At 41.7% G+C, this 55,476-nt stretch carries 42 protein-coding genes and 1 pseudogene; 30 read left to right on the forward strand and 13 right to left on the reverse strand.

Going from position 1 to position 55,476, the window contains the following annotated elements:
• Positions 1-647 (reverse strand): CDP-diacylglycerol--serine O-phosphatidyltransferase (pssA, locus tag Q0192_RS08215; RefSeq protein ID WP_299288755.1); only part of this gene is annotated, 647 nt, incomplete at its 3' end.
• 86 nt (positions 648-733) lie between these two features.
• Positions 734-2,491, reverse strand: coding sequence for a transcription termination factor Rho (rho, locus tag Q0192_RS08220; protein ID WP_299288757.1), 1,758 nt, complete (start codon positions 2,489-2,491; stop codon positions 734-736).
• 265 nt (positions 2,492-2,756) lie between these two features.
• On the opposite strand from rho, the gene pyrF reads away from it, so the two are divergent.
• From pyrF to Q0192_RS08275, 11 genes are all read left to right on the forward strand, one after another.
• Positions 2,757-3,596, forward strand: a complete 840-nt coding sequence (gene pyrF, locus Q0192_RS08225) for an orotidine-5'-phosphate decarboxylase (protein ID WP_299288760.1) — start codon at positions 2,757-2,759, stop codon at positions 3,594-3,596.
• A gap of 329 nt (positions 3,597-3,925) precedes the next feature.
• Positions 3,926-4,651: an ROK family protein gene (locus tag Q0192_RS08230; protein WP_299288763.1), complete on the forward strand. Its 726-nt coding sequence runs from the start codon at positions 3,926-3,928 to the stop codon at positions 4,649-4,651.
• A gap of 53 nt (positions 4,652-4,704) precedes the next feature.
• Positions 4,705-6,711 carry a transketolase gene (tkt, locus tag Q0192_RS08235; RefSeq protein WP_299288766.1) on the forward strand — a complete coding sequence of 669 codons (2,007 nt, stop codon included), beginning with the start codon at positions 4,705-4,707 and terminating at the stop codon, positions 6,709-6,711.
• A 94-nt stretch (positions 6,712-6,805) separates the two neighbouring features.
• Positions 6,806-7,249: an RpiB/LacA/LacB family sugar-phosphate isomerase gene (locus tag Q0192_RS08240; protein WP_299288769.1), complete on the forward strand. Its 444-nt coding sequence runs from the start codon at positions 6,806-6,808 to the stop codon at positions 7,247-7,249.
• A 17-nt stretch (positions 7,250-7,266) separates the two neighbouring features.
• A complete protein-coding gene (gene tal / locus Q0192_RS08245; protein WP_299288771.1) occupies positions 7,267-8,370 on the forward strand; it encodes a transaldolase in 1,104 nt (367 codons plus the stop codon).
• Between the two features lie 11 nt (positions 8,371-8,381).
• Entirely contained in the window at positions 8,382-8,999 is a 618-nt protein-coding gene (locus Q0192_RS08250) for an HAD-IA family hydrolase (protein WP_299288774.1), read from the forward strand.
• A gap of 11 nt (positions 9,000-9,010) precedes the next feature.
• The gene (gene gndA / locus Q0192_RS08255) at positions 9,011-10,447 is read left to right on the forward strand and encodes an NADP-dependent phosphogluconate dehydrogenase (RefSeq protein ID WP_299288776.1); all 1,437 of its coding nucleotides are present in this window, start codon (positions 9,011-9,013) and stop codon (positions 10,445-10,447) included.
• A 49-nt stretch (positions 10,448-10,496) separates the two neighbouring features.
• Positions 10,497-12,002: a glucose-6-phosphate dehydrogenase gene (gene zwf / locus Q0192_RS08260; protein WP_299288779.1), complete on the forward strand. Its 1,506-nt coding sequence runs from the start codon at positions 10,497-10,499 to the stop codon at positions 12,000-12,002.
• 2 nt (positions 12,003-12,004) lie between these two features.
• Positions 12,005-12,742 (forward strand): 6-phosphogluconolactonase, encoded by a 738-nt coding sequence (pgl, locus tag Q0192_RS08265; RefSeq protein ID WP_299288781.1) that lies wholly within the window; start codon positions 12,005-12,007, stop codon positions 12,740-12,742.
• Between the two features lie 135 nt (positions 12,743-12,877).
• Positions 12,878-13,606 (forward strand): SDR family oxidoreductase, encoded by a 729-nt coding sequence (locus Q0192_RS08270; protein WP_299288783.1) that lies wholly within the window; start codon positions 12,878-12,880, stop codon positions 13,604-13,606.
• A 7-nt stretch (positions 13,607-13,613) separates the two neighbouring features.
• Positions 13,614-14,813: a family 1 glycosylhydrolase gene (locus Q0192_RS08275; RefSeq protein WP_299288786.1), complete on the forward strand. Its 1,200-nt coding sequence runs from the start codon at positions 13,614-13,616 to the stop codon at positions 14,811-14,813.
• A 30-nt stretch (positions 14,814-14,843) separates the two neighbouring features.
• Here the strand turns inward: Q0192_RS08275 and Q0192_RS08280 are convergent, their stop codons facing one another.
• On the reverse strand, positions 14,844-15,320 hold the full coding sequence (locus tag Q0192_RS08280) for a DUF6702 family protein (RefSeq protein ID WP_299288788.1): 477 nt from the start codon (positions 15,318-15,320) through the stop codon (positions 14,844-14,846).
• Between the two features lie 68 nt (positions 15,321-15,388).
• Between Q0192_RS08280 and Q0192_RS08285 the strand changes: the two genes are divergently transcribed.
• Entirely contained in the window at positions 15,389-15,979 is a 591-nt protein-coding gene (locus tag Q0192_RS08285) for a HupE/UreJ family protein (protein WP_299288791.1), read from the forward strand.
• Positions 15,976-18,324, forward strand: a complete 2,349-nt coding sequence (locus Q0192_RS08290) for a M1 family metallopeptidase (protein ID WP_299288793.1) — start codon at positions 15,976-15,978, stop codon at positions 18,322-18,324. Before Q0192_RS08285 ends, Q0192_RS08290 begins: the two co-directional genes overlap by 4 nt.
• A gap of 261 nt (positions 18,325-18,585) precedes the next feature.
• On the opposite strand, the gene Q0192_RS08295 is transcribed toward Q0192_RS08290, so the two are convergent.
• From Q0192_RS08295 to Q0192_RS08305, 3 genes and pseudogenes are all read right to left on the reverse strand, one after another.
• Positions 18,586-18,774: a hypothetical protein gene (locus Q0192_RS08295; RefSeq protein WP_299288795.1), complete on the reverse strand. Its 189-nt coding sequence runs from the start codon at positions 18,772-18,774 to the stop codon at positions 18,586-18,588.
• 101 nt (positions 18,775-18,875) lie between these two features.
• A complete protein-coding gene (locus tag Q0192_RS08300; RefSeq protein ID WP_299288798.1) occupies positions 18,876-22,442 on the reverse strand; it encodes a PKD domain-containing protein in 3,567 nt (1,188 codons plus the stop codon).
• 403 nt (positions 22,443-22,845) lie between these two features.
• Positions 22,846-23,043 (reverse strand): annotated as a pseudogene (locus tag Q0192_RS08305) (DinB family protein); the annotation flags it as partial.
• 204 nt (positions 23,044-23,247) lie between these two features.
• Here Q0192_RS08305 and Q0192_RS08310 point away from each other — a divergent pair.
• A complete protein-coding gene (locus Q0192_RS08310; protein ID WP_299288801.1) occupies positions 23,248-24,474 on the forward strand; it encodes a multidrug effflux MFS transporter in 1,227 nt (408 codons plus the stop codon).
• 79 nt (positions 24,475-24,553) lie between these two features.
• On the opposite strand, the gene Q0192_RS08315 is transcribed toward Q0192_RS08310, so the two are convergent.
• Positions 24,554-25,549, reverse strand: a complete 996-nt coding sequence (locus Q0192_RS08315; protein ID WP_299288804.1) for an amidohydrolase family protein — start codon at positions 25,547-25,549, stop codon at positions 24,554-24,556.
• A gap of 118 nt (positions 25,550-25,667) precedes the next feature.
• Here Q0192_RS08315 and Q0192_RS08320 point away from each other — a divergent pair, with 118 nt between their 5' ends.
• Together Q0192_RS08320 and Q0192_RS08325 are read left to right on the forward strand one after the other, a co-directional pair.
• Positions 25,668-26,957, forward strand: a complete 1,290-nt coding sequence (locus Q0192_RS08320; protein ID WP_299288805.1) for an AAA family ATPase — start codon at positions 25,668-25,670, stop codon at positions 26,955-26,957.
• Between the two features lie 6 nt (positions 26,958-26,963).
• Complete coding sequence (locus tag Q0192_RS08325) at positions 26,964-27,617, forward strand: hypothetical protein (RefSeq protein WP_299288808.1); 654 nt, start codon at positions 26,964-26,966, stop codon at positions 27,615-27,617.
• Positions 27,618-27,837: 220 nt separating this feature from the next.
• Here the strand turns inward: Q0192_RS08325 and Q0192_RS08330 are convergent, their stop codons facing one another.
• Positions 27,838-28,161, reverse strand: a complete 324-nt coding sequence (locus Q0192_RS08330; protein ID WP_299288810.1) for a hypothetical protein — start codon at positions 28,159-28,161, stop codon at positions 27,838-27,840.
• Between the two features lies 1 nt (position 28,162).
• On the reverse strand, positions 28,163-28,294 hold the full coding sequence (locus Q0192_RS08335) for a hypothetical protein (RefSeq protein WP_299288812.1): 132 nt from the start codon (positions 28,292-28,294) through the stop codon (positions 28,163-28,165).
• A 284-nt stretch (positions 28,295-28,578) separates the two neighbouring features.
• Here Q0192_RS08335 and Q0192_RS08340 point away from each other — a divergent pair, with 284 nt between their 5' ends.
• On the forward strand, positions 28,579-30,804 hold the full coding sequence (locus Q0192_RS08340) for an alpha-galactosidase (RefSeq protein WP_299288815.1): 2,226 nt from the start codon (positions 28,579-28,581) through the stop codon (positions 30,802-30,804).
• A gap of 193 nt (positions 30,805-30,997) precedes the next feature.
• Here Q0192_RS08340 and Q0192_RS08345 read toward each other — a convergent pair whose 3' ends face one another.
• On the reverse strand, positions 30,998-31,675 hold the full coding sequence (locus tag Q0192_RS08345) for a porin family protein (protein WP_299288818.1): 678 nt from the start codon (positions 31,673-31,675) through the stop codon (positions 30,998-31,000).
• 187 nt (positions 31,676-31,862) lie between these two features.
• On the opposite strand from Q0192_RS08345, the gene Q0192_RS08350 reads away from it, so the two are divergent.
• The 5 genes from Q0192_RS08350 to Q0192_RS08370 all read left to right on the forward strand — a co-directional run bounded on the left by Q0192_RS08350 (position 31,863) and on the right by Q0192_RS08370 (position 36,795).
• Complete coding sequence (locus Q0192_RS08350; RefSeq protein WP_299288821.1) at positions 31,863-32,120, forward strand: hypothetical protein; 258 nt, start codon at positions 31,863-31,865, stop codon at positions 32,118-32,120.
• Positions 32,121-32,271: 151 nt separating this feature from the next.
• Complete coding sequence (locus Q0192_RS08355; RefSeq protein ID WP_299288824.1) at positions 32,272-33,207, forward strand: AccI family restriction endonuclease; 936 nt, start codon at positions 32,272-32,274, stop codon at positions 33,205-33,207.
• On the forward strand, positions 33,207-34,730 hold the full coding sequence (locus tag Q0192_RS08360; protein WP_299288827.1) for an N-6 DNA methylase: 1,524 nt from the start codon (positions 33,207-33,209) through the stop codon (positions 34,728-34,730). The genes Q0192_RS08355 and Q0192_RS08360 overlap by 1 nt, the downstream gene beginning before the upstream one ends.
• Positions 34,731-35,059: 329 nt before the next feature.
• Complete coding sequence (locus Q0192_RS08365) at positions 35,060-35,965, forward strand: SDR family NAD(P)-dependent oxidoreductase (protein WP_299288829.1); 906 nt, start codon at positions 35,060-35,062, stop codon at positions 35,963-35,965.
• 26 nt (positions 35,966-35,991) lie between these two features.
• The gene (locus Q0192_RS08370; RefSeq protein WP_299288832.1) at positions 35,992-36,795 is read left to right on the forward strand and encodes a helix-turn-helix domain-containing protein; all 804 of its coding nucleotides are present in this window, start codon (positions 35,992-35,994) and stop codon (positions 36,793-36,795) included.
• Positions 36,796-37,269: 474 nt separating this feature from the next.
• On the opposite strand, the gene Q0192_RS08375 is transcribed toward Q0192_RS08370, so the two are convergent.
• Together Q0192_RS08375 and Q0192_RS08380 are read right to left on the reverse strand one after the other, a co-directional pair.
• Complete coding sequence (locus Q0192_RS08375) at positions 37,270-37,773, reverse strand: hypothetical protein (RefSeq protein WP_299288835.1); 504 nt, start codon at positions 37,771-37,773, stop codon at positions 37,270-37,272.
• A 12-nt stretch (positions 37,774-37,785) separates the two neighbouring features.
• Positions 37,786-38,940: a zinc-dependent alcohol dehydrogenase gene (locus Q0192_RS08380; protein WP_299288838.1), complete on the reverse strand. Its 1,155-nt coding sequence runs from the start codon at positions 38,938-38,940 to the stop codon at positions 37,786-37,788.
• Positions 38,941-39,662: 722 nt separating this feature from the next.
• Here Q0192_RS08380 and Q0192_RS08385 point away from each other — a divergent pair.
• The 3 genes from Q0192_RS08385 (at position 39,663) to Q0192_RS08395 (ending at position 48,790) form a co-directional block, all read left to right on the forward strand.
• On the forward strand, positions 39,663-47,150 hold the full coding sequence (locus tag Q0192_RS08385; protein WP_299288841.1) for a PKD-like domain-containing protein: 7,488 nt from the start codon (positions 39,663-39,665) through the stop codon (positions 47,148-47,150).
• Between the two features lie 31 nt (positions 47,151-47,181).
• On the forward strand, positions 47,182-47,340 hold the full coding sequence (locus tag Q0192_RS08390) for a hypothetical protein (RefSeq protein ID WP_299288844.1): 159 nt from the start codon (positions 47,182-47,184) through the stop codon (positions 47,338-47,340).
• Between the two features lie 190 nt (positions 47,341-47,530).
• On the forward strand, positions 47,531-48,790 hold the full coding sequence (locus tag Q0192_RS08395) for an aspartyl protease family protein (protein WP_299288847.1): 1,260 nt from the start codon (positions 47,531-47,533) through the stop codon (positions 48,788-48,790).
• A gap of 182 nt (positions 48,791-48,972) precedes the next feature.
• Here Q0192_RS08395 and Q0192_RS08400 read toward each other — a convergent pair whose 3' ends face one another.
• Entirely contained in the window at positions 48,973-50,508 is a 1,536-nt protein-coding gene (locus Q0192_RS08400; protein WP_299288849.1) for a redoxin domain-containing protein, read from the reverse strand.
• Positions 50,509-50,738: 230 nt separating this feature from the next.
• Here Q0192_RS08400 and Q0192_RS08405 point away from each other — a divergent pair, with 230 nt between their 5' ends.
• The 5 genes from Q0192_RS08405 to Q0192_RS08425 all read left to right on the forward strand — a co-directional run.
• The gene (locus tag Q0192_RS08405; protein ID WP_299288852.1) at positions 50,739-50,900 is read left to right on the forward strand and encodes a DUF559 domain-containing protein; all 162 of its coding nucleotides are present in this window, start codon (positions 50,739-50,741) and stop codon (positions 50,898-50,900) included.
• Between the two features lie 232 nt (positions 50,901-51,132).
• Positions 51,133-52,089: a thioredoxin-disulfide reductase gene (trxB, locus tag Q0192_RS08410; protein ID WP_299288854.1), complete on the forward strand. Its 957-nt coding sequence runs from the start codon at positions 51,133-51,135 to the stop codon at positions 52,087-52,089.
• 119 nt (positions 52,090-52,208) lie between these two features.
• On the forward strand, positions 52,209-52,808 hold the full coding sequence (locus tag Q0192_RS08415) for a DUF4230 domain-containing protein (protein ID WP_299288857.1): 600 nt from the start codon (positions 52,209-52,211) through the stop codon (positions 52,806-52,808).
• 63 nt (positions 52,809-52,871) lie between these two features.
• Positions 52,872-55,169 carry a family 20 glycosylhydrolase gene (locus Q0192_RS08420; protein WP_299288860.1) on the forward strand — a complete coding sequence of 766 codons (2,298 nt, stop codon included), beginning with the start codon at positions 52,872-52,874 and terminating at the stop codon, positions 55,167-55,169.
• 5 nt (positions 55,170-55,174) lie between these two features.
• On the forward strand, positions 55,175-55,476 hold a 302-nt coding region (locus Q0192_RS08425; RefSeq protein WP_299288863.1), incomplete at its 3' end, for a hypothetical protein.

Consider the following 55,476-nt stretch of genomic DNA (forward strand, 5'->3'; position numbering starts at 1 on the left):
ATAACCGGTATTGCCGCAAACTTAAAAATTACCAAACAAACAGCCGAAAAAAACAGCAGCATGTAGCGGTAAATATTTTCGGTAAAATTGAGGTTTTTAAATTTGAGAGAGAGCAGCGGCAATTCGGCAACCAGCAGCCAGCAGTTGATGACGATAAAACTGTACAAAAACCAATGGCTTAAAATTATGCCGGTAAAAGAAGCATTGCCCTGCAATAAAATCAGAGGAAAAGAAGCCGAAAATAGGGCACTTGCAGGCGTGGGCAAACCGATAAAACTGTTGCTTTGCCGCGTATCAATATTAAACTTGGCCAGGCGCAACGCTGAAAAAACAGCGATAAAAAAAGCACCGAAATAACTCCAGGTTAAATGATTTGGATCCTCGTTCGGCAGATAAAATAAATGGTAAATAATAACGGAAGGCAAAACCCCAAAGCTGATCATATCAGCTAGTGAATCCAACTGCTTGCCTAAATCCGAATGCACTTTGAGCAAACGCGCAGCCATTCCATCTAAAAAATCAAAAAAAGCAGCGGTAAAAACAGCATAAGCCGCATAATCTAACCTACCGTGAAAAGCAAAAACAATACCTGTGCAACCGCTAAAAAGGTGTGCACAGGTTATTGCGTTTGGAATGTTTTTCTTCATTATGGAGTTGTAGGTTTTAAGTTTTACGTTCTAAGTTCTGCAAGGCGCAGTAAACTTGCAACGTAAAACTTATCACTTAAAACCTCTTAGCTGTTCATGCTGATTAAAAATTCTTCGTTGGATTTTGTCCCGCGGATTTGGCCTTGTAAAAACTCCATCGCTTCCTGCGAGTTCATATCGGCTAAATGATTTCGTAAAATCCAAACGCGTTGTAAGGTTTCTTTATCTAACAATAAATCATCACGGCGTGTGCTGGAAGCCGTAAGGTCAATGGCAGGGAAAATCCTTTTGTTGGACAATTTACGGTCGAGCTGTAGCTCCATGTTGCCGGTTCCTTTAAATTCTTCAAAGATCACCTCGTCCATTTTAGAACCGGTATCAATTAAAGCCGTTGCAATAATGGTTAAACTTCCGCCGTCTTCAATATTTCGCGCAGCGCCAAAAAAGCGTTTTGGTTTGTGCAAAGCATTGGCATCAACACCGCCGGAAAGTATTTTGCCGGAAGCAGGCGCAACCGTATTGTAAGCACGTGCCAAACGGGTAATTGAATCTAACAGAATCACCACATCGTGTCCGCATTCGACCATGCGTTTTGCCTTTTCCATCACAATATTGGCGATTTTTACATGGCGTTCTGCGGGTTCGTCAAAAGTAGAAGAAACCACTTCGGCACGAACGCTACGGGCCATATCGGTAACTTCTTCCGGGCGTTCGTCAATCAATAAAATGATCAGATAAACTTCTGGATGGTTTTTGGCAATAGCATTCGCCACATCTTTTAACAAACTTGTTTTCCCGGTTTTTGGCTGGGCAACAATCAAACCGCGCTGGCCTTTACCAATCGGCGTAAACAAATCAATAATGCGGGTAGAATAATTGCTGGCTTCCGAAAACAAGTTCAACCGTTCCTGCGGGAACAAAGGCGTTAAAAAATCGAAAGGAACACGGTCGCGCACTTCAGAAGGAATGCGTCCGTTGATCGCTTCCACCCGAACCAATGGAAAATATTTTTCGCCTTCTTTTGGTGGACGGATGCTTCCGCGAACGGTATCACCAGTTTTTAAACCAAACAATTTAATTTGCGATTGTGACACATAAATATCATCCGGGGAAGACAGGTAGTTATAATCGGATGAACGCAGAAAACCGTAACCATCGGCCATAATTTCCAACACGCCTTCGTTTACAATTACGTTATCAAAATCCAGGTTTATCGCTGGTTCTGCATGTTTGTTCGGCAAATTGCTGGTGTTGGTTTGCGGCTGGTTGTTCTGGTTTCCGTTGTTCTGGTTTCCGTTGTTTTGATTGTTGTTGTTCTGGTTGCCGTTGTTGTTATAACGCTTCTCAAATTTAGGCTGCCGGTTATCTGTTTGTGGTTCAGGATAACGGCGAACCGGCTCGGCAGTAGGGCTTGGTGCAGATGAAGCCGGAACATATCGAGGCATTTGGCCGTCTTGCTGTTCAGTTCTCGCTTGAACAGGTTCTGCGTTAGGAAAAGCAATTTCTGCAACGGCACCTGCGCTGCTGTCTTTAGCAACTTTAAGTGTCCGGGTCCTTTTCCGTGGTTTATCGTCTGCCGTTTCAGATTCGGTAGTGGCGGCGGCAGGCGTTTCTGCTGTATTTGTAGCTGCCTGGGCAGGTATTTCTGCAACGGCCGGCGCAGCTTCTGCCGCTTTTGGCTTTCTGCCGGGTTTGGCTTTTTCGGGCACTGGCTGTTGTTTTTTGCTGATTTCGGTGATCAAGTCCTGTTTGCGTAAATCTTCTGCCTGGGCAATGCCCATCGTTTTGGCTATTTCACGCAACTCAGATACGAGCTTGTCGTTCAGTTCGGAGGTATTAAACATGCGAAGGAATAATAATGTATTATCTTTTTAACTTAAGATTAAATGGTAGCTGTAATTTTTTCTGTGCTGATGCCGTACATCTCAGTTTTTACACTGATAAAAACCATTGGAGAATGATCTGCTATTTTGAAATGCAGGAAAACCGTCAGGAAAACGATGCAATTCTAAATAATAATTCTAACTAATCAAACTATTTGTGCAAAAAATTTATGCTACTGTTTTTATCGGCATAAATTGTTTATTTTGAATCACCTAAAATAAAAAAATGTTCTCCAAACAGCAATTGATTGATTCCATCCGCCAAAAAAAATCTTTTTTATGCATTGGTTTAGATACCGACCCCGAAAAAATACCTGCCTTTTTGCACAGTTTCCCAAACCCGGTGCTGGAATTTAACCGCCGTATCATTGATGCCACGCACGATCTGTGCATCGCCTACAAACCCAACACTGCTTTTTACGAATGTTATGGTGCAAAAGGTTGGCAAAATTTAATTGATACCTGCAATTATATTCCTGCTGCCAATTTTAAAATTGCCGATGCCAAACGCGGCGACTTGGGCAACACGGCCGAAATGTATGCCAAAGCTTTTTTCAACAAAGCAATATCGGGGATGGAGTTTGATGCCGTTACGGTTGCGCCTTACATGGGCAGCGATTCGGTGATGCCTTTTTTACAGCATAAAAATAAGTGGGCCATTTTGCTGGCACTTACCTCCAACCAAAGCCATCAGGATTTCCAGTTGATGGAAAACGAAGATGGCACTTTGTTTGAACAGGTTTTGCAAAAATCACAAGCTTGGGGAAACCCGGAACAGATGATGTATGTAGTTGGTGCTACGCGGGGCGAAGCTTTTTTAAAGATTAGAAAAATCGTTCCGAACCATTTTTTACTGGTTCCAGGAGTTGGGGCGCAAGGCGGAAGTTTGGAAGAAGTTTGCAAATATGGAATGAATGCAGATTGCGGTCTGATCGTAAATTCTTCCCGCGCAATTATTTATGCATCTGATGGCCGTGATTTTGCAGAAGCTGCCCGGGCCGAAGCTTTACAAATTCAACAAACCATGAAAACGGAACTGGAAAAACACGGCTTTTTGGAACAATAAAATTTTTTGTTTGATGGTTTAAGGCTTGTTTGATTTTTTTAAAATAATTCTGATGCTTCTTTTACCGCATAAAAATCATTGCCTTTTTGTGGTTTCTAAAACAATTTATTTCAACACCAAATTTATAGGCATAAAAGAAGCATCAACATATTTTAGTGTATCAATTTAAACAGGCCGTAACATTGAGGCAAAATTTAAGGTGATAAAAACAGTATCAAAACATGAAAAAATTTCTGTTTTAATAATGACAAACAGAAAATCACCTGCATTGTATTATTGTTAAGCTTAATCAGCAGAATAATACTACTTTTCAGAAATCTTTAAAAACCATGCAAACCCCTTCTGATCCCAAAAAATTTCTTTCTATTGATATTGGCGGTTCCCACATCAAAGCTACCGTTTTAGATCAGGAAGGAAAACAAATTAAAGAATACGAAAAAATTCAGACACCAAGCCCTGCCTCTCCGGAGAACCTGATGCAAGCCATTAAAACACTGACAAAAGATTTCCCGGCATATGACCTGATTTCTGCCGGTTTCCCAGGCTATGTTAAAGACGGTACTGTTTTTACCGCACCAAATTTAGGGACAGACCTTTGGCGCAACACCAACCTAAAAAAATTACTGAAAGATAATTTAGGCAAAGATGCCATTGTGGTGAACGATGCCGACATGCAGGGCATGGGCGTAATTGGCGGCAAAGGTTTTGAAATGGTGATTACACTTGGCACCGGTTTTGGCACGGCTTTATTTTTTAACGGAAAACTGTTGCCGCATTTGGAACTGGCCCATCTACAAGTTACCAAATCCAAAACTTACGATGTGTATCTGGGCGATAAAGCTTTGCACGAAATTGGCGCCGGCCGGTGGAACAAACGCGCAAAAAAAGTGCTCGACAATTTTAATACTGTTTTTAACTATGATTTTTTGTACATCGGCGGCGGAAATGCGAGCAAAATAGATTTTAAGTTGGAAGGCAATGTCAAAATTGTATCTAACCGCGAAGGCATCAAAGGCGGCCCAAGATTGTGGCAGCAGGACGAAAAGCCGGTTTAAAAAACAATTACAGCAAATACATCTTACACCTTTTTATATTAAATTAAAAAATAATGAATGTAGAAACTCAAAACGTTGAACAGCTTGGTATTGATACGGTAAGGGTATTATCGGCCGATGTTGTTCAGAAAGCAAATTCAGGCCACCCGGGCGCGCCGATGGGCCTTGCAGCAGTAGGGCATGTTTTATGGTCTGAAGGCATGAATTACAGCCCAAGCAATCCCGAGTGGCCAAACCGCGACCGTTTTATCCTTTCCAACGGCCACGCTTGTGTGCTTCAGTATTGCTATTTGCATCTCACGGGTTATGATTTATCAATGGACGACCTGAAAAACTTCCGTCAGTTAAACAGCAAAACTGCCGGCCATCCTGAATATGGTTTGGCACCGGGTGTAGACGTAACCACCGGTCCATTAGGTCAAGGTTTTGCAAATGGCGTAGGTTTCGCCATCGGCCAAAAACATTTGGCCGGCCGTTACAACCAACCAGGCCATCATATTTTTGATTATAAAATTTTCGCCATTTGCAGTGATGGCGATTTAATGGAAGGCGTAACTTCCGAAGCTGCTTCTTTGGCTGCCCAGTTAGAGTTGGGCAACATGATTTACTTGTATGATGACAACCACATCTCTATTGAAGGTGATACCGATATTACTTTTACCGAAGATGTGTCTGCGCGTTTTGAAGCTTACGGTTGGCATGTGCAGGTTGTAGAAGATGGCAACGACATTGAAGCGCTAAAAAATGCCGTGCATAATGCTAAAATAGAAATTCGCAAGCCTTCGTTGATAAAAGTACGTACACATATCGCTTATGGCAGCCCAAACAAAGTAGATACTGCCGGCGCACATGGTTCTCCGCTGGGCGAAAAAGAAGTTAGGTTAGTTAAAGAAGGTATGGGTTTTGACCCCGACCAATCTTTTGTAGTGCCAAAAGAAGTATCCAATTATTATTTGGAATGCGGAAAAAAAGGCACGGCAAAAGAGCAAAAATGGAACGAAGCTTACGAAGCCTATAAAAAGGATTTTCCGGAACTGGCAGCAGAATATGAACTGTTGAGCAGCGGTGGTTTACCGGAAGGCTGGAAAGACAACCTGCCTGTTTTTAAAGCCGAAGAAGGCAAAATAGCAACACGCAAAGCATCCGGAAAAGTACTGAATGCAATTGCGGCATCGCTTCCGGGGCTGATTGGCGGTTCTGCAGACCTTTCCCCATCAACCGATACCAACTTAGATAAATACGAATCGTTTACCGCAGAAGACCGTACCGGAAGGAATTTTCATTTCGGTATCCGCGAACACGCAATGGGCTCGGCTTTAAACGGCATGGCTTTAACCAAAGGTATTATCCCTTACGGTGCAACTTTCCTGATTTTTTCAGAATATATGCGCCCGCCGATTCGTTTGGCGGCCATCATGAAAATCAAACCAGTTTTTATTTATACGCATGACAGTATTGGTTTGGGCGAAGATGGAACGACGCACCAACCGGTTGAGCAGTTAATTTCCCTGCGGTCTATTCCAAACATCACTTTAATCCGCCCAGGTGATGCCAACGAAACTGCACAGGCATGGCGCGTAGCCATTGAGCACAAAGGCGGGCCGATTGTTTTGGTATTGACCAGGCAAGGTTTGCAAACGATTGACCAGGATAAATATGCCAAGGCAGAAAATTTAGAAAAAGGCGCTTACATTTTGTCTGATGTTGAAAATCCGCAATTGTTATTAATTGCAACCGGTTCTGAAGTGGCTTTGATTATGGACGCACAAGCCAAGTTAAAAGAGCAAGGTATTGCAGCACGCGTAATCAGTATGCCGTCTTGGGAATTGTTTGAAAAACAAGATGCCACCTACAAAGAAAAAGTATTGCCAAAAGCATTAAAAAAACGTTTGGCAGTAGAAGCCGGTTCAACTTTAGGCTGGCATAAATATGTAACAGATGAAGGCGCAATTATCGGCATGACTACTTTTGGCGAATCGGCACCGGCAGAAGAACTGTACAAAGTTTTTGGTTTCACGGTAGACAACGTGGTGGAAAAAGCCAAAGCTTTGCTTGCATAAAATATACCGATAAAAGAAGCATCGGCCTGCTTCCTCTCATTTAGGAGAGGGTTGGGGTGAGGTTGCTTCTTTTACCACCTTAAAATCAACAACAATGAAAGTAGGAATTGGCGCAGACCACGGCGGTTTTGAATTGAAGGAAATGCTTCGGGACTATCTGAAAAATTTGGGGCACGAAGTGATTGATTTTGGTGCGGCATCATTAGCGCAAGGCGATGATTTCCCCGATTATGTAATCCCTTTAGCCAAAGCCGTAGCAAGCGGGGAGTTAGAACGCGGTATTGCCGTTTGCGGTAGTGGCGTTGGTGCCTGCATTGCGGCCAATAAGGTTTCCGGCGTTCGTGCTGCTTTGATCACCGATCATTTTTCTGCCCATCAAGGTGTAGAAGACGATAATATGAATGTTATGACCATCGGCGGTCGTGTAGTTGGTTTCAATGTGGCACAAGAACTGGTTACTTCATTTTTAAATGCCAAATTTATTGGTGCCGAAAGACATTTGCGCCGCCTGGAAAAAGTTCATCAAATAGAAAAATAACCCTTAAAAGAAGTATCATGGAACCTAACAGAGTTAAAAAAATACACGATTTCAAACAAAGTATCTGGCTTGATTTTATCGACCGTAAAATTATGAATACCGGCGAAATGCAGAAGTTGATTACCGAAGATGGTGTAAGAGGTGTAACTTCAAACCCGGCCATCTTTGAAAAAGCTTTCAGCAGCAGTTCGGATTATGATGAGGATATTGCCAAATTGGCGAAAGAAGGCAAAAGTAACGACGATATTTTTTATGGCGTTGCAGTAGAAGACATCAAACGTGCTGCAGACATGTTTATGCAGGTTTACGAAGATGAAGTAAAAGGTGCGGATGGTTATGTAAGTTTGGAAGTATCACCACGTTTTGCAACAGATACCGAAGCTACAACTAAACAAGCTTTGGAATTGTGGAAAGCCGTGCACAAAGACAACGTGATGATCAAAATCCCGGGCACAAAAGAAGGGTTACCTTCTATCCAAAAATGTATCGCCGAAGGCTTGAATATCAACGTAACATTGCTTTTTGGTTTGGATAGATACGAAGCCGTTACCGAAGCGTACATTGCCGGTTTGGAAGAACGTGCCAACGCAGGCAAAGATATTGAATACGTGTCTTCTGTAGCCAGTTTCTTTTTAAGCCGTATTGATGTTTTGATTGACCCAATGTTGCAGGAAAAAGGGTTGGCAGATTTAAAAGGCGAAGTTGCCATTGCCTCCGCAAAAAAAGCATACGAAATTTACAAACGTGTTTTTAGTAGCGAACGGTTTAAAAAGTTGGAAGAAAAAGGTGCCAAACCGCAACGTTTGCTTTGGGCAAGCACCGGCAGCAAAGACCCGGCGTATTCTGATGTAAAATATGTAGAAGCACTGATCGGCCCTGATACCGTTGATACCATTCCTTTGGAAACATTGGAAGCATTCCGTGACCATGGAAATGCGGCCAATACTTTAGAAACAGGTTTGGATAAAGCAACCGAAGTTTTGGCAGCGATAAAAAAAGCAGGTATTGATATTGATGCCATCACCAAGCAGTTGGAAGAAGAAGGCATTGAAAAATTTAACAAACCTTATGATAAATTGCTGGCCGCCATTGAAGAACAAAAACAAAAAGCCTCAGCCTGAAACCTCAAATAATGGAAGCTGGTTATCCTAAAGTTTTGTTTTTGGATGTTGGCGGTGTATTGCTGACCAATGGTTGGGGGCATGAATCGCGGCAACTTGCAGCAGAAAAATTTAACATCAGTTATGCAGACATGGAAAGCCTGCATAACTTGATTTTTCCCGTTTATGAGATAGGCAGCATAACATTGGATGAATACCTCGATACGGTTGTTTTTAACCATCCGAGAGACTTTACCCGCGAAGATTTTAAATCTTTTATTTTTTCTGAATCAAAAGAACTTCCGGATTTGTTGCAATGGCTGAAAGCATGGAAAAAAGATTGTGGTTTTCGCATCATTTCCATCAACAATGAAGGGAAAGAGTTAAACGAATACCGCATTAAAAAATTTGCCCTGCACCAATGTTTTGATGCTTTTGTTTCTTCCTGCGAAGTTGGCCTGCGCAAACCAGACCCTTCCATTTTTAAATTGGCCATGGGCATTGCACAAGCAGTGCCAAAACAATGTTATTATTTTGATGACCGGCCGATGCTGGTGGAAGCGGCAAGAAGAACAGGGATAAACGTATTTCAGCATATCAACTTTGAATCTACCAAACAGATTATAGAAAATATACAAACACAACCTTAATATTAAAAAAAATGCCGGACAACAAATATACTTTTGGAATGATTGGGTTAGGAACCATGGGCAGAAACCTGTTGCTCAATATGGCCGATCATGGTTTTAAGGGTGCAGGTTATGATAAAGATACTTCTAAATTGGATCTGCTGCACTCAGAAGGCGAGGGAAAACCCGTACAAGGATTTCCAACTTTACCCGAATTTGTAAGCAGTTTGCAAAAACCCCGTGCTTTGATGATGCTGGTGCCTGCCGGAAAAATTGTGGACAGCGTAATAGAAGACCTGATCCCATTGATGGAAGAAGGCGATATTATTATTGATGGCGGAAACTCTCATTTTACCGATACCGACCGCCGCGTTGCCTACTTGCAAACTAAAAAATTGCACTTTTTTGGCATGGGGATCTCCGGAGGGGAAGAAGGCGCGCGTAAAGGCCCAAGCATGATGCCGGGCGGTGATAAAGAAGCTTATTCTTATGTAGAAAATATATTCAACGCTATTGCAGCCCAGGTAGATGGCGAACCTTGTGTTACTTATATTGGCCCGGGCGCTTCCGGACATTTTGTAAAAATGGTACACAATGGCATTGAATATGGTTTGATGCAACTGATTGCCGAAACTTACGGTTTGCTGAAGAACGGTTTGCAATTGGACGACCAGGCCATACAACAAGTTTTTACAAAATGGAACGAAGGCAAGTTGAAATCTTATTTGCTGGATATTACCAAAGATATTTTCAACTTTAAAGAAGAGGGATCCAATGAACTTCTTTTAGATACTATTAAAGATGAAGCCCGCGCCAAAGGGACCGGCAAATGGACTTCACAAATTGCAATGGATTTGGAAACACCTGTCCCAACCATTGATACGGCCGTTTCCATGCGCGACCTTTCCAAGTACAAAGACTTGCGGGTAAAGTTGTCAGAAATTTATTCGGAACAACTTCCTTTATCAACACAAAATAAGGATGATTTTATCAACCACATGGAACAGGCTTTGTATTTCAACATGATCATGACTTATACCCAGGGCATGCATTTGTTGTTCAAAGCTTCTGTTGCTTACAACTACAACCTTAACCTTGCAGCAATTGCCAGCATTTGGCGCGGCGGTTGTATCATCCGTTCGGAGTTTTTAAATGTGATTACCAAAGCGTACAACGACAACAACAAATTAGAATTGTTGCTAACAGACGGAACGGTACAAGGCTTGGTTAAAGAAGCAGAAAGCAGTGTGCGTACTGTTCTTACCGCTGCCATACAAGCCGGAATTTCAGTTCCTGCTTATGCTTCATGTTTAAGTTATTACGATACTTTCCGCACAAAAAATATGCCTTCGAACCTCATTCAGGCTCAGCGCGATTATTTTGGCGCGCATACTTATGAATTGATTGGCAAAGAAGGGACTTTCCATACTGAGTGGCAAGCCATCCCTTCCCATAAAACAAATAATTAACATGCTTCTTTTACCGGTTATTTTTTAAACATCTATTGTGAACAAAACCATGAAATCAACCAAAGATCAGCCTACTGTTTTTGTAATTTTCGGTGGCACAGGCGATCTGAACTGGCGCAAGGTTACGCCTGCACTTTACAATCTATTTCTGGATAACTGGTTGCCTGATCAATTTTCGATCATTGGTTCCGGCAGGACAAAATTATCAGATGATGATTTTAAGAATAAAATGCTCGACGGTATCAACCAGTTTTCAAGAAGCGGAAAAGCTGACCCCGAGAAATGGGCCAAGTTTTCAGAACGTGTTTTTTATCAAGCGGCAGATTTGAATGATGCCGAGACTTACAAAGAGTTTGGCAACCTCATCAATAACTACGAAACCGAGTGGAAACAGGAAGCCAACGTAATTTATTACCTCGCTGTTGCACCCCAGTTTTTCTCGGTAATTGCAGAGAACATTTCTAAAAGCGGTTTAGCGAAAGACCCGGACAAAACACGGATTGTAATCGAAAAACCATTCGGCCATGACCTGGAATCTGCAAAATCGCTAAACCAATTGTTGAGCCGAATTTTTCAGGAAAAGCAAATTTATCGCATAGACCATTATTTGGGAAAAGAAACGGTACAAAACATTCTCACCTTTCGTTTTGCCAATTTACTTTGCGAACCGCTTTGGAACCGAAATTATATTGAGCATGTACAGATTTCGGTTACTGAGCAATTAGGCGTGCAAGACCGCGGCGATTATTATGAAGGGGCAGGGGCGATGCGCGATATGATCCAAAACCATATTTTGCAATTGCTTTGTTTGGTGGCAATGGAAGTGCCGGTTAATTTTGGTGCAGACGAAATCCGGAACAAGAAAGTAGATGTGCTGAATGCCATGCGGCCTTTCACTTCAGAAAACATTAAAGATCGTGCCGTACGCGGCCAATATGGCAAAGGCTGGATAGAAGGCAAAGAAGTGCCGGGTTATCGCCAGGAAGCCAAAGTTAAACCTGATTCTAATACCGAAACTTTTGCAGCCGTTAAGTTTTTTGTAGATAATTGGCGTTGGCAGGATGTGCCGTTTTACGTTCGTACCGGTAAAAGAATGCACCAATCGGCATCAGTTATAACGATACAATTTAAAGATGTCCCTCACTTGGTTTTTCCTGCCGAAGCAACCGATAGTTGGCAGCAAAATCGCCTGATTATCAGCATTCAGCCCGAAATGAGCATCCGTTTACAAGTTCAAGCCAAAAGGCCGGGCGTAGATATGGTAATTAATACGGTTGATATGGTATTTGATTACAAAGGCAGCTACGACAACCCGGCCCCGGAAGCTTACGAAACACTTTTGCTGGATACCATGCAAGGCGACCAGACTTTGTTTATGCGAGCTGACCAGGTAGAAGCAGCCTGGGCGTTGATTATGCCAATCTTAAATACTTGGGAATCCAAAAAAAGCTCTAAATTTCCTAACTATTCTGCCGATTCTTGGGGGCCGGAAGTAGCAGAAGCATTAATTGCACGTGATGGTTTCCATTGGTTTACTCTTTCAAAAAAAGAATGATCATGCAAACAAAACTAAATATCTTTCCTACTGAACAGGAAGTACTTCAACATATTGCCAACTATTTTACGGAAATTGCCAGCCAGGCGGTCAAAGAAAACGGCATGTTTAATGTTTCGCTTTCCGGCGGCAGTTCTCCAAAAAAACTGTACGAAATGCTAGCTTCTTCTGATTACAAGGAGAAAATAGCCTGGGACAAAATTTATTTTTTCTTTGGTGATGAACGTTATGTTCCGGCCGATGACCCGGACAGCAATTTTTTGATGGCAAAAAAAGCATTGTTCGACCCGCTTCAAATCCATTCTTCCCAAATTATTCCAGTAAATACAACTTTGTCGCCAGAACAGGCTGCCGAAGCTTATGCCTCGGCTGTTTACACACATTTTAAACCTTATAATGCCAAGTTTGATTTGGTTTTGCTGGGTTTAGGCGATAATGCACATACGGCTTCGCTTTTTCCGCATACCACTATTTTACATGAAGAAGAATCATCTGTAAAAGCAGTTTGGCTGGAAGACCAGCAGGTTTATCGTATTTCGATGACGGCCGCCATGATTAATGCCGCACACCATATTGCTTTTTTAGTTTACGGTGCTGGGAAAGCAGAGGCGGTGCATCAGGTTTTGGAAGAAAACGAAAATATCGAACAATATCCGGCACAATTAATCAAAACAGAAAACGGCGATTTGCAATGGTTTTTGGATGAAACTGCGGCATCGAAACTGGCTGAAAAACATTAATACTTCTTTTACCCTATAAAAATCAGGATCCCTAAAAAAGCGGTGGTTTGTAAAAATCATCGCTTTTATTTTGTTTACTGCGAACAAAACAACCTCAATCACGTCTGATTTTTAAAATACATTAACCTTAAAAATATGAGATTCGAAAATAAAATCTGCTTAGTTACCGGTGGTGGTTCCGGTATTGGCCGTGCAACTTGTATCCGTTTTGCTTCCGAAGGCGGTACCGTTATTGTTGTGGATATTAATGAGCAGCACGGAAACGAAACGGTAAGCCTGATCCAGCAACATAAGGGCAATGCGCTTTTTATCAAAACAGATATTGGTAATGCCGATGAAGTAAAAAGCTGTGTAAAAACAGTAACTGATAAATATCAGCGTATTGATGTGCTAGTAAATAATGCGGCCTTTATGACTTTTACCAAAATTGTAGATCTGGCTGAAAGTGATTGGGACAAGGTGCAAAACATCAACTTAAAATCCGTTTTTCTTTTTTGCAAATACGCTATTCCTTTCATGAAAAACGGAGCTGTAGTAAATACAAGTTCTGTACATGCACATGAAACTACAGCCAATGTTTTGCCTTATGCAGCAAGCAAAGGTGGGATGGAAGCCTTTACGCGCGGACTTAGTTTGGAATATCAACCTAATCAGGCGCGTTTTAATTGCGTGGCGCCAGGTTCGGTAGATACGCCGATGCTTTGGTCAAACCCGGACATTAAAGATGGGGTGGAAAAAATGCAGGGCGCCATAGGCAAACCGGAAGAACTGGCTGCTGCAATTTGTTTTATGGCTTCGGATGAAGCTTCTTTTGTTAACGGCACGACTTTGGTTGTTGATGGCGGCCGCTTAGATATACTTTAAACCAGCTATGAAAAACAAATTTATGTTTGCCACTGGTATCGAAAATAGTTACCCTACTGTTTTTATCAATGGAAAAAAGGTAAGGGTTGACGAACTCGAAAAAACCGGCCATTACAAAAGATGGCAGGAAGATTTCGGGTTGGTTAAGGATTTGGGCATCGAATACTTGCGGTATGGCCCGCCTTATTTTTCTACCCATATCGGCCCCGGAAAATACGATTGGACCTTTGCCGACGATACTTTCAACGCTTTAAAAGAATTACACATTACCCCAATCGTTGACCTTTGCCATTTTGGTGTGCCGGATTGGTTGGATAACTTTCAAAACCCCGATTTCCCTCAATACTTTGCAGAATATGCTTTGGCTTTTGCAAAAAGATACCCGCACCTTAAATTTTATACGCCTGTAAACGAGATTTTTGTTACCGCTTCTTTCTCCGGGCAGTATGGCTGGTGGAACGAAAGTTTGTCGAGCGACAGAGGTTTTGTAACAGCGTTGAAACATTTATGCAAAGCAAACGTGCTGGCGATGGAAGCGATTGAAAGGGTGCAGCCTGATGTAACCTTTATCCAAAGCGAATCATCTGAGTACTTTCACCCCGAAGACCCTTCCTGTTGTGCGCTTGCTGATTTTTTAAATTTGAAGCGTTTTTTATCGCTTGATCTTTCTTACGCACATTCCATCAAAGTTCCGCATTATAAATATTTGATGGAAAACGGGATGACGGATGCCGAATACGAATGGTTTATGAACAACAAGATACGTGGAAAATGTATCATGGGAACAGATTACTATGTTTCGAACGAACACATAGTTCACAGCGACGGCTCTACAAGTCCGTCAGGAGAAATTTTTGGCTATTATGTAATCACCCATCAGTATTATACCCGTTATCGTTTGCCGGTGATGCATACCGAAACTAATATTGCCGAACCAGCTTCTGTAGCTTGGTTGCAGAAAGAATGGGCAAATTTGTACCGTTTTATGCAGGACGGTTTTCCGATTGTTGGTTTCACCTGGTATAGTTTGTTGGATCAGGTGGATTGGGAAACCGCGCTGAGGCAGGATAATGGCAATGTTAACCCTTTAGGTTTGTATGATTTGAACAGAAAAATCAGACCAGTTGGCGAAGCTTATCAAAATATTATCAAAAACTGGCGGCCAGTGTTGGATAACGAATCTTTAAATGTGAACTTCAACACTTAAAAATAGGTGGTAAAAGAAGCATCAGTTTAATCAAAATTTAAAATTGGCATCGGCATCAGGGTTATCAACCTTGGTGCTTTTTCTTTGGTTATTGATGATCACGTGCATCATATTGATCTGCTCGGGATGTTGTTCGTACAATAAATCATCGTGTACTTGTACTTCTTTTATGGCATTAATTCCTTTAACCTCAAAATAACTCCAAGCACCATCTTCCTGGATTTCGTAGCCGATAAAGTTTAAGTTTAACACTTTTCCATCAGCCTTAATAAGCAAATGTTTCTTCACATAATCGTTGATGAGCTTGTTGATTTGCGCTTTATCTTTCGGTTTCACAATATCCAATTGCACATGGTATTGTTTTTCCAAAGCCTTTTCCAGGTCGTCATAAAACATCCGGCAACTAATTTCGATGGAATGGTTCGTTGGGTTTTGTTTGATTTCGGTAACGCTTACATAAAACGGATGGAAAATTCGGAACCAGGAAATCAGCAAAAGGTGTAACATGTTTGTATGCTTTTCAAATTATCTTTCAAAAAAAGCTATAATTAGCCACATTAACCAATACTTCTTTTATGCCGGATTTTTCTTTGTACTTTCAGCTTGGCATCCAGCACATTTGCAACTGGCAGGGCTATGACCATATTCTGTTTGTAACCGTGCTGTGCGGCATTTACCAATTGCAGGATTGGCGCAAAGTTTTGATTTTGGTTACCGCTTTTACCATCGGCCATTCCATCACGCTGGCTTTAAGTGTTTTTAATATCATCCATATCAACACTTCTTTGATTGAATTTTTAATCCCGGTTACCATTGTAATCACAGCCATAAATAACATTGGTAAAAGAAGCATCGCACAAAAAACCATTAACCTGACTTATTTTTTGGCTTTATTTTTTGGGTTGATCCATGGTTTGGGCTTTTCCAACTATTTAAAAAGCTTGTTGGGCAAAAGTACCAATATCGTGGCGCAATTGTTCGCTTTTAATGTTGGTTTAGAGTGCGGCCAGGTTTTAATTGTAATTTCTGTATTACTTTTGTCTTTTTTACTGATTAAAACTTTCAAAATCAAACCTGCCGACTGGAGTTTTTTTCTATCTTCGGCTATCTTTGGCATTGCTTTAATGCTATGTATTGATCGTTTCCAACAAATTATTTTTAGATGAAGAAAATTTATCTCGCTATTTCCTGTATCGCACTGTTCAGTTCGGCTGTCCGAGCGCAATACGATAACAACCCCGGCTCCAACCACGGCAACAAGTTTGAGCAGTTGGGTACGATGATTTCCGACCCGAACATGTTCCGTTCTGCTTCCGGTGCGCCAGGCTCCAAATACTGGCAGCAACGCGCGGATTACGAAATCAACGCCACGCTGAACGACGATAAACAGCGTTTAGACGGCACCGAGACCATTACTTATTTCAACAATTCCCCCGATCCCTTAACCTATTTGTGGCTGCAGTTGGACGAAAACCAGCACCGCAAAGATTCGCAAGGCAGCACGGCCAGCGAAAGCAAGATGCAGGAAAAGATGAGTTTGCGCCAACTGCAATCCATCATGGGCAACAACTTGGATTTGGGCGACCATGTTTTGAGTGTAAAAGATGCCAGCGGAAAAGCAATTCCTTTTACCGTTAATGAAACCATGATGCGTTTGGAACTGCCTAAAACCCTGCTTCCCGGCGAAAAATTTAAGTTTAAAATAGCTTGGTTTTACAACATTTCTGATCGTTTGACGATCGGTGGCCGCGGCGGTTACGAGTACTTTCCGGAAGATAAAAATTACCTGTACACCATGACGCAGTGGTATCCGCGGATGGCCGTTTACAGTGATTTCCAGGGCTGGCAAAACAAGCAGTTCATCGGCAGCGGCGAGTTTGCTTTGGCTTTCGGAAATTTTAAAGTTAACATTAATGTACCGGCAGATCATGTGGTTGGTGCAACGGGTCTATGCCAAAATTACAGCCAGAATCTATCTACAGCACAATTAAAACGTTGGAACCAGGCACAAACATCCAAAGAACCGGTTGAAATTGTAACACTGGCCGAAGTGAAAGACCGTATGAAAGGCCACGCACAAGCACGTAAAACTTGGACGTATGCTGCAGAAAATGTGCGCGATTTTGCCTGGGTTTCTTCCCGCAGGATTGTTTGGGACGGAATGTCAACCCAAATTGAAGGCGGCAAAAAAGTAATGGCCATGTCGTACTACGGCCCGGAAGCTTATCCGCTTTACCGCCGTTATTCTACCAAAGTGGTGGCGCATACGCTTAAAGTATATTCTGCGCATACTTTCCCTTATCCGTATCCAAGTGCCATTTCGGTAGAAGCATCCAACGGAATGGAATACCCAATGATCTGCTTTAATTATGGCCGTGCCGAAAAAGACGGAACCTACAGCGAAGCAACCAAAAACGGGATGATTGGTGTAATTACGCATGAAGTTGGCCACAACTTTTTCCCAATGATTGTAAATTCGGATGAGCGGCAATGGACTTGGATGGACGAAGGTTTAAACACGTTCTGCCAGTTTTTGGCCGAGCAGGACTGGGACAACAACTTCCCGTCGCAGCGCGGTCCGGCTTATAAAATTGTGGATTACATGAAGCTGCCGAAAGATGAGTTGGAACCGATCATGACCAATTCTGAAAATATTGCCCGTTTTGGCCCGAATGCTTATGCCAAACCTTCTACGGCTTTAAATATTTTGCGCGAAACGGTAATGGGCAGAAAGTTGTTTGATTACGCTTTTAAAACCTACGCGCAACGCTGGGCTTTTAAACATCCAACGCCTGCTGATTTTTTCAGGACGATGGAGGATGCTTCGGCCGTTGATTTGGACTGGTTTTGGCGCGGCTGGTTTTACGGAACCGATGCGGTTGATATTTCTTTGGATAGTGTAAAAGCTTACACCATCAACACCAAAAACCCGGAAACCAATGCAGCTTATGATCGTCAGCAATACGAGCGCAATAACTTACAGCACATCAGCGCACAAAGAAATAGGGAAGAAGGGACGAAATTTGCGGTGGAAGCAGATACTTCTTTAAAAGATTTTTACGGCAAATTTGACCGTTTCTCAGCAACGCCGGTTACCAAAGAAAGCTACCAGGCGATGTACAATTCGCTTTCGCCGGAGGAAAAACAGTTTTACGAAAGCAAGAACTACTTTTACCAGTTGAATTTAAGCAACAAAGGCGGTTTGGTGATGCCGCTGATTGTGGAATGGACTTATACCGACGGAACAAAAGAAGTTGACCGGATTTCGGCCTACATCTGGCGAAAGAATGAGCAAAAGATTTCTAAAGTTTTTGCCAAAACAAAAGAAGTAAAATCAATCAAAATTGATCCTTACCGCGAAACGGCCGATATTGATGAAGAGAACAATAGCTGGCCGCGCAGCTTTACGCCATCACGCTTTGAATTGTTTAAGCAACAAACTTTGCCACGCGGCGTAACTTCCGGCGGAAACCTGATGCAGCAGCAAAGCACAACAAAAAAGACCCCGTAAAAGAAGCATCCCCAAAAACAGATGTATAAACAGCAAAGCCGGAACAAATTGTTCCGGCTTTGCTGTTTATTTAAACTTGTCTTTCTGTAAAATATGCTGTGTTCAGCTTACTTGCTGTTCATAATTATATATAAAAAATGCCAATGCTTCTTTTACCCTATAAAAATTGGTGCCTGTTTCAATTTAAATAAAACCGGGTGTTTACCAATTTTTAGGCGATAAAAGAAGCATTGGTATGCTGTCAAATAAATTTTAAGGCACTTAATGTTTTTGCTTATTATTATTTCCTGTTGTGTCGTTCGGCGGCACCGTGTTTTGGATATTGTTGGTGCTATCACCAGCATGAACGGTATCCTGACGTCCCAGACCGTAATTTTTATGCTTGCTGTCGCAAGTTGTTGTTAAAAAAAGGATAACCAATGCAGAAAATAAAAGGGATTTGTTTTTCATGATGCTTCTTTTACCAGTAAAAAATTTTAATAATTGTAATGCTGCTTATTTAACAAGCCAAGCAATAAAAGTTTATAATTGTGCTGCTAATTTATTTACAATTATCGGATAACCGTAACATATCCGCCATAGTTTTTAGTTCCGTCCCTCAAATTCAAAACATAATAGTAAGTGCCCACCGGAACTTCTTGTCCGTTATAACGCCCGTCCCAAGCTGTGCCGTAGCCAATTGAATGGAACATCCTTTGTCCATAACGGTTATAAATATCCATGATACAGTCCGGGTAGCGGTCTAAATTTTTAATGTTCCAAACATCGTTTGTGCCATCATTATTTGGGGTGAACGTATTCGGGATGATTGGAATTTTCAAAATACGGATAGAAATGGTATCGGTAGCCGTACAACTATCGGTAGAAGTTACGGTAAGGCGGTACGTGATGTCATCCGTAGGCGTTGCAACCGGGTTGGCAATACGCGGGTTGCTGAGGCCGGTAGCAGGCGTCCACAGGTAACTTAAAATCTTGCCCGAAACTTTAGGCGAAAGCCTGGCCTGATCGCCAATATGCACGTATAGGTTTTTGCCGGCATCTAAAACAGGGGTCGGGTTTACGGTAATGGGCTGTGAAAGCGAATCGGCACAACCGCTGCTGTTGGTGAAAACGTATTTAATCAGGTGCGTGCCAAGGCCGGCAGCAGCCGGGCCAAACAAGCCTGAGGCAGAAACCCCGGCACCAGAATAAACGCCTTTTCCTACACCACCGCTGATTTCTGCCGCTTGTGTAATTTGGAAAGGGCTAACTTCCTGGCAAACGCTACCCAATGCGGTAAACACAACTTTTGGCGTTGCGTTGATGGTAATGGTTTGATCAAGGACATCCATACAAGTTATCCCGGAATAAGCAACCATCCGAACGGTGTAAGTTTTGGTGGCAGGCGTGTTAAAAGGATCGTATTGGTGCGTGTATATTTTGCCGACCGTTGGGTCTTCATCAGTCAGGTCAACGGTTTTTTTGTTCTGATAATCAAAATACCATTCAATTTTGGTGATCGAACCCACATCAACGCTTGCACGGTTTTCAAAATTAATTGGCGAAATACTGCAAACATTGCCGGTAGTAATAATATTGAAAGCTGCTTTAGGCATTGATCCGTTTACCTGAAAAGGTTTAGTGATGGTAGCCGAACTGCCATCATCAGCCGTAACCGTAAGCATGATTTGGTAAACTTGTGCTTTGCCGAAACGGTGTACCGGGTTTTTATCGGTTGAAGTATTTGGGTTGGATGCGTTTGCATCGGCATCGCCAAAATTCCATGAATAAGTTAAAGTGGCCGCTGTGCCAACCGAATCGGCAGTTAAATCCAAGAATTGGGACGAAAGGTCGGCAGAACAAACTTCCGGCGATTTAAAGTTTGGTTTGTAACCTGGCTTTGCCGTTACCGATTGTGTAACCACGCTGGTACAGCCTGCATCAGAAACAACTGTTAAAGCAACTTTGTAAGTTCCGGCAGCAGCATAGTCATGCTCGAATTGGTTGGCATCCGTGCGTGTAGCATTTTTCCCGTCTCCAAAATTCCAGTTCCATTTTACTATTTTGCCAACGTTGATTGTTGAAGCATCTTTAAAAAACACGGCATCATCTTTAAACACCGAATTTTTAGTGGTAAAAGAAGCATTCGGCAGGTTATTTACCTTGATGTATTTTTGAATGGTCGTTTGGCAGCCGCTTTCGGAAATGGCCGTTAAACTTACAGTATCCGTGCCAGGCAAAGTATAAACATGCGTTGGGTTTTGCAAAGTAGAAGTACTGCCGTCGCCAAACTTCCAGATCCAGCTTTTTACCGTTTTGCTGCTATCGGTACTTTTATCAACAAACCTTACGGTATCGCCCAAACAAACGGTGGCCGGCATGGTAAAAGCAGTAACCGGCGCACTGTAAACGGTAAACGGAAAATTATACTTCTGGTCGCCAATTGGGCAGCCGCGCGATGACGGGGGCAGGTTGGCTGTAATATCTACACTGTAAACACCGGCTTTGTTAAAAACGGCCGGTTTCGGGATGCTGTAAACATAAAAAGGCTGGTTGTTGATCGTTGTGTCGCGGGCAACCGGGTTGTCCTGTATAATAGGGGCCATGTTGGAAGGGCTAACCCGCCATTCGATATGTTTTGTTGGAACGTTTAGCGTTAACTGCAAAAAATACTGATCGTAAACACAGGCACTGGTGATGGACAATTTGGAAATAGGGTCAACAACCGTAGCGGTAACGGTGGTGGCCAGGTTTGTACCGGCAGAATAAGCATAGGATTCTACTTGGCCAAAACCATAAGCAATGGCATTAAAGCCATCGTCCGCAGTCAGGTTAAAATTATTGGTGCGCAAGCCATTCAAGTTAAGCTGAAGGTAAGAGTAACCGGGCAATTGCGCTATCGGGACAAAAGGCGTGGAAGGTACAGCACCATTGATACGAAAACTTGCTACCGACGTTGTTTTTATCAGCACATTTATGTACTGCTCTGAAATATTTTCCCGCGTTGAAGAATAAACAGTTATGTTTTTGATGCTGTATTCTATTGGGTTAAGAATTACCATATCCGGATCTCCTGGTATGTTCAAACTGGGTATTATGTTTGAACAACCCGCTGTTAAAGCAAATTGTGCTACACTAATAGGTTTATCGGCAGTGATGCTGGCAGGTGTACTATACGGGTTCGGGGATGAATAAAATTGCCCCGTATTTAATGTAGCAACGGTCGCACCATTAATCCGAACTGTGGTATTGTCATATGCAGCCACTACCCGAATGTAATTTCCTAATGTTCTTTCTGTAGGGGCAGTTCTGCCCGGTGCAACCATACTAAAAGGAATAAAGCCATACGTTCTCCCCCAACTTTCAATAGGATAATTTTGCTGGAACAATGGGTCATATGATCTTGGGAAGCAGGAAGCATCATTGATAGTTGTACCGCTGCTTCCAGAAAACATAGCAAAACGCTTGCAACCAGATGTAACGCTATCAACACTTGCAGAAACTCCGGTTAAATCATCAGAAGAAAGATATTCGTACACATCGCCAACATTGGCAAGTGTAACGCCGCCAGCAACCAGATTAGTAGTTCCGCGTTTGATAAAAACTTTTGTATTCGCTTCGCTGGCAACTAATGTAATGTAATTCTGACCAGTTCCTGTTTGTGTTGAGTTTAAGTTTTGTATATAGTTCATGCTATAATACAGTTGCCCTAAGGCTTTAACAGGCAAAATGAGAGATGCTGCTGATCGTTCACCGGCAAAAATATGAGAATAAACAACAACGTTTGGCTGCCCGGCATCAACTACAATATGGATGGCACGGTTAGTTAAGACCCGGCCACTTTCAAAATTAGCAATATAAGCACTGGAACGGGGAACCTGGATTTCGGTAACGGTATTGGCAACAACAGTAAACTTTTGGGAGAAACCGCCGACAGAAACTGTACCAGAAGAATTGGATTTACCAGTGATAAAAACACTGATGTTGGCAAGTTCTGAAGCGGTGTTTGGAAGGTGCGTAGGAAAAACAGACCAAAACTCCGCGCCTTCGTTGGATATGACTTGTGCTTTTGCCCAATTTATGGTGGATAAAAGAAGTATCAATAAACCCGGTAAAAATTTAGATAGTTGTTTAATCATATCATCTTTGACAAAAAACGGGTTTGTTTACTTCATACCAACACCTACGAAAATAAAGTCAGCCCGGCCTTGTTGTTTTAACGCAATATTTTCAGTACATATTATTGGCCACAACGTTATTAAATCTTAACCAATACCAACAGTTTACCAACAGCAACGGATAAGCCGAAGTTTACGGTTTTAGCAGGATAAAACAACATTTTTGGTTTAAAAATTCAGGCTGATCGGTTTCAACTAATATACACACGTTATCAATTTTTTCCGCTGTTTTCAGCATTAAAAATACAAACATTTTATTTAAGTTGAGGGGAGGTGAATCGGATAGCTAAATTGATTTTTGATTTACGGTTTATACTATTATAAGGATGGGAAATTTTAGATGCTTCTTTTATCGGCATAAATTTCAACTGGCTGGGTTTTGCCTGACATAAAAAATATAATCAGTTGGCGGCAACATTTCAACTCCCGCCAGTTTTAAATGTTGCCCAATTTGCGCGCGGTAATGTGTACCATGATTTAGCACATGGGTTACAATTTCGCTGATTGTATTTTCATATTGGTTGCCGGTAGAATTTGTATAATGGATAGTTGCATCCAAATCAGTAACGCCGTTAACAAATGCTGGCGGTCGTAATTAAACAGTTGTGTAAAATAAGTTTTCATGATACGGATAAGAAAGACCAAAGCAAGATAAAGTTTTTTTCTGTTTTGTATTTACTTGTATAAATTGATATTTGCTACACCAAAAAAATGCCGGTAAAAGAAGCATTGCAACCAAAACCGGCAATCGAAATTAATATTCCCCATGACCAAAAAACGCTACTTTTTCCTCATCCTCATATTAGGCACTTTAACCGCGCTTGGCCCTTTTTCCATTGATATGTATTTGCCTGGTTTCCCGACTATTGCACAGGATTTAAAAACTACCGTTGCCCGCGTTTCGCTTTCGCTGTCCAGCTTTTTTATCGGGATTTCTGCCGGGCAGTTGCTGTACGGGCCGTTGCTAGACCGTTTTGGCCGGAAGAAACCGCTGTATGTTGGCCTGGTGGTTTATATTTTGGCTTCCATCGGTTGTATGTCTGTCCGCAGTATCGAAGCTTTGATTGTGCTGCGTTTTGTGCAAGCCATTGGCAGTTGTGCCGCGGCCGTCGCTTCAATTACCATGGTGCGCGACCTTTTCCCGGTGAAAGACAACGCCAAAGTTTTCTCTTTGCTGATGCTGGTTGTTGGCGCTTCGCCCATGCTTGCGCCTACGGTTGGTGGCTACGTTACGGCTGCTTTTGGCTGGCAGTCGGTTTTCCTGGTCCTGTCCGTAATTGCCGGGCTGATCCTGCTGGCGACAGTCTTTTTTCTGCCAAACAGTTATCGGCCTGATACTTCGATTTCCTTAAAACCGAAACCTATTTTGCTCAACTTTTGGTCGGTTTTACGCGAACCGCAATTTTATACTTATGCGTTTACCGGCGCTGTGGCTTTTTCGGGTTTGTTTGCTTATGTGGCCGGTTCGCCGTTGGTTTTTATGGATATTTACCGCGTTAACGGTAAAGTTTACGGTTGGATTTTTGCTTTTCTTTCCGTCGGTTTAATCGGTTCCAGCCAGTTGAACAGTTGGCTGCTTAAAAAATACCGAAGCGAACAAATTGTATTTGGTGCTTTAGTTTGCCAGGTTATCGTTGGTACGGTTTTCCTCGCGGGAACCCTGGCCAACCTGCTCGGCCTGTACGGAACCATCGCCATGCTTTTTCTTTTTTTGAGCTGTTTGGGCATCACCAATCCCAATGCGGCGGCACTATCGCTGGCGCCTTTTTCAAAAAATGCGGGCAGTGCTTCGTCTTTAATGGGTGCATTGCAATTGGGTTTGGGCACGCTGGCCTCGGTTGCCGTAAGCTTGTTCAGTGTTCACTCTGCTTTGCCTATGGTAGCCATTATTGCGGTTACCAGTTTGCTGGCTTTGCTGGTTTTAATCATCAGCCGAAAAAATATTGCAGAACCAATAGCAGCGGCAGCCGAAACCGCCGCTGTTGTCCATTAAATTTTGGATACTGTTTTTATGCCGGTAAAAGAAGCATCACAAGTTTTAAGATTTTAATTGTGATGAGAAAAGCATAAGCTTACACTTTCAATTTCAGCAAACGGTCGGCGTTGCCATGTAAAAACTTTTCCAAGTCTGCTGCCGGTAAATCCAAACTGTCTAAAAAAGCTTTTCCTTTTTCGTTTGCGCTAAAAGGATAATCTACCGAAAACATAATCCGGTCTATACCAAAAGTTTCGATGGCAGTTTTTAACGGCGGCAACGTAAAAAAGCCGCTGCTGGTAATGTTGATTTGCTGGCGTAAAACTTCGCTCAGGCTGCGGTCTGATTTTACCAGTTCTTTGTTCAGCATATCTTCGCTCCTGGCCATCATAAAGGGCAGCATTTCGCCCATGTGGCCAATAATCAGTTGCAGTTTTGGGAAACGGTTTAACGTGCCTGAAGCAAACAGCCGCAATATATGGATGCCTGTTTCTGCATGCCAGCCAAAAGCGCCCGAAGCGAAAACCGAACTGATGGCAACGGGAAAATTACTGTAATAAGCTTCGCGTACAGCCTTTTGCGGAAAGTTTGGGTGAAGGTAAATTGGTACATCCAGCTCCTGCGCCTTTGATAAAATAGGGGCAAAAGAAGCATCGTCCAGAAAAAGGTTATTGGTGGTGCCGTTAATTAGCGCGCCGCAAAAACCTAATTCTTTGACGGCACGTTCCAGTTCATCTGCCGCAGCTTCGGGCGCGGTCATCGGTAAATGGGCAAAACCGGCAAAACGGGTTGGGTGCGCCGCAATTTTTTCGGCTAACACATTGTTGTATTCCCGCGCCAACTGCACGCTTTCTTCTGGCGGCAACAAATCTGCCCCGGCACCCGAAACCGACAAAACCTGCACAGTGATGCCCGCTTCGTCCATTGATTTTAACCGGACGTCGCCCACTTCCGGCAACAGCTTTTGTGCCTGCTGCATTATTGGCGGCGCTTTTTCGAGCGATGCCCAGCCGCGTTCGGCAATCGCTTCTTTGGGTATTCTTTTAACCAGTTCCGGCGAGGCGAAGTGTTCTTCTAAAGTTACTATACGCATGGAGTTGTGTTTTTTTAGATGAACAGCGGGAGGGATGGTGGAGTTTGTAATATTGTTGTGTGGGAGGAGGGATTATTTACAATTATAATTTCAGAATAAAGACAAATACTAAAATTAATTGACTGTAAATTTTAAAAAAAATCATAATTTTCCCTTTTTAAAATCAAATAAAAACATGTGTGTTTTCTTAACTTCTATCCATATAAATAAGGTTATTAATCTTGAAAATATAGACATCGATATAGACTCTCAACAGAAAAAACACCTTATTATTACAGGTAAAAATGGTTCTGGTAAAACTTCTTTATTAATTTCTATAGCTGATTTTTTACAAAGATTTCATTGTGATGTTAATTTAGATTTTTTAAAATTACATGAGTATGTTTCTTTATGGCAACAAGAGTTATCAAATAGAAAAAAAAACAATGCTCCAAGTAGCGATATTTTACAAGCAGAGCAAATGGTAAAATCATGTCAAGACGACTTAGAAAAAACTTTTGGTAAGGTTAATCTTAAATTTAATGATTTGTATGAACTGTCAAAAAAAGTTCAAAATCAAGACTATATTTTAGCATTTTATACTGCAAATCGTAAAACGGAAGTTACCGTCCCGGTCAACCCTGAGAAGCCAGACCTTAAACCTGTAAATGATATTAATAAAACTAAAATAACTGAATTTATAAGGTTTTTAGTTGATTTAAAAATACAGGAAGCGCTTGCAAGAAATGAGAACAAAATACAGGAAGCAGATGAAATCAAAGATTGGTTTATCAATTTTAATACTCTTTTAAAGCGTTTATTCGAGGATGAGAGCGTTATACTTGAATTTAATTATAAAGATTATTCGTTTACAATATGTCAAAGCGACAAGAAGTTTGGGTTTAATGAGTTATCGGACGGCTATTCTGCAATTATTGACATAGTTGCAGACCTAATAATTAAAATGCAAGGACAAAATTCTTTGACTCGAATATATGAAAAGCAAGGGATAGTACTTATTGATGAAATCGAAACACATCTCCATCTTAAGCTGCAGCGTGTAATACTTCCAATGCTTACCGGGATATTTCCTAACATTCAGTTAATAGTAACCACGCATTCTCCATTTGTCTTAAATTCCTTAGAAAACGTTATTGCATATGATTTAGAGAGAAAAATAAGATTAGAAGATTTAACTGAATATTCATATGAGGCTTTAGCCGAAGGATATTTTAAAGTAGAGACTGATTCTAATTTTCTACAAACTAAGATAGATAGATTTAAAGAACTTTCAGAAATTATAAATAAGGATTCTTCGGAACTTGAAGAATATGAAAGTTTAGACAAGGAATTTGCATCAATGGATGAAACCTTTGCTCCTATAAACGTTAAAGGGCAATACTTGCAAATCAAAATAGCTGACAAATAAACTATTATGATTAGGGTTTATAAAAGTGAAGTTGTTCCTCCATCGTTGCAAGTTGAAAATTGCAAAAAATATGATAATCAAGACGTTCAGGATTCTTTAGTTAAGGATCAACATCAAAAGTGTTATTTATGTGAACAAAATACAAATAAAAGCTACCAAATAGAACATCTAAGAGCAAAAGCTGAAAATTTTAATCCAGAATTAAAATTCGTTTGGACTAACTTGTTGTTATCTTGCTCTTACTGTAATGGCAGAAAACCAAACAGTTTTAAGTTATTAGATCCAGTAACAAATAATGTTGAAGATATAATAACTCATCGTTTGGATTTTTCTAATAATATGGTTGTTTTTGAAACGAGTAGAAATGGTATCCAAGAAAACAATACAACGAAATTACTTTCTAAACTTTTTAATGGAGAAGTAAATCTGAGAGATAAAAAGACACAGATTTTATTTGAAGATTTACAAAGGGAAATTATTTTTTTTCTTGGTTTGCTAAATACTTATAATTTAAAAAAAGACCATGAGAATAAGCTGAAAGTTATCGATAGTTTAAATATCAAAAAAGAGTTTTTGGCCTTTAAATATTGGATAATTAAGAATAACAAGACTTTTTATAATGATTTTAAGGAATACATTATTTGGAACAAACATTTTTAGAGGAAAATTAACAGCTTTTGGGATGGCTTGTTTAGCCGAAAGCAAGTCAAAATCGGCACAAAAAATAATGGGTTGGGTTACAGGAGGTTTTGTTGGAAAAACGTGATTGCAAGTTTGGACAATTGCAATCAAACCACAACAAAAAACATGAGATAAAAGAAGCATACAAGTTTGAATTGCATGCTTCTTTTATGGCATAAAATTTTGGATAAATTTAGAATTAAGTACGCGGCCGTGTTGGCACAAAAGCCACCAAAAACTTTAAATCTTCGGCCGAAATACTTTTGGTGTTGATCAATTGCTCTTCGCTGTTTAAAGTTTGGTGCAACTTGGATTTGACGGAATGAAAAACCGGCAGCAAAACTTCGGGGAACATTTTAGCGGCAATGGTTGGATGATAATTCTTCTGGATCCGGGATCGTTCTTTATCAGTAACCAAACTTAATTGCCAGTTATCATCAGCCTTAAAACCATGTTCTTTGGCCGTGTTCATCAAATCGAACAAGTACATTCGGGTTTCGTTTTCTACGGTTTGCTCCTGCATGCTACTTGGATTTTTTAACCGGCGTCGTTTCTGATTTCGACCCTTTATCAGATTGGTAGCTCGATTGTTTTTTGTTTGCATTGGTGCTTGGCGCTTTTTTGGCTTCCTTGGTTGATTTTTTTTCTTTGCTCATGGCTGGTTAAATTTTAGGGTTATCGGTTTCTGTTTAAATCTCAATGCTACTGTTATAAAAACATCATTTGCGATAGAAAAGTATGTTTTGCAGGAAAGTAATTGCTTAAAGGTAAGTACTTCAGCACAAAGAATTGTACAAATCAAAATATATATTCTTGCCAAAACCGACACCAATTTTATGCCTATAAAAACAGTATCAGGTAAAAAACGAGCCGGGCAGACATCGAAAATATATAAATTAGCTGCTGCTTTTATCCGCCTAAAATTAACCTGATTAAATTTATGCAATTTCAATATCCAAAAGCTGTCGGCTTAAATATTTTCAAAAAAGCACAAATGCTGTTTTTACCGGCCTTTTTTTGGTGCGGAACCCAAGTGATGGCGCAGGCAAAAGTGATTGTGATCGAATCTCTGCATAATGCCATCGCTTTAGAAGTTCGTGCCGATAAACGGGTTGGCCTAATTTACTTCGGAACAAAACTGGCCGACCGCAATGAGTACCAAAAAATTTCACCAGCACGCAGGCAAAGCGAAGATTATTCGGGGATTTTAAATTCGGCTTATACGCCAGCCGGTTCCCGCAATTTGGTAGAGCCGGCCATCGAAGTTACGCAAGCGGATGGCAACAACTCGCTGGATTTGCAATATGTAAGCGACCAAACGCAGCAGTTAGATCGCCATGTTTCCTTAACCAGCATCGTTTTAAAAGATCCGGTTTATGCTTTCCAGGTTATGTTGTATTATAAAGTTTATGCGGATGATGATGTGGTAGAGCAATGGTCGGTCATCAAACACACTGAAAAAAAGAACGTTACGCTGCAAAAGTTTGCTTCGGCCAACTTGTATTTCAGCTCAAATTCTTACTGGTTAAAACAGTACCACGGCGATTGGGCGCGCGAAATGCAACCGCAGGAAGCAGAACTGACGGCCGGAATTAAAGTGCTGGACAGCAAATTAGGGACGCGGGCCGATTTGTACCAGCCGCCGTCGTTTATGGTTTCTTTTGATCAAGCGGCAAGCGAAGATGAAGGAAAAGTATTGCTGGGTTCGTTGGAATGGTCGGGCAATTTTAAGATTGATTTGGAAGTTGACCCGATAAAAAATTTGAGGTTGATTGCCGGCATAAATCCGTATGCTTCGGCCTACAGTTTAAAACCGAATGAAGAATTTAAAACGCCGGCCTTTGTTTATACTTATTCTGAGCATGGAAAAGGAAATGCCAGCCGCAACTTGCAACGCTGGGCGCGGGACTACAAAATTGTAGATGGAAACGGCCCAAGGTTAACCATTTTGAACAATTGGGAATCTACATATTTTGATTTTAACGAACCCAAACTTGCTGCTTTATTAAAAGATACCAAAAAACTTGGAACAGATGTTTTTTTGTTGGACGACGGCTGGTTTGGCAATAAATATCCAAGAAATGATGACCGTGCAGGTTTGGGCGACTGGCAGGAAAACAAAGCCAAACTGCCAAACGGAATTGGATATTTGGTGAAAGAGGCACAAGCTAACAGTGTAAAGTTTGGCATTTGGGTAGAGCCGGAAATGGTAAACCCAAAAAGCGAACTGTACGAGAAGCATCCGGATTGGGTGATCAAACAACCCAACCGTGAAGAATATTACTTTCGCAACCAACTGGTTTTGGATCTGAGCAACCCAAAAGTGCAGGGTTTTGTGTTTGGTATCTTGGATAATTTGTTCACCAAAAACCCCAAACTTGGATTTGTAAAATGGGACTGCAATTCGGTTATCTACAATGCATATTCAACTTACGAAAAAAACCAGTCGCATTTATACATTGATTATGTAAAAGGTTTGTACAGCGTGTTAGAGCGGTTGCGTGCCAAATACCCAAAAGTGCCGATGATGTTGTGTTCCGGCGGCGGCGGAAGGGTAGATTATGGCGCGTTAAAATACTTTACCGAGTATTGGCCAAGTGATAACACCGACCCGTTGGAGCGTATTTTTATCCAGTGGGAATATTCTTACTTTTTTCCGGCCATTGCTTCGGACAACCACGTTACCGATTGGAGCAAAGCACCAATCAAGTTCCGCACAGACGTGGCGATGATGGGCAAATTGGGTTTTGATTTAATTGTAAGCAAACTGAACGAAAAAGACCTGCAATTTTGCCAGCAGGCCATCCAAACGTACCAAGGTTTTAGCGATGTGGTTTGGCACGGCGATCAATATCGGTTGTTAAGTCCGTGGAAGAATGATTTGGCCTCGATCCAATACTTAAAAACCGACAAAAGCAAAGCCATTGTTTTTAATTACTTGGTAAGCAACCGTTACGATGCCGGCAGTAAATTGCCCATCCAATTAAAAGGTTTGGATGCCAACAAAAATTACTTGGTAAAAGAAGTAAACTTGTATCCGGGAACCAGATCTGCAATCCAAGACGATGCTGTTTTTACCGGTGATTATTTGATAAAAGTTGGGATTAACCCGGTTGTGAATGCGGGAAGGGCGAGTGTTATTTTGGAAGTGGATGAGGTGAGGTAAGCACAATCAATAATAAGCACAAATTATCTTTATTATTGATAGTCTTAAATTTCTTGCGATAAACATATTTAATAATTAGAAAATCTGAATTGAGTTTTTCAATTAGTTCCTTCTAACCATTAAGTACTTTAATATTTGTTACAACAGAAAACAAGTATACAATAATAGTAAATCAAACATTGTTTATAATAAGTTAAAAGCTTTGGCCAATTGTAAGATAAAAGGTAACTGTTTTAAGTTTACTGATATCAATCCCTGTATTATTATTTACAAGAATGTTTGTCAAACCGAAATCAATATTACCGCTTATTGCCCATCCTTTTGCTGCCTTAAATCCAAGAACGGTAGCTGCACCAAATTCTGTTTTTTTAAAATCCCCGTTATGACCGTATTTTAATGGAATAGTTATTGGATCGTCTGAAAAAAGTGTTTGTTTATTTGCACCATTGAGGGCATAGGCAACATAAGGGCCTATACCTAAAAAAATATTAGCACCATTGCCAATCGGTATATGCCCAATAAAGTCTAACGGGACTTCAAGATAATGCATTTTATAATTATTATCGACAGAAATGTTCCTACCATCTTTTATATAGGTAGCGTTCATAGTTCCGCCTTTACCCGAATAAAATATGGCGGGTTGGATAGAAAAATAATCATTAAATTTAAAGTCCACGTTGAAGCCTATAGAAAAAGGGCTTTCCATATTAGTATTAACATATTCTTTATACGCCGATTTTACATGGAGAAAAGCAAAGTTAGAGCCGCCTGACAATCCAAATGTTATGGGATTATCATTATACCCAGAATATTGTGCATGTGCAATGGTAGTGGCAACCAGAAAAATGAAAATAAGTAGATATTTTTTCATAATAAGTATTTAGATTTTAAGTCCAACTATACTTACTATCACCTTTTAAGGTTACACGATATTAAAATAAAGTTCGTCAAGCGTTAGCTATTGATATTAATAAATGCTGTATTTATGGAATGTTTTTAACATCATAACCTTTATAGTAGCGAATGAAACCTATTAGTTTACCCGCAATGTTATTGTTTTGATTTGCAAATATTTGCTGTTTAATTATCTTACCGGCAACCACTATAAAACTGACAGTTATATACTTGTTCTGTTAAACAGACTTGAACTTGACAAGAAGTATATTGTAAAAGAAGTAAACTTGTACCGGGAAATCAAATCTCCAATCCAACACAATGCTGTTTTTACCGGTAATTTTTTAATGAAAGTTGGGATTAACCCGGTTGTAAATGCGGGAAGGGCAAGTGTTATTTTGGAGGTTGATGAGGTGAGGTAGGTTTATTGTAAGTTTGGTTTTGATAAAAAAATTTAGATTTGTAATTGGTGAACTGAAAGGTGCGTTGATTTAAGAGTTAGGTGTTGTATTCGAGCTAACCGAATTGACAAAGCTTTTTTTATTTTACCTGCAAATTATTTAGACAGAAAATATGCATCCATTTGAAAAGGTTTTATCAGTTTCCAAAGAAGATGCTGAACTGGAACTTACAGGTATTAAAGAAATTACCTGGGCTGACTTTTGGCTTAACCCAAGAAGGTTAAGAGGCAGTGACTTTTTGATGAGGTGGTCGCAAGGAGTTTGGAGCGAAAAACGCTTGACCGATGCAATAAACAACACAAACTTGTTTTATGCAATTGCATATGGACCAAGCGGAACCGCACCAACAAATGATGTAAGGGCATTTGAACTATACTTTGAACGGCTTGAAGCGGCGGGGCTTGGTAATATAAAAAGACCAGATTTATTAGTTTTTAAAATAGAAGATAAGCTATTTGTAGACAAATTTCTCGAAGATATTGGAGGCGTTGAAGAACTGCCGTTCATTGTTGAAAATGAACTGCAGGAATTAGTACAAAAAGCTATTGTAGCAGTTGAATGTGAAAATTCACTTTGGGTAGCTGAAAAAATGCCTTTTTTTAATTCTCCACTCAAAGCACAAAAAAGACTGGGTGGAAAATTGGGCCTTTCTAAATCTTCTGTTTTACCCACAATTATAATTAAAGAAGAAGACCGCATACCTTTAAAAGGCTGGCAGGAAATAAACAAAGTCCCTATCCATGTTTGGCACGTATTTTTCGACAGGGCATACGGATTATCTTTTGATGAAGCGGAACGCTTAGTAAAAGATGGTTTAATTGAACCAACAATTCAAACTTTTCAAGCTCCTGGCGGGGCAACTACTAAAAAAGCGATTTATAAGCATTATTATCATTATGCCTATCCTCTCGGAATTTCGAAAGAAAGACCCGAACTAATTCCCGCTTATATTGAAGACAAAAACGGGCATATTTTACCTTATGTAAAATTTGAAGGTGGTACATTAGAAATTACTGTTGATGCGATAAATCTTTTAAAGCAATTCTGATGGGTAAAATAAAAACACATCAAAAATTGCCTACAAAATGGAGCGAAAGAGAAATCCTTCGCGATAAAGGACAGTTTTGGACACCCAATTGGGTTGCAGAGGCAATGATAGCTTACATAACTGAAGATACCGATTTAGTTTTTGACCCTGCCACAGGTAGGGGCGCTTTTTATGAAGCATTAACAATTCTCAATAAACCTCTGGTTTCATTTTATGGAACTGACATTGATGAAGAAGTTTTGGCTGATGAAATCTACAATGGAACTAACTGTATTGTTGAGAAAAGAGACTTTATAAAAAACCCGCCTAAAAGAAAGTTTAGGTCGATTGTTGCAAATCCGCCATACATACGGCATCATAGAATTGACGAAGAAACGAAGGCGGTTTTAAAAAAACTTTCAATAAATATTACCGGGGAAAAAATAGATGGAAGGGCAGGTTATCATATTTATTTTCTAATTCAAGCATTAAACCTTTTAGAGCAGGATGGGAAACTTGCATTCATAATGCCGGCAGACACTTGTGAGGGTAAGTTTGCAAAAAATTTATGGAAATGGATTTCAGAAAATTTTTGCATAGATTGTGTTATAACATTTGATGAAAAAGCTACACCTTTTCCAAATGTTGATACCAATGCCATTGTTTTCTTAATCAAAAATTCCATACCAACTACAAGCCTTTATTGGGTAAAGGCTAATGAAGCATATTCAACAGACCTCTTTGATTTTGTTTCATTGAAATTTAAAAAGCAAAAATTTGCAACGCTTGATGTTTTTAACCGTCAACTTAAAGAAGGGATAGCAACCGGGTTTTCACGCCCAGAGCAAAATCATAATGGTTTTAAATTTCACTTAAATGATTTTGCAAACGTTATGAGGGGCATTGCTACAGGGTCTAATGAGTTTTTCTTTTTGACTGCAACCCAAGTAAAAGAAATAAATATACCTGAAGAATTCCTTAAAAGGGCCATTGGAAGGACAAAAGATGCAACCGAAAGCATCTTGACATTAGATGATGTTCATCAATTAGAAAACGAAAACAGGCCTACTTATTTACTATCAATTAAAGGTACAGACAATGTTCCTTTATCAGTATCAAATTATCTTGAAATTGGAGAAAAAATGGGTTTGCCCAATCGGGCATTAATCCAACAACGTAAACCTTGGTATAAAATGGAAAAACGTGAAGTGCCACCATTGTTATTTGCATACCTTGGCAGACGGAATACAAGGTTTATAAAAAATGAGGCGGCTGTTTTACCCTTGACGGGTTTTCTTTGTGTTTATCCACTTTATAACGACAAAGATTTTGTAGACAAACTTTGGCAAGCCCTCAATCATCCTGATACATTAGAAAACTTAAAACTTGTAGGTAAAAGTTACGGTTCAGGAGCAATAAAAGTAGAGCCAAATAATTTAAGTAAACTTCCTATTCCAGAACATATTGTAAAAGAGTTTGACTTAGAACGACAATACAAGACGGCATCAGGACAACTTAGGATATTTAGAGAACAAGAAAATTAATACCATAGGCAGCAAACTTCCCTTAGCATTAGTTTTGTAAAAAAACCAACTTTTATTTTAATATTTTACTTAAGTTCCAACTGACCATCAAAATTTAGCCGGTAAAAGAAGCATCAACATTTGTTTATAAATTTGACTTTGGTTTTGGGCTGACAAGTTTCAAATACCAGTTCTTCGCCAAGTCCAGAACGTTGGCTGCAAGTCTGACAGACCTTACGTTGCATACAAACATCCAAACTTTTGGACTTCTCAATACAATAACTTTGGACTTTACAGGAAAGCTTACTGAAAATTTTATGTTCAACTTTACAGCATAAAATTTTCAGAAAATGGGAAATAAAAAAGCATATATCATTACGGGGCCAACTTCAGGAATTGGCTATGAAACAGCATTAGAACTCGCTAAACACGGAACTGTTATTCTCGTTGGGCGAAATCATGAGAAACTGGAGCAAGTACAAAAGACTATAAAAGACAACGGACAAAATGCAGTATCAGTAGTTTGCGATATTTCAGATGTTATAAGTGTAAGACGTGCAGCGCAGCAAATCATTGAACTTAATCTTCCGTTAGGCGGACTACTAAACAACGCAGGAATTATGTCTTCAAAAGCAACAAAAAGCAAGCAAGGTTTTGATATGACTTATGCTACCAATCATCTCGGAGCATTTGCATTAACCGAAGCACTTGCGCCTCATCTTCCTGATGGTGCAAATGTTGTGTTCATTGCTTCTGCAATTGAAAACCCTGAACGCAAACCTGCAAAGGTTATGGGAATGAAAGGCGGTCGTTATATTTCTGCAGAAGCAAGTGCAAGGGGCGAGTGGAAAGAGGGCGGTTCTAAAATGGCAGGCACAGATGCTTACGCCACATCAAAGCAATGTATTCTTGCTTCCTCATTTGCTTTTGCACGGGAAACACCAAGGTTGCATTTCAACGCTGTAGACCCGGGAATAACTCGTGGAACAAATCTTGGTGGCGAAAGCACAAATGCCATTGTTCGCTTCATATTTGGGCATCTGCTAGCTATACTTCCGCCCTTTTCTAAATACAGCAGCACACCTAAGAAATCGGCAAAAGTCATCACAAAAATTTTAACAGATACATCAGGCAATACAGGTGTTTATTATGACGAAAAAGGTCAACCAATGCAAGGTTCAGAACAGGTAAGAGATATAAAATTTCAAGACCGTGTTGTGGCCGAAACACGAGCCTTATTAGCGAAAGTGAAATAAAGTATGCGTAAATTCGGCAATGCAAAATGAAAGATAATACAGTCAACATGCCGTATGTGGGAAAAGAAATTTCGCCTGAACAATTTATTGCTGAACATACTTTCGTGTACGTTGTAAAAGGAATAATGAACCTTTATGACGGAAGCGGGCTACAGGCATTGAAATCGGGTGCATGCTGCATTGCCCGCAAAAACCGCTTGGTACGCTTTAATAAAGTTAAAGTTGATGGCGAGTTGGAAAAAGTATTTGTCTTTTTTGATGAAACATTTTTAAAAAGGTTTCAGGAAAAACATAAAAGCAATACGACCAAGTTTACCTCTTCTTCAACGCTTGTAAACGTAAACAATAATGAGTTTCTGCCGGATTATATTCAGTCGTTACACCCATATTACAATCATGGAAAAATTAATGATGCTTTTGCTGACGTGAAGCGTGAAGAGCTATTAATTATTTTGCTGCAACAACAGCCTGAGCTGGCAGGTTTATTTTTTGATTATGGTATTCCTGAAAAAATAAACATTGAAGAATTTATGAATCGTAATTTCAAATTCAATGTTAGTATTGAACGGTTTGCTTTTTTGACAGGAAGAAGTCTGTCGGCTTTTAAACGAGATTTCAATGCAACGTTTAACAACACACCCAATCAATGGTTAGTGCAAAGACGATTGCAAGAAGCTCATTTTCTCATTGACAAAAAAAATAAAAAGCCAACAGAAATTTATCTTGACTTAGGCTTTGAAGCCTTGTCTCACTTTTCATTCGTTTTTAAAAAACAATTTGGACTGTCACCAACCGAACTGACAGAACGAAAGACGAAGATCAACCGCTAACAAGGGGTTTGGCGTTATTGTGGCAGGACGATTTAAACATCAACTTTTATTTTATTATTTTGCATAAGTTCCAACTGACCATCAAAATTTAGCCGATAAAAGAAGCATCAACATTTGATTATAATCTCATTTTCACAATCTTTAAATTATAAAAATCTACAACCATAACCCGTAAACAACTTTTCTGGCGGATACTATTTTTACTACTCTTGTTTAGTTTGATTAAAAATTGGAAAGATGTAAAAAACGGTTTTATGGATGGTGTAAAAGAAAGTTAGAACAAAGATAATGTTACAAGTATGAAAAAAATAGTTAAGCTTGTTTTGGATAAATAAATGTTTATAACGCAGCCATTTCAATTAGCTTATCCGCAGTTTCAACTACCAATTTTTATAAAATTGTTTTCGTGAAAAAAATGCCAGCCCGAACAATATCCAAGCTGGCATTTTAATATTAAAAAATTAAAAGGCAAAACTAATATTGTAATGCTTTTTTCTTCTTTTTCTTGTTAAAATATAAAACCATCCCAGTCAAAACCACTCCAGTAGCAATTTTTGTAACGAAACCTTTCCGGTTAAATTTCCATTCGGCTTTTAAGCCTTTTTCTGCAAAAATATTGGGGATATGGCCGTGTTTTAAATCGTCTATCATGCCTTCCACCACGTTAATCCGGTCGGCCAGCAACAAAGGCAGCCAGTGGCCGTATTCGTTTTCACTGAAATTTTTAAAGGCGTAACGACGGATAACGCCGCTTAAACCGGAAGGCGGAACAGAAGTGCCAAACACAGCCGTTAAATTTGGGCGTTCGATGGAATGCAGGATTTCAACCGTTTCTTTTTGCAGCACTGGCCGTACCCAATTGATGCGGTTGTGGTCATCGCCGTTGTAGTGTTTCATCGGATAGGTTGGTTCGTTTTTCGGGTCGGCATCTACGCCCCAACCATTGATATGCGTATAATCGTTTGTTGTATTTTCCATGATCGTTCTTTTTTATTTTTTGGCAGATGGCGGGATCAAAACTGTTTTGATACAGTCGTCTAATTTTGATGAAAAAATATGGTAAGCATCGGCAACTTCTTCCAAAGGCACACGGTGCGTTATAATTCCTTTCGGGTTTAAACGGCCGGCGCGGACATGCTCGATCAGCCTCGGCAGCAAGCGTTTAACCGAAGATTGGTTGGCCCGAACGGTGAGTCCTTTGTTCAGTACGTTGCCAATTGGAACGAGGTTGTCCGTAGGGCCGTAAACGCCAACAACAGAAACAATTCCGCCTTTTTTTACAGAGTTGATTGCCCAATGCAGTGCCGTAGCAGAACCAGCCTGCAAAAGCAGTTTTTTGCCGGTGATGGTTTGCAAAGCATCGCCTGTGGCATCGGCGCCAACGCAATCAATACAAACATCGGCCCCAAACCAATCGGTTGTTTGCTTTACAAACATTACCGGGTCTTCCATTTCTTTAAAGTTATAAGCCTCGCACTGCGCATATTTTTTGACGAATTCCAAGCGGTAATCCAAGTGATCAATCACAATTACCCGGCCTGCACCAAAAAGCCAGGCACATTTTGCCGCTAAAATCCCAACCGGTCCGGCGCCAAAAATTACAACCGTGTCGCCGGTTTTTATGCCGCCCATTTCTGCCGCTTGGTAACCGGTTGGTACAACGTCAGTCAGTAAAACCGCGTCATCGTGGTCCATCCAATCCGGGATAACCGTCGGGCCAACATCAGCGTAAGGAACACGGACATATTCTGCCTGTCCGCCATCATACCCGCCGGCCGTATGCGAATAACCAAAAATTCCGCCGACAGCAGTGGCCTGGGAATTTGATTCGTGGCAATTGCCGTACAGTTCCTGCTTGCAAAAAGCACATTTTCCGCAGGCCACGTTAAAAGGCACGATCACGTTATCGCCCACTTTTAAGTTTTGTACCGATGCGCCTATATCTTCTACCACGCCTATAAATTCGTGCCCGAAAGTTGACCCAACCCGGGTATCCGGCACCAAACCATGGTACAAATGTAAATCCGAACCGCAGATACAAGATCGTGTAACACGGACAATGGCATCTTCGGGATGCAGGATTTCGGGTAATGGCTTTTGGTCTGCCCGTACCCGGCGCGGGCCGCGGTAATTCATTGCTAACATAATTTTTCCTCTCTTTTTGTTTAATATATATAATGGTTGCTATTAGAATTTGTAACAATCGCAAATTCAAGTAAGCATATAATTATAAATTAATGCTTATTAGGTAAATGCTATTTCATTATAGTTTGTTTTGAATGGCAGAAATCAAATTATTCAGATCAAAAAGCAGTAAGAAGAAGGGCCTGTTTATTTTTCTATGGCCAAAATTTTACGATGCTTCTTTTATGCCTATATAATTGCAGGTTTTGATTGCTTCCGGTACATCAACTACAATAAGTACTGATTTTTATAGGGTAAAAGAAGCATCAGCCAAAAAGCTTAAACAACTCGTTACCCATACAAAAAATATAGTGGTAAAAACAGTATTACTTAAAAGCAAATTTGTGTTGATAATTATCTTTCCAATAAATAACTACATCCAATTTTGAAACTGGTTTTCCCAAAACAAAAAACGCGTTTTAGTGCGTAACTGTTTTTCCTTCAAAGTAAAAGCAGTGTAAACCAGTTACTTGAACTTAAATCACTTCCTTTCGTAAAAGGCCAGAACGGTTGTTTTTTAGCTGAATGCACAGGTGGCTGGCTCTTGCGCCGATTGCTAATTTCTATTCGCACATTTCAAAAAACAGGCTTAAAGACAGGAGGGAATTTATGTTTGAAACTTTCTTAAGTACAGCACCTGTCGTCCTCGGTCCGGCTTATGGTTTAACCTTTTATAAGGTTGTATGAGAAGGTTTTTACTGTTAGTTGCTTTTATTATAGCTTATGCTGTATCAACAAAAGCACAAGTACCAACTATTAACGTTGATTTGTCTTCTTCAAATATCCCATGGACTTACTATTCGGCAAGAGGCGGATATCTTTGTAGTGACAATACAACTACTAAATGTATTATTTTTAACATCACCCTAAACCCTAATACAAACCTTTTAAATTTTACTGCAGACCAATTAACCGGAGCAAGTTTTTACACCGTAACTTATCCAGGGGATCAAATTTGCGGTAGTCATCTTTATCCGATTGGCACAGCAGCCTGTATCACGCCTAATTCAACCAATGTCATTATTTCTTTTTGTAAGCCAGGCGGCAATGCTGTAAATTATACCATAACGGCATCGTCAACCGTTACTGCTTCCGGCCCCGGAACGCTTAGGCAAGGTTGTACCGGTGCAATGACGGTAACTGGTTTAAACACTTCTGGTTTAACATGGACATCCGTTTATCCTGGTGCTGCCGGAACTTATAATGCTTATTTAAGTTGTACTTCGGGTTGCACAACCACTTATGTTACGCCGGCAATAGGGGCGCCGCCTTATATTGATTATCAGGTTTCGGGCACTACTACTGCTACAAACTGTGTTCAAAGTAAAACTGCTGTGGTGCGTGTTTATACCTTTCCACCGCTTAACGTAACAATCAATCCTGCAAGTGCTGTGATTTGTAACGGAAACCCGGTTACTTTGGCCGCAAACGTTACCGGTGGAAACCCCGCTTATACTTATTCCTGGGCGAAAGACGGGCAGTCAATTTCGCAGACCACTTCTTCCATTACCGTTTCTGCAGCAGGCAATTATACCGTTACCGTTGCCGATCAAATTCCGAACTGTCCTGCAGTTCCCCAATCCGTAGCGGTAACTGCTGCCCAAACCCCGCCTGTGCCAACAGCCAGCAATGCCAGTACTTGCGCCAATAGCACGGCCACTTTAACCGCTACTGCGCCCGGCGGAAGCTATGAATGGTACAATGCTGCCACAGGCGGAACCCCGCAGGGAACAGGTGCCACATTTACTACGCCCGCGCTTACGGCAAATACCACTTACTATGTACAAACTACCCTAAATGGTTGTACCAGCGCGCGTACACCGGTTACGGTAACCGTTAATCAGGTTCCAAACGCACCAACAGCTTCCGGAACAACTATTTGCAGCGGTAGCCAGGCAACATTAACCGCAAGCGGCTCAACCGGAAGTTACCAATGGTTTGATGCAGCAACCGGTGGAAATTTGCTTCCCGCTAACGGTGCTTCTTTTACCACGCCGGTTTTACAAAACACCACTACCTACTATGTGCAAACTACGGTTAACGGTTGTACCAGTACGCGCACCTCAGTTACGGTTACGGTAAACCAAACGCCAGATGCGCCAACGGCAGCAGGAATCAATATTTGCAGCGGCGGCACAGCAACTTTAACTGCAACGGCACCCGGCGGAAGTTACCAGTGGTTTGATGTACCTTCGGGTGGCGTGCCGCTTCCTGGCAATGCTTCTTTTACCACATCTTTTTTAACCTCTACCAAAACATATTATGTGCAAACAACGGTTAACAATTGCACCAGTGCGCGTACCCCGGTTACGGTTACCGTTACACCAATTCCGGATGCACCAACTGTTAGCAACACATCAGTTTGTAGCGGTAGCCGGGCAACATTAACAGCCAGCGGCTCGACGGGGAGTTATGCGTGGTTTGATGTTGCTTCGGGCGGAACACCACTATCCGGCAATGCTTCTTTTACCACCTCAAATTTATCAAGCACAACTAATTATTACGTGCAAACTACGGTAAATGGTTGTACCAGTTCGCGTACGGCAGTTACGGTAACGGTCAATCAAATTCCTGCTGCGCCAACTGCATCAGGAACAACAATTTGCAGTGGAAACCCGGCTACGCTAACCGCAACCGCTCCGGGTGGGACTTATAACTGGTATGCCGCTTCAACCGGTGGAACGCCGCTTGCAACCAATGCTTCTTTTATCACACAAAATTTAGCATCAACCACAACTTTTTATGTTGATGTTACTTCTGCCGATGGTTGTACCAGTACGCGTACGCCGGTTACGGTAACTGTCAACCAAATTCCGGCTGCGCCTACTGCTTCCGGAACAACCATTTGCAGCGGAAACCCGGCTACGCTAACCGCAACTGCCCCCGGCGGAACTTACAACTGGTATACCGCTTCAACCGGTGGAACGCCCCTTGCAACCAATGCTTCTTTTACCGCACAAAATTTAACATCTACCACCATTTTTTATGTTGATGTTACTTCTGCCGATGGTTGCGTAAGCTCGAGAACTCCGGTTACGGTAACAGTCAACCAAATTCCGGATGTGCCAACTGCTTCCGGAACAACGATTTGCAGTGGAAACCCGACCACTTTAACCGCAACTGCCCCCGGCGGGACTTACAACTGGTATGCCGCTGCCTCAGGTGGAACGCCGCTTGCAACCAATGCTTCTTTTACCGCACTAAATTTATCAACCACAACTACTTTTTATGTTGATGTTACTTCTGCCGATGGCTGCACCAGCCTGCGTACACCGGTTACGGTAACAGTTAATCAAATCCCTGCTGCGCCAAGTGTTTTTGGAACACCAGTTTGCAGCGGTAGCCAGACAACATTAACTGCAAGCGGTTCGAACGGGAGTTATGCGTGGTTTGATGCTGCTTCGGGTGGTAATTTACTGCCCGCAAGCGGTGCTTCTTTTACCACCCCAAATTTATCAAGCACAACTAATTATTACGTGCAAACTACGGTTAACGGTTGTACAAGTTCGAGAACTGCGGTTACGGTAACGGTTAACCAAATGCCGGATGCGCCAACTGCATCAGGAACAACGATTTGCAGTGGAAACCCGGCCACTTTAACCGCAACTGCTTCCGGCGGAACTTATAACTGGTATGCCGCTTCAACCGGTGGGACATCGCTTACAACCAATGCTTCTTTTACCATACAAAATCTTACCTCAACCACAACTTTTTATGTGGATGTTACTTCTGCCGATGGTTGTGTAAGTCCGCGCACACCAGTTACGGTAACGGTTACACCGCCTACGGATCCGACTTTTCAGTATTCATCCAATACTTTTTGTAAAACGGGTGCCAATCCGGTTCCGGTTATTGCAAGTACTTCCGGTGGTACGTTTAGCGCATCAGCAGCCGGTTTGGTTTTTGCAGATAACCAAACAGGAGAGATTGATTTAAGTAGAAGTACACCTGGCACTTATACCGTTACTTTTGTTACCAACACCACTTGCGTTTATACCAGCAACACCACTGTTTCCATAACGCCGGGCCCGGATGCAACTTTCAGTTATGGCGGGCCTTATTGCCAGCAGCAAAGTAATCCGCTGCCTACTTTTCCAACCAGTAGCAGTGCCGGAAGTTTTAGTTGCGCGGATGCCGATTTGGTTTTTGCCAGCAGCAGCACCGGCGAAATTAACTTGCAGCAAACCGTTCCGGGAACTTATACCGTGCGTAATGATATTACTGCATCCGGCGGTTGTGCCGCTACGTTTGCTACCGGTACAATTACCATTAATCCGCTTCCGACGGTTAATGCCGGAATGGATAAAGTGGTTTGTTCGGGAGAAACTGTACCGCTAAACGGAACGATAGGCGGAGGGGCAAGCAGTGCAACCTGGTCTGGCGGAACGGGAACGTTTTCGGATGTTACATCGCTACAAACCGTATATACACCAGGCGCCGGGGAAACAAATGTTACGCTTTATTTAACAACGAATGATCCTGCCGGGCCGTGTGGTTTTGCTGTTGATGAAATTAAGATCACGATTAACCCGACACCAGCCGTTACCAGTGATGCGAGTAATACGGTTTGCAACGAAACCGACCAAACTTATGTTATTAAAGGTAATGATGTTATCGGCACAACTTTTAACTGGAGCAGGGCCGCGGTTGCCGGAATCAGTAATGCGGCAGTTAGCGGACAAACCAGCGCTGCAATCACGGAAAAGCTCATTAATACCACACCATCACCAGTTGCGGTAACTTACACTATTGTTCCCGAAGCTAACAATTGTACGGGCTTGCCTTTTAATTATACTGTAAAGGTAAATCCAACACCTCATATTTCTGTTTCCAACGAAGCTACGGGAACGGTTTGTAACGGCACTTCCCAGAATTATATACTTGCCGGTGATGTAGCCGGTACTACTGTTAAGTGGAGCCGCGCAGCCGTAAACGGCATCAGCAACGCAGCCGTGAGCAATCAAAGCAGTAATGTCATCAGCGAAGCTTTGATCAACACAACAAATGCGCCGGTTGCTGTCAACTATCTGATCGTTCCAACAGCTAATGGTTGTACCGGCCCGGCTTTTACTTATACCGTAACCGTAAATCCAACATTAACTATTAATAGTGCAGCAAGCGGGACTGTTTGCAGCGGGACGGCGCAAAACTATCTGATTAAGAGTGATGTAAACAACGCAACTTTTAGCTGGAGCAGAACTTCTGTAACCGGCATCAGCAATCCGGCAGTTAGTGGAGAAAGCAGTGATAGGATCACCGAAAGCCTGGTCAATACAACATCAGCGCCTGTTGTGGTAACTTATACGATTATCCCAAGTATCAATGGCTGCGCTGGAGATCCATTTCAATATCAGGTTACGGTTAATCCGGTTGCTACCATTAGAAGTGTTTCAAACGGAACAAGTTGCAGCGGAACTGCGCAGGGTTATACCATCAAAAGTGATGTAAACGGAGCAACTTTTAACTGGAGCCGGGCAGCAGTAACCGGAATTAGCAATGCGGCGGTGAGCAATCAAAGCGGCAACAGCATTACCGAAGCTTTGATCAACACCACATCCGCTCCAATTGCCGTCAATTATTTAATCATTCCCGAAGCAAACAGTTGTACCGGCCCGGTTTTTACTTATACCGTAACCGTAAACCCAACGCCTGCAATCAGCAATACTTCTTTTAGCCAGGTAATTTGTTCGGGAGAAACGTCGGTTCCGGTAACGCTGAATTCCAACATCAGCGGAACTACTTTTGCCTGGATCGCAACGGCTACAAACGGCATCAGCATCAATACAACCAGCGGAACGGATGTAATTCCCGCTCAAACGTTTACCAATCCTGGCACAACTGCCGCAACAATCACTTACACCGTTACGCCTTTGCATGATGGTTGTATTGGCGAAACTGCAACGTTTACCATCACCGTAAACCCAAAACCCGCAACGCCTGTTTTAAGCAGCAATTCGCCGGTTTGTAGCGGAACGAGTTTGATGCTGAATACTGCCACCGTAGATAATGCAACTTACAACTGGACTGGCCCGAACGGTTTTACTTCTCATTTGCAAAACCCGGAAATAGCCAATGTTGCTTTGGCCTCACAAGGAAATTATACGTTGATAACCAGTGTAAACGGTTGTTTGAGCGAGGATGGAACGATAGCTGTTGTTATCAATCCAACGCCTGCAGCTCCCGTAGCTTCCGGTAACGGACCGGTTTGTGCCGGCGAAAAGCTACAGTTATCAGCCAGCTTGATTTCGGGTGCAAGTTACAGTTGGACAGGGCCTAATAGTTTTACTTCTTCGCTTCAAAATCCGGTTATTGATCAGGCTACCGTTGCCGCATCAGGCACTTATACCGTTAAAGCTATGGTTAACGGATGCGAAAGTGCGGCAGGAACAATTGCTGTTTTGGTCAACCCGATGCCGCTGACCCCAACAGTAAGCAGTAACAGTCCGGTTTGCGCTACAACCAGCCTTTCCTTAACGGCATCAACGATTACAGGTGCAAGTTATCAATGGGCTGGGCCTAACGGTTTCACTTCTTCCATCCAAAACCCGGTGATCCCGGCAGCTACACCTGCAAACGCTGGTACTTACAGTGTTCTGGCTACCGTTAACGGTTGTACAGCTCCTGTAGCGTCAATAGCAGTTGTGGTAAATGAATTGCCGGCACAACCTGTTTTGAGCAGTAACAGTCCGGTTTGTAGCGGCACTTCGATAGAAATCAATTGTAAATCTACTGATGGTGGTTTTTACAAATGGACTGGTCCAAACGGTTTTACCTCGACCCTGCAAAACCCTGTTCTTGCTAACGCAACTGCAGCAAACCAGGGCCGGTACACGGTTGTGATTACTACGCCGGGTTGCACGGTTGTTAATACTGCTTTTATCAACATAAAAGTGAACCAAACGCCTGATGCGCCGAGCGTAAGCAGTAACAGTCCGGTTTGCGCAGGGCAGAATATCAAACTGACTGCTGCAGCAATTGCAGGAGCAAGTTACCAATGGAAAGGGCCAAATGGGTTTACCTCTAACCTTCAAAATCCCGAAATTGCATCGGTAAACGAAGCACAAGCCGGCAAGTACAGTTTAACAGTAACCGTAAATGGTTGTACCAGCAATGCAGGCATTACACAAGTAGCGGTCAACCAGCCGCCGGTAGTAACGGCGGGCGTAGATCAAACGGCTTGTGCCGGTAAACCAGTTGCCACGCTTTCGGGCAGTATCACGGGCAGCACCACAACCGGCAGTTGGACTACCAGCGGCAGCGGCACTTTTACAACCGGAAATACCAGTTTAAAAGGCATTTACCTTGCATCCGCAGCAGATATTGCAAACGGAGGTGTTGTTTTAACCTTAACATCTACAAATACTGCGCCTTGTGCAGTCGCTTCGTCTTCCTTTAAGTTAAATATTATACCCTTTCCGGTTGTTGCTGCGGGAAAAGACCAGGAAGTTTGTATGGGTGATGTTGTTAATTTAAATGGTAAAGTAAGTAACGCCGAAGGCGGAACCTGGTCGAGTTCGGGCACAGGCGTTTTCAATCCGTCTAAAACCAGTTTGGATGCCCGTTATATTCCGAGTGAGAAAGACAAGTTTGACAAAAGCTTCGTACTTACGCTAACATCTACAGGCAATTGTGCACCTATTTCCAGTCAAATGAAAGTGCAGTTGGTCGAGCCGCCAAAAGTAGATGCCGGTGCAGATTTATATGTAATGCAAAACGAAAAAATAGTTTTGCAACCGGCAGTAACCGGAACCGGGCTAACTTATTCCTGGGCACCGAACCAGCAACTAAGCGACAGTAAATCAAAAACACCTGTATTAACCGGTCAGGAAGATGCCACTTATACCTTAACCGTTACCGGGGCCGCCGGGTGCATTGCCCAAGACCAGGTTTCTATCAAAGTGCTCAAACCCATCAAAATACCAAACACGTTTACACCAAATGGCGATGGTATTAACGATACCTGGGCAATAAAAGAACTGGACAGCTATCCTGGTATCACCGTAAAAATTTTTAACCGTTATGGTACCCAATTATTTTTTTCGGAAGGTTACGGCGTGCCTTGGAACGGAACTTACAATAATCAATTACTGCCTTTTGGTACTTATTATTATATCATTGATTTGAAAACCCACGGCAAACTGCTTTCCGGGCCGGTAACCATATTGCGGTAAAGCAACAATTGTTTTTTATTTTTTTGAATTGATGTGGAAGGCAGGACGCGAACAAGCAGCAAAGCCAGCTATTGGGCATGCTTCTTTTACCGGCATAAAATCAAGAAGGGTTGCGGCCGAAAACAAAAAAGCCCGCCTTAAACAGACGGGCAAGCACCGGCATAAAAATGCTACCTTAAAACGGATTTAGTTTTTAATAGCTAATCGGATAGACACCAATTTCTGCCCAGGTTCAGCCCCTTTTTGCTATATGGCAAAAAGATGACCAATGCTTCTTTTACCACTACTTTTTTAACCAAACTGCACAAAAAATTTTATGCCATAAAAACAGTATTACCATCAAATATTTGTAAATTTACTTCACCTAAATAAACGTTACCGTGTTGGTTTCCTGGTTGCAACGGCATTGCTGCGGATGCTTTTTGTTGTTAGCTGTTTTTTGGCTGACGGAAAAGCCTTTGCCTGTTTGTGCCCAACAGGTTTTCAGGATTTCGGGCAGGCAAAACAAAGCCGAGGTGCATTTTAAGTTTGTGCGGAACATGTTAATTGTACAAGCCAAAATCAACAACCACGGCCCATATAATTTTGTGCTGGATACCGGTTGCGGTTATATGATGATCACCGATCCGCTGCTGTTGGATTCCCTCAACCTTAAATACAAAAAGAAGTTAAAGATCACCGGTTTGGGCGAAGGCGAAGACCTGGACGCCTGGCTGGTTTCGGCCTTGCATGTAAAAATAGGGGACATTGAAGCAGATAATGTATCGGCCGCTCTCTTGGGCAAAGATGTTTTGGAACTTTCCGGATTTGCCGGTGTTCCGATACATGGTTTAATCGGTTATGATTTTTTTAACAGTTTTCCCGTAAAAATTAATTTTGCCGACAGCACGATTACTGCTTTTAGCACCCATAAATTGCCAGGCTGCAGAAAATGGACTAAAATTCCCTTGCAGATTGAAGGGAAAAAACCATACCTGTTTGCCAATATCAATTTCAACCAGGGTTCTTCTGTTCCGCTAAAACTGATTGTTGATTTGGGCGCAGGCCATCCTTTATCTGTTGAAAGCGGCTGGAACAACAATGGCAGCATGCCCGAAAAATACATTGCCGCGGCCAACTTGGGCGTAGGTTTGAGCGGGCCGGTAAACGGCTACATGAGCCGGGTTGATTTGATGGAGATCGGGACGTATCAATTTAAACAGGTTATTGCCGCTTTTCCGGATTCGTGCAGCGTAATGGGAAAGCTGGATGCCGTAAAGCGCAACGGCAGCATTGGCGTTGATTTGCTGAAACGTTTTGTGATGCTGTTTGATTACCAGCAAGGTTACCTTTGCCTCAAGCCAAATTACAAGTTTAAAGAGCCTTTTGAGCACGATATGAGCGGCATGGAGTACTGTTCAGCAGGAGCGGGTTTAAACCGGATTATTGTTTGTAGGGTAGAACCGGGTTCGGCGGCGGATTTATTGGGGATTGAAAAAGACGACGAACTACTGGCCATCAATTTTAAAGAAGTAAGCCACATGAGTTTGCAGGAAGTAGACGATATTTTGCGTTCAAAAAACGAACGGACATTGTTGCTGGAAGTGCTGCACCACAACATCCAGGCAAAAGTGCTGCTGACTTTGAAGCGAAGAATTTAGCGGAAACGGTTTTTTTAATCCTGAATTGGTTTGGGTTGATGCTGGTCTAAAACTTCATGTTCAATCCTTTTATCGGGGATAAACCAGATCAGCGGAACCTTTTGGTTTTTGGGCGATAAAAGAAGCATGAACAAAAAGCCGATTTAAATTGAAACTTATTCTAAAGTTAAAACAACTTTTTATCAATCTTTTACTGCCAAGGTTTCTTTAATCATGCGTTCAAGCATCTTTTCATTTTCAGCATCAATTCTAAAACCTGAAAATACAATCCGTCCTTTTTGGTCTATTAAATAATTTGCAGGCGCGCCGGGTGCTGGCAAATTACCTTTGTCTCTTCCCCAATTATCATGCAAAGGCGTAAAAGTATAACCGGTTTCTTTTAAAAAAGCAGGCACAATCTGGTCTTGCGTAGGCTGTAGGTTTAACCCTAAATAAACAATATCATTTTTGCTGAATTTTTTCAAAACGGATTCAAAGTGCGGAAACTCATTACGGCAAGGGCCGCAGCCGGGGAACCAATAGGTTAACAAAACAAGCTTGCCCTGATAATCCGACAATGCTGTTTTTCCACTGGTTTGAAAATTCTCCAAAGAAAAATCCGTAGCCTTTATCGCCCTGCTATTTCTCATTTTCCAGATGCTTTTTACCACACTGTTGCTGTCCATGCCTAATTTACTGCCATATTTAAACACGGCATCATGTAGTCCTTCCGTCGGTTCTTTGCTGTACAAAACCGCAAGGCTATCAAAAGCCATGTTGGTTTGTTTGGCTGCATCGGCCGCTTCTGCTTTAAAAAGCGCCAAATATTCTTTCGCATCTATACCATAACTGCCCGACATCGGGTTGTTCAAATCTACTTTGTTTAAAAGCACCAACGCTGTTTTAGGGTCGTTTTCGGACAATGCTTTTTTTGCCTTTAAAAATGCATCCGCAATAGTCATCCTGTCCTTCCAAATATTACGGTTCCTTTTGCCTTCGATAGCCATGGTTAAGGCAACGTCAAAAGCCTGGTTGGGGTTGGTTTTCAGTAAAAGATCGAAATAGGCTAATGTCCCACCTAAATACCATTCGGAAAGCGGATTGGCTTTATGGTTGTACAACTGTTTAAAATAGGCAACTTTTTCGGCAGGAACAGATGTATATTTGGCTAACAAAAACAAAGATTCTACGGCACGCTCACTCTCCGGGAACTTCCTCACCACTTCCAAAGCAAGGGAATCATGGCGTAACTTATCCGTTTCATCAAAAGATTCGGCATAATCAAAAGCATAATCGGCATTTTTAGAGTCGAGCTGCATGGCTTTGATTAAATATTCCCGGCGTTTGGTTAAATCGTTGCTTAACGTTGTAGCACTCGCAAGAAGGTACCAAGTTTCAGCTTTATCTGGTTTTAATATACTTGCTTGAAGCAGATAAGGCGTTGCTTTCGGGTTTTCCCTGTTTACATAATATTGGCCTATTGCAAACGGAATAACATAGTTTTTAGGATATTTTGATGTCCAGATTTTGTATTGCGCTTCCATTTGGGGATTATCCATACCCGGAAAAGCGCTGATAAACGCTTCATGCGCTTCCAAATTAGATGGGTTGGCTTCTACCTTGGAACGAAGTTTTTGTATGGCTGCTTCCTGGGCGGCCGTTAGTTTAAAAGTGTTTTGGGCTTTTGCTTTAAAAACAAACAGGCCGATTAAAACTAAAATTGTTGTTATCCTTTTCATAACTAATTTTTTAGGAAAATTACATTATTAATTTATTGTTTCAAACAACAATGCTTCTTTTATCGGCCTAAATTTGGTGAATGTTTATCATCGCTCTAAAAAATCTTTCTTAGCTTGTCTTGTTACAAAAACAATCCAATTCTATACACCAAACTGCCAATCCAATTGGTTTTCTTTACAATTTTACAGGGTTGAGTACGGAGAAGAAACCATAAAAGTGCTGTGTTTTAATGAGGAAAACGGCTTTTATACTACTAAAGAAAGAAGCCGTTAAAATCAAACTGGAAGCTTTAGGTTTTAAGGCGATGCGGTTTTGGGAAAAACAGGTCAAAAAAGAATTGCAAACCTGCCTCAATCAAATCTGGGATCATATCCATCAATTTAAACCTTAGCACTTCTTAGAAAATCACTTTTTCCTCCACAAAACTCGCAATTAATTTTACTGTTGACAAACAGGCAGGCAAAGGAAAGCCAAAGCCAAACACCAAAAAAACAGGCATAAAAGAAGCATGGGCAAAAATCGGCCAATGCTTCTTTTAGCACCTAAAAATTGTTTCTGCCTGACATTTGCCTTAAACCAATTATCACGCTAAAAACGTATTTTTGTACAAACTCAAAAACAACATGTCGTCAAATATCGAACACGTACAATGCCTCATTATTGGTTCTGGCCCTGCCGGTTATACCGCTGCAATTTATGCCGCCCGTGCCGATTTAAAACCTGTTTTATACACCGGGATGCTGGCCGGCGGGCAGCTAACGCAAACCACCGAAGTGGAGAATTTTCCGGGTTACCCGGATGGCATCCAGGGACCGGAAATGATGGAGCTTTTTCAAAAACAGGCTGAGCGTTTTGGTACGGATATTCGTTTTGGTTACGTTAGTTCGGTTGATTTTTCAAGTTCTCCGCACAAAGTGGTGGTGGATGAAGTAAAAACGATTTTGGCCGATACGGTGATCATTTCCACCGGTGCTTCTGCCAAGTGGCTGGGCTTGGAATCCGAGCAAAAGTATAATGGATTTGGTGTTTCTGCCTGCGCCGTTTGCGATGGCTTTTTCTTTAAAGGCCAGGATGTGGCGATTGTTGGGGCCGGGGATACGGCCGCCGAAGAAGCAACTTACCTGGCAAAATTGTGCCGTAAAGTTTATATGATTGTGCGTAAACCAGAATTCCGTGCTTCAAAAGCAATGGTAAGCCGGGTTTTAAACACGCCAAATATCGAAGTAATTTACAGTTCGGAGACGCAGGAAATTGTGGGCAACGGACAAACGGTAAACGGTGTCCGCATTAAAAACACCGATACGCAGGAAGAACGATTGCTGGATGTTACCGGCTTTTTCGTCGCCATCGGCCATCATCCAAACACCGATATTTTTAAAGGCTGGATTGATACGGATGAAGTCGGTTACATCATTACCAAACCAGGTTCTACCCAAACCAATATAGAAGGTGTTTTTGCCTGCGGCGATGCGCAGGACAAAGTTTTTCGTCAGGCAATTACGGCAGCCGGAACAGGTTGTATGGCCGCATTGGAAGCTGAGCGTTATCTGGCTGCTAAAGAAAGTGTTGTTGAAGCATAGTGAAGAGGTATCAGGTTTGAGGTTAAGAGGTAAAGGGTAGAAAGGTAGCCGCTATGCTTCCCCCTCAAGGGGGTCAGGGGGTTAGCAAACAATGCTTCTTTTACCACCTAAAATTCATTATGGCAAATACAAACACGGAAACCAACACGATCATCAAAACTTTAATCGGTTGGGTTATGGTGCTGGGCGTGCTGGCTTTTGGCTATTTTTATTTTAAAGACAAGCTTTTTGCTTCCCGCAAGGAAATGAAAGAGGATGTGATGGTGCAGAAAATCACTTCGATGGGAAAACTGGAACTGGTAAAATATGCAATGAAAGATGTGATCGAGCAAAAGGAAGTACGCACCATTTTGCCGGATAAACGCATTTTGTTTGTTGCCGTTGGCGAAGTTACCGGCTGTATTGATTTGACCAAAGTTCAGAAAAAAGACATTGTTGCGGCAGGAGAAGATTCGGTTACCGTGTTTTTGCCGCAGCCGCAAATTTGTTACGTCAAGTTAGACCACCAGAAATCGCAGGTTTATGATGTTTCGGGAACCTGGTTTCCAACCGATACAAAAGATATGGTCGAAGGCATTTACAAAATTGCCGAGCAGCGTTTGCTCAAAAATGCTTCGGACATGCAGTTGCTGCAAAAAACAAAGCAAAATGCACTACTCATCTTTAAACCGTTGCTCCAGAATATTTCAGGGAAAAAAGTAGGTGTCATCTTCAGGTAACAATCTCACACTTAAAGCCGTACGCTTTGTTCGGCCAATATTTTTTATAGTTTTGTTTATTCCATGGTTTTTAAATATTTCTGCAGTTTTATTGTTCTGATTTTTGCCGCCGCACCGGGTTTTTCTCAACAAGCCGATCCAAATTTCGGCATCATCCCGGCACCGTTTTCCATCAAACCAAACCCGGGCAAATTTTATGTGCATAAAAGAAGCATTGTAAAATCAGAGTTAAAGGACGACCGTTCTGTTGCGTTTCTGTCTTCTTTTCTTACACAATTTAATCCTGCTAATCTTCAAACCAAAACTGATACTTCAACTTCCATCATCGAGCTAACTTCAATTGGTGCCGAAAACTTGCCGGAAGAAGGTTATCGTTTAAGCATTACGCCGGCAAAAATTACGGTTATTGGGAAAGATGCCGGTTTATTTTACGGTGTGCAATCATTGATCCAGTTGCTGGCCGACACAAAAACGACCGATAAAAACAGCATCAATTGTGTGGAAATTGAAGACCATCCGCGTTTTAAATACCGGGGCATGCACCTGGATGTTTCGCGGCATTTTTTTCCTGCTTCTTTTATCAAGCAATATTTGGATTTGCTGGCGATGTACAAAATCAACACTTTCCATTGGCATTTAACAGACGACCAAGGCTGGCGTATCGAGATCAAAAAATACCCAAAGTTGACGGAAGTTGGAAGTCAGCGTGCGCAAACTTTGATTGGCAATTATCGCTACCGCGGCCAGCAGCAATTTGACAACACACCTTATGGTGGCTTTTACACGCAGGAAGAAATCAAAGAAATTGTAAAATACGCGGCCGACCGTTTTATCACCATCATCCCGGAAATTGAAATGCCCGGCCATTCTACGGCTGCGATTGCGGCTTATCCGGAATTGGGCTGCACGCCAAACAAAACTTATAAAGTGGCCGAAACCTGGCATGTTTTTCACGGCGTTTATTGCCCTTCCGATTCTACGTTTAACTTTCTGCAAAATGTTTTGACGGAAGTAATGCAATTGTTTCCGGGGAAATATATTCATATCGGTGGCGATGAAGTTCCGAAAAGTGTATGGCACAATTCTCTGTTTTGCCAGCGTTTGATCAAAAGGCTGAAGCTGAAAAACGAACACGGTTTGCAAAGTTATTTTATCGGGAGGATTGAAAAATTTCTGAATGAAAACGGAAGAAGCATCATCGGTTGGGACGAAATTTTACAAGGCGGACTGGCGCCAAACGCAACCGTGATGAGTTGGCGCGGCGAAACTGGCGGAATTGCAGCGGCCAGGCAAAACCACGATGTAATTATGGCTTCGCAAAAAGCGGGTTTGTATTTTGATAAGGCACAATCCAAATCAGCCCAGGAACCGCTGTCTAACAATGGTTATGCGCCTTTGCAGCAAACTTACAGTTATAATCCTGTTCCTGCTGCTTTAACTGCTGAACAGCAGGCTTTTATCATTGGCGTGCAGGCGACTTTATGGACAGAATACATCAGCACAACTGCGCAGGCAGAATACATGTTGCTGCCAAGGTTGCTGGCTTTGTCCGAAATTGCATGGACACCTTTGGCCAATAAAAACTTCCGGGATTTTGCAGAAGTACGGTTGCCGCGGCATTTGTACCGTTTGGATGCCGACAGCATCAACTTCCGAGTGCCCGAACCTTTTGGCATCCGCGATACTTTTATGATTGGCCAAACGCTGAATTATCAATTGAAACCATCGGTTACAAATGCTAAAATTTATTATTCTGTCAGCAGCAATTCATCGGCACAAAAAAGTTTGCTTTACAAAGATCCGATCAACATCAACATAGAAAACAACCAAACGCTCAATTTGCAAACGCTGCAAGTTACGCCCAATGGTAAAAAAAGCCTGGTAAACAGAGTATCGGTTTATAACCGGCAGCCGTTTTTGGCGCAAAACATTCAGCCGCTTGCCGAAGGTTTAAAATATAAAATTGTAAGCGGGAATTTCAATACTTCGGCACAATTGGACAGCGCGACGGTGGTTGATACCGGGACGACGAAAACGATTAACGTTGGAAGCCTCAGAAAAAACAACGGTTATTTTGGGGCGATTTACCAGGGCAATATCCGCATTGACCAGGATGGAAATTACAATTTGGGTTTGAGTTCTGATGATGGTTCGCAATTGTTTTTGGACGATGAGCTGGTGGTTGACAACGACGGCAAACATGCTTTGTCGCAAAAGAACAGCCAAGTGCCGCTGCAAAAAGGTTTCCATAAAATTAAGATCAAATATTTTGATGCCGGTGAGGCAACTACGCTAAGAGTTTATTTAAATTTAGCCGGAAAACCACAAACAGAATTGCCGCCTGACATTTTATTTAACTGATAGCTATGGATTTTTTAGGTGATAAAAGAAGCATCGTTTGCCAACTAATTGCAGTTGTTATAACTGCAATTTTGGCCGGTTGTAATTCATCAAACCAACAACCGGCTGTGCAAAAGATAGTTACAACGGCAAAGCCAGGTTTGATGCAGCCTTTCCGTTTTCATAAAACCATTGAAGTTTCGCCCGACAATATTTTTGATGTTTTTAGCTGGGGACGGGGATCCAACAAAACCGGAGCTTATTTGATTTTGGAATCGGATTCGACCGGTGCAAAATACACCACTACAACCGGCGATCTGGACGGCGC

It is taken from the genome of uncultured Mucilaginibacter sp. (assembly GCF_937859865.1).
Classification (GTDB): domain Bacteria; phylum Bacteroidota; class Bacteroidia; order Sphingobacteriales; family Sphingobacteriaceae; genus Mucilaginibacter_A.

What these genes read in the sequence shown, in the direction of transcription:
- Q0192_RS08275 (WP_299288786.1), top strand. Translation starts at nt 13,614, where the DNA reads ATGAAAAACAAATTTATGTTTGCCACTGGTATCGAAAATAGTTACCCT.
- pyrF (WP_299288760.1), top strand. Translation starts at nt 2,757, where the DNA reads ATGTTCTCCAAACAGCAATTGATTGATTCCATCCGCCAAAAAAAATCT.
- tal (WP_299288771.1), top strand. Translation starts at nt 7,267, where the DNA reads ATGGAACCTAACAGAGTTAAAAAAATACACGATTTCAAACAAAGTATC.
- Q0192_RS08380 (WP_299288838.1), bottom strand. Translation starts at nt 38,940, where the DNA reads ATGTTAGCAATGAATTACCGCGGCCCGCGCCGGGTACGGGCAGACCAA.
- Q0192_RS08300 (WP_299288798.1), bottom strand. Translation starts at nt 22,442, where the DNA reads ATGATTAAACAACTATCTAAATTTTTACCGGGTTTATTGATACTTCTT.
- Q0192_RS08280 (WP_299288788.1), bottom strand. Translation starts at nt 15,320, where the DNA reads ATGTTACACCTTTTGCTGATTTCCTGGTTCCGAATTTTCCATCCGTTT.
- zwf (WP_299288779.1), top strand. Translation starts at nt 10,497, where the DNA reads ATGAAATCAACCAAAGATCAGCCTACTGTTTTTGTAATTTTCGGTGGC.
- tkt (WP_299288766.1), top strand. Translation starts at nt 4,705, where the DNA reads ATGAATGTAGAAACTCAAAACGTTGAACAGCTTGGTATTGATACGGTA.
- Q0192_RS08335 (WP_299288812.1), bottom strand. Translation starts at nt 28,294, where the DNA reads ATGAGCAAAGAAAAAAAATCAACCAAGGAAGCCAAAAAAGCGCCAAGC.
- Q0192_RS08420 (WP_299288860.1), top strand. Translation starts at nt 52,872, where the DNA reads ATGGTTTTTAAATATTTCTGCAGTTTTATTGTTCTGATTTTTGCCGCC.
- Q0192_RS08295 (WP_299288795.1), bottom strand. Translation starts at nt 18,774, where the DNA reads ATGAAAAACAAATCCCTTTTATTTTCTGCATTGGTTATCCTTTTTTTA.
- Q0192_RS08240 (WP_299288769.1), top strand. Translation starts at nt 6,806, where the DNA reads ATGAAAGTAGGAATTGGCGCAGACCACGGCGGTTTTGAATTGAAGGAA.
- Q0192_RS08325 (WP_299288808.1), top strand. Translation starts at nt 26,964, where the DNA reads ATGATTAGGGTTTATAAAAGTGAAGTTGTTCCTCCATCGTTGCAAGTT.
- Q0192_RS08390 (WP_299288844.1), top strand. Translation starts at nt 47,182, where the DNA reads ATGTGGAAGGCAGGACGCGAACAAGCAGCAAAGCCAGCTATTGGGCAT.
- rho (WP_299288757.1), bottom strand. Translation starts at nt 2,491, where the DNA reads ATGTTTAATACCTCCGAACTGAACGACAAGCTCGTATCTGAGTTGCGT.
- Q0192_RS08375 (WP_299288835.1), bottom strand. Translation starts at nt 37,773, where the DNA reads ATGGAAAATACAACAAACGATTATACGCATATCAATGGTTGGGGCGTA.
- Q0192_RS08415 (WP_299288857.1), top strand. Translation starts at nt 52,209, where the DNA reads ATGGCAAATACAAACACGGAAACCAACACGATCATCAAAACTTTAATC.
- Q0192_RS08365 (WP_299288829.1), top strand. Translation starts at nt 35,060, where the DNA reads ATGGGAAATAAAAAAGCATATATCATTACGGGGCCAACTTCAGGAATT.
- Q0192_RS08355 (WP_299288824.1), top strand. Translation starts at nt 32,272, where the DNA reads ATGCATCCATTTGAAAAGGTTTTATCAGTTTCCAAAGAAGATGCTGAA.
- Q0192_RS08270 (WP_299288783.1), top strand. Translation starts at nt 12,878, where the DNA reads ATGAGATTCGAAAATAAAATCTGCTTAGTTACCGGTGGTGGTTCCGGT.
- Q0192_RS08310 (WP_299288801.1), top strand. Translation starts at nt 23,248, where the DNA reads ATGACCAAAAAACGCTACTTTTTCCTCATCCTCATATTAGGCACTTTA.
- Q0192_RS08290 (WP_299288793.1), top strand. Translation starts at nt 15,976, where the DNA reads ATGAAGAAAATTTATCTCGCTATTTCCTGTATCGCACTGTTCAGTTCG.
- Q0192_RS08230 (WP_299288763.1), top strand. Translation starts at nt 3,926, where the DNA reads ATGCAAACCCCTTCTGATCCCAAAAAATTTCTTTCTATTGATATTGGC.
- Q0192_RS08360 (WP_299288827.1), top strand. Translation starts at nt 33,207, where the DNA reads ATGGGTAAAATAAAAACACATCAAAAATTGCCTACAAAATGGAGCGAA.
- Q0192_RS08330 (WP_299288810.1), bottom strand. Translation starts at nt 28,161, where the DNA reads ATGCAGGAGCAAACCGTAGAAAACGAAACCCGAATGTACTTGTTCGAT.
- Q0192_RS08405 (WP_299288852.1), top strand. Translation starts at nt 50,739, where the DNA reads ATGAGGAAAACGGCTTTTATACTACTAAAGAAAGAAGCCGTTAAAATC.
- Q0192_RS08370 (WP_299288832.1), top strand. Translation starts at nt 35,992, where the DNA reads ATGAAAGATAATACAGTCAACATGCCGTATGTGGGAAAAGAAATTTCG.
- Q0192_RS08250 (WP_299288774.1), top strand. Translation starts at nt 8,382, where the DNA reads ATGGAAGCTGGTTATCCTAAAGTTTTGTTTTTGGATGTTGGCGGTGTA.
- Q0192_RS08345 (WP_299288818.1), bottom strand. Translation starts at nt 31,675, where the DNA reads ATGAAAAAATATCTACTTATTTTCATTTTTCTGGTTGCCACTACCATT.
- trxB (WP_299288854.1), top strand. Translation starts at nt 51,133, where the DNA reads ATGTCGTCAAATATCGAACACGTACAATGCCTCATTATTGGTTCTGGC.
- Q0192_RS08315 (WP_299288804.1), bottom strand. Translation starts at nt 25,549, where the DNA reads ATGCGTATAGTAACTTTAGAAGAACACTTCGCCTCGCCGGAACTGGTT.
- Q0192_RS08285 (WP_299288791.1), top strand. Translation starts at nt 15,389, where the DNA reads ATGCCGGATTTTTCTTTGTACTTTCAGCTTGGCATCCAGCACATTTGC.
- Q0192_RS08340 (WP_299288815.1), top strand. Translation starts at nt 28,579, where the DNA reads ATGCAATTTCAATATCCAAAAGCTGTCGGCTTAAATATTTTCAAAAAA.
- Q0192_RS08400 (WP_299288849.1), bottom strand. Translation starts at nt 50,508, where the DNA reads ATGAAAAGGATAACAACAATTTTAGTTTTAATCGGCCTGTTTGTTTTT.
- pgl (WP_299288781.1), top strand. Translation starts at nt 12,005, where the DNA reads ATGCAAACAAAACTAAATATCTTTCCTACTGAACAGGAAGTACTTCAA.
- Q0192_RS08385 (WP_299288841.1), top strand. Translation starts at nt 39,663, where the DNA reads ATGAGAAGGTTTTTACTGTTAGTTGCTTTTATTATAGCTTATGCTGTA.
- gndA (WP_299288776.1), top strand. Translation starts at nt 9,011, where the DNA reads ATGCCGGACAACAAATATACTTTTGGAATGATTGGGTTAGGAACCATG.